Below are 55,341 nucleotides of genomic sequence, written 5' to 3'. Positions count from 1 at the left end.
GGGTGGGTTTCTACCTCTACGATGGCAAGGAGCTGGTGGTCGGCCCGTTCCAGGGGCTGCCGGCCTGCGTGCGCATTCCGCTGCACAAGGGCGTGTGCGGTGCCGCCGCCTCGCAGCGGGTTACCCAGCGCATCGAAGACGTGGACGCCTTCCCCGGCCACATCGCCTGCGACTCGGCCTCGCGCTCGGAACTGGTCGTGCCGCTGGTCAAGGGCGACACCCTGATCGGCGTGTTCGACCTGGACAGCCCGGTGCTGGCCCGCTTCGATGCCGATGACCAGGCCGGTCTGGAAGCGATCGCGGCGGTGTTCGTCGAGGCGCTGGGATGAGCGCGAAGCTGCGCAACATCGGCCCCAAGAGCGCCGCCTGGCTGCGCCAGGTCGGTCTGCGCACCGCCGAGGATCTTGTTGCCGCCGGCGCCGTGGGCGCGTTCGTGAAAGTACGTCGCGCCGGCTTCAAGCCCAGCCTCAACCTGCTTTACTCGCTGGAAGGCGCGCTGCAGGACTGCCACTGGCAGGACCTGCCGGAAGCGCGCCGCACCCAGCTGGTGGCCGAGTACGAAGCGATCATCGCCGACAACCCGCTGAAGAAGGCGCCGCCAGCATCCGGCCCGGTGTACGACCGCACGGTGGCCAACGATGACGAAAGCGATGAAGCCCCGTTCGAATCGGACAACGAAGACCGGACGTAGCGCCACGCCCTGCGTGGCTGCATGAAGCCGGCACCGCGCGCAAATCCGGCACCGCGCGCAGCCACGCAGGGCGTGGCTCTACGTCGCCTGCTGCAGCTCGAGGAGCTCTCCCCACAGTTCACCGTCTTCGCGCTCCACGCGCAGACGCACGCGCGTCCCGTGGTCGATCCGCAGCGCCCAGCACATCGCCATCGGCAGGCCGCACACCTGCGACAGCACCATGCGCAGCGGGCCACCGTGGCTCACCACCAGCGTCGGCACCGGCTCAGGGTCGTCGAGCAGCCGATGCAGCGCACGCGCGATGCGGCGCTCGAAGTGGCCCCAGCTCTCGCCATGCGGCGGCGGGTTGGCATGCGGGTCGAGGTGGAAGGCCTGCAGCGCCTGCATCGGCAGCGCCTCCAGCGGCTGACCGTCCCAGTCGCCGAAATCCAGTTCTTCCCACTCTTCGTCGCCGATCACCTCCAGCCCGCGCGGCAGGCCCAGCGCCGAGGCCGTGGCCAGCGCGCGTTCGCGTGGCGAGCTCAGCACGCGCTCCCATTCCAGCTCCGCATAGCGGGCGCAGATCCGGTCGGTGCTTCCCGCTTCCAGTGGTGGATCGGTACGGCCATCGAGGTAGGCATCGCGGCCGGTGGCGGCGTGCCGGACCAGGTCCAGGATCATGCCGGCGGGAACCGGCGATGCTGCCGGCCAGGATGCTGCAATCCGATCTGTTTCATGCGAACCACGTAGTAGAGCGAGGCGCATTCTAACCGCTGCGCGCCTGCCACCGCCTGCGGCCCGCGCCCGCGCGCGGGCTTTGCTCTACACTGCGCGCACTTTCAGGTGACCTGCGGCGCATGCCGGCAGGTTGAAACGGGAAGCCGGTGACGCAACAGGTCCTGCCTGCTGCCATTCCGGCGCTGCCCCCGCAACGGTAAGCGTGTAAACGCCAGGCAAGACGTCACTGTGCGCAGGCATGGGAAGGCGCCTGGTGCGATGGTCCGCCATCAGCGCGCAAGCCCGGAGACCGGCCTGGAAGACGACTGGTTGCGATGCGGCGGGCATGGCGGCGGCAGGCAGTGCCGTGCGCGCCGCCACCGTCGCGTGCCTTCCGTTGACCACCGCCCCCCACTTTGCCGCGCGGGCGTGCGCGGTGCATGGAGTCACCGATGAAGCTGCAGATCCAGACCCTTTCCCTTGCCATGCTGGCCGCGCTGCCGCTGCTGGCCGCCGCACAGGACGATTCCAGCGCGCTGGACACGATCCTGGTCACCGCCACGCGCACCCCGATTGCCCTGCAGGACAGCATTTCGCCGGCGCAGGTGATCGACCGTGCCGAGATCGAGCGCAGCCAGGCGCCGTCGCTGCAGGACCTGCTGCGCGGCCGCGCCGGCATCAACCTCAACAACAGCGGCGGGCTGGGCAAGCAGAGTTCGCTGTTCCTGCGCGGCACCAACTCGGCCCACACCCTGGTGCTGGTGGACGGCGTGCGCATCAATACCGGCGACCTCGGCCTGGCGATGCTGCAGGACCTGCCGCTGGCGCAGATCGAGCGCGTGGAAATCGTGCGCGGACCGCAGTCCAGCCTGTACGGCGCGGACGCGATCGGTGGCGTGATCCAGATCTTCACCCGGCGCAACGCCGGCGCGTTCGCCCCGCACCTGCAACTGGGCGGCGGCAGCAACGGCCTGCGTGAAGCCAGCGGCGGCTTCGGCGGTACCGGCGCACGCGGCTGGTTCGGCACCGACATCGCCTACCAGCACACCGACGGCATCAATGCCTGCCGCGGCGATGCAGCCACCTTTGCCGGCTGCGGCGCCGACGAACCCGACCGCGACGGCTACCGCAACCTGTCGATGAGCCTGCGCGGTGGCTACAGCCTGACCGACACGCTGCAGGTGGAAGGTACCGCGCTGCGCGCCGAGGGCGAGAACCACTACGACGGCTACTACAACTACTCCGAAACGCTGCAGCAGGTACTGGGCGGCAAGCTGCGCTACACCCCAAGCGAGCGCTTCGCCCTGACCGTGAATGTCGGCCGCGCCGACAACGAGTCGGACAACTACAACGACAGCACCTGGCTCGGTGCGGCGCAGACCCACCGCGACAGCGCCTCGGTGCAGGCCGACGTCGGCGTCGCCGAGGGCCAGCTGCTCAGTGCCGGCGTGGACTGGAGCCAGGACAACCTGGACGGCAGCAGCGCCGGCTATCTGGTCGACAGCCGCGACAACACCGGCGTGTTCGTGCAGTACCAGGGCCGCTTCGGCGCGCACCACCTGCAGGCCAGCGTGCGCAACGACGACAACGAGCAGTTCGGCAACCACACCACCGGCAGCCTGGGCTGGGGCATGGAGCTGGGCAGCGGGTTCCGCCTCAACGCCAGTTACGGCACCGCGTTCAAGGCGCCGACCTTCAGCGACCTGTATGACCCGTGGAGCGGCGTGCCGGGGCTGGACCCGGAGGAATCGAAGAGCGCCAACGTCGGCATCGCGCAGCAGGGCGAGGGCTGGCGCTGGGGCCTGGACGTGTATGAAACGCGCATCGATGACCTGATCACCTACGACGCCACCACCTTCATGATGACCCAGGTGGAGAAGGCGCGGATCCGCGGTGCGGAACTGACCGGTGCGATTGCCTTGGCCGGATTCGATGTCAGTGCCCAGCTCAGCCACACCGACCCGCGCAACCGCACCGACGGCAGCGCGCAGTTCGACAACTGGCTGGCCCGCCGCGCACGTGACACCGCGCGCCTGGACATCGACCGCAGCTTCGGCGGCTTCCGCGCGGGCGTCACCGCCACGGCGGCCGGCAAGCGCTATGACAACGCCGACAACACGGTGCGCCTGGCCGGCTATGGCACCGTGGACCTGCGCCTGGAATATGCGATCAGCCGCGACTGGTCGGTGCTGGGCCGGGTCAGCAACGTGTTCGACCGCGACTACGAAACGGTGGCCTGGTACAACCAGCCGGGCCGTGAGTACCGTTTGAGCGTGCGTTACCAGCCGAAGTGATCGGGCGTTGGCCGGCATCGCGAGGTGCCGGCCAACGGCCGGCGCTACCGGGTGTGCGCGCAGCCACGGCCGCGGGCGTCCCGCGCACACGGCACCACGGCCGCGCTACAACCCGGGCAACGCCCGCAGGTCGTCCACCACCGCCACCGCGTCCACCGTCTCCAGGTCCAGCCCACGCGGATACCCATAGCGCACCAGCGCCACCGGCATGCCCGCGTCCACCGCGGCGCGGTAGTCGGTGATGGAATCGCCGACCATCAATGCGTCAGTGGGTGCCACGTCGAACGCAGCTGCGAGATGCCGCAACGGCACGCCGCTGGGCTTGCGCTCGGGCAGCGAATCGCCGCCCAGCAGCATCTTGAAGTAGTCCTGCACACCAAGATGCGCCAGCAGCGGCGCGACCATGGCCGAAGGCTTGTTGGTGCAGATCGCCAAGGCCACGTTGCGCGCGCGCAAGGCTTCCAGCGCCGGCACCACACCGTCGTACAGCCGCGGGCTGCGCAGCAGGCAGGCTTCGTAATGGCGCATGAAACCGGGCATTACCCGGGCCAGGTCGATGTCGCTGCCCGCAGCGGTGAAGGCCTGCTCAACAAGGCGCCGAACGCCATCTCCGATCCAGGTAAGCACCGTGGCCTCAGGCACGCGCGGCAGCTGCCAGTCTTCCAGCGTACGGTTGAGCGCCTCGGCGATATCCGGCGCGCTGTCGACCAGCGTGCCGTCCAGGTCAAAGATCACCAGCGGATAGGGATAGGACAAGGGAAGGATCGCTTCTGCAACATGGGGGATCCCCATTGTAGAGCCACGCCCTGCGTGGCTGCGTGCAGCCGGGCACCGCGCAGACACGCATGGCGTGTCCCTACACCATCGCGACACGCCATGCGTGTCCGCCCGCAGGTAGAGCGTGGCGACACGCCATGCGTGTCCCACGCAATGCCCGGACCGCGACGCGTCAGATCCGCGCCAGGAACTCCTCCCCCGAAAACCGCTCCACAAGGAAATCCAGGAAACTGCGCATCAACGCCGGCAACTGCCGCCGCGACGCATACACCGCGTGGATGCCCATTTCCTCCACCTCATACTCCGCCAACACCGCCACCAGCTCACCCGAATGCAGCAGCGGCGCGATCTGGTACGTCGGCAACATCGCAATACCGGCCCCCGCCCGTACCGCCTCCAGCAGCAACGACGCCTCGTTCGCACTGATGTTTCCCCCCACCGCCACCGAAATCGCGCGCCCATGCCGCTGCAGCTGCCATACGCTCTTGCCCACGTAATGATGGGTAAGACAGTTGTGCCCGGCCAACGCATCGGCACTGGCCGGGGTGCCCCGCTCGGCCAGGTACGACGGCGCCGCGCACAGCACCGACCGGCACGGTGCCAACCATCGCGCGATCAGGCTCGGATCGATCGCGCGCGAAATCCGCACCGCCACATCCACCCGCTCCTCCACCAGGTTCACCACCCGGTCCACCAGCAACAACTCCACCCGCGTCAGCGGGTGCCGCCGCACGAACTCGGCCACCGCCGCCGCCAGGTGCAGCTGCCCGAACGACACACTGGCCGTCACCCGCAGCAGCCCATGCGGCTCCGGGTTGTCGCTGGCCACCTCACCCTGCAGCTCATCGCCAATCGCCAGCATCTGCCGGAAGCGCAGCAGCGCCGCCTCCCCCGGCCCGGTCAGGCTGATCCGCCGCGTGGTCCGGTGCAGCAGCCGCGCCCCCAGCCACGTTTCCACCTCCGCCAGGTATCGCGTCACCATCGCCCGCGACATGTCCAACGCCTCCGCCGCCGCAGTCAGGCTGCCGCGCTCGGCCACCTCCACGAACACATGCATCGCAGTAAGACGGTCCATTTGATCGATCCGCGCAACAAATTAGGCCGTTATACGCGGTTTTTCGTCCGGTTTCAGAGGCATATGCTGGCCTTCCTCCCCCAACGGAACCCGCCCCATGAAGATCGCCCTCGTCGGTGCCACCGGCAACATCGGCCGTGAAATCACCCGCCAGGCCCTGGCCCGCGGCCACCAGGTCACCGCCGTCGTGCGCCGCGAAACCGGCCTTCCCGCCGAACTCGACGGCGCCCAGCTCGCCGTCGCCGCCCTCGACGACACCGACGCCCTCGCCGCCGTGATCGCCGGCCACGACGTACTGGCCAGCGCATTCGGCCCGCGCCCGGGCGATGCCCCGTCCACCGTCACCACCGTCACCGCCGCGCTGGTCAAGGCCGCACGCCAGGCCGGCGTGCCGCGCTTCCTGATGGTGGGCGGCGCGGGCACCCTCGAAGTGGCCCCCGGCGTGCAGCTGGTGGACAGCGAAGGCTTCCCCGATGCCTACAAGCCGGTCGCCCTCGCCGCCCGCGAAGCGTTCAACCTGCTGCAGAACGTGGATGACCTGGACTGGACGTTCTACTCCCCAGCCGCCGAGATCGGCCCGGGGCCGCAGAAGGGTGGTTTCCGTACGCAGGCAAAGCAGTTCCTGGTCGGCGCCGATGGCCACAGCCGGATCAGTTATGCCGATTACGCCGATGCGTTCGTGAGTGAAATCGAGAAGCCGCAGTACGGGCGGACGATTGCGACCGTGGCGTATTGATAACGGGCGGTGATGCGTGGCGTGGGGTAATTTTCATGCCCCACCGCGCGTTGCATTGCCATCGGCGGTCGATCGGGATGCGACCCTACCGATGCAACGTCGCTGTTGCTGGTGTAGTTGCTGTTGAACTTGCAGTCCCCTCATGGAACGCAATCAACCAGAATGGTCACCATCAAACAGCCCCATCTGGCTGACCGGTTCGCGCTCACGGAACCCGCCCAATCCAACACCCACCAGGCGGTAGCGCGTCTCTGACGGCAGGTCCACCCGCGCGCGCAGTGCCAGCGCGATATCGCGCAACTCCTCCAGCGTTTCCGGCGGCGATTCCGGCGTGAAACTGCGCGTGATGATCCGGAACTGCGACGTCTTCAACTTCAGCACCACCGTGTGCCCGATCCGGTCCGTCTTGCGCGTCGCGTTCCACGTCTTGCCCGCCAGCGCCACGATCGCCGGCTCCAGCGCCTCCAGCGGCAGGTCCTCCGCGAACGTGTCCTCCGACGAAATCGACTGCACCGGCTGGTCCGGTTCCACCGGCCGCTCATCGATCCCGCGCGCACGCCGGTACAGGCTTGCCCCGAAACTGCCGAAGCGCCCTTCCAGCTCCTCCAGCCGCAACCCGCGCAGATCGCCCACCGTCACGATGCCAAGCTCCGACAGCTTGCCCTCCATCACCTTGCCCACTCCCGGCACCCGCTTCACCGGCAGCGGCGTCAGGAACTGCTCGATGCGGTGCGGCGGCACCACGAACTGCCCGTCCGGCTTGCGCCAGTCCGACGCGATCTTCGCCAGGAACTTGTTCGGCGCAATCCCCGCCGACGCCGTCAACTGCGTTTCCTCACGGATCTGCGTGCGGATCAGCGTCGCGATCTCCGTCGCCACTGTCATCCCGCCCTTGTGCACCGTCACATCCAGATACGCCTCGTCCAGCGACAACGGCTCCACCAGGTCCGTATGCCGCAGGAAAATTTCCCGCACCTGTCGCGACACCGCCTTGTAACGCACGAAATCCGGCGGCACGAACACCGCATCCGGACACAGCCGCTCCGCCCGCAACGCCGGCATCGCCGAACGGATCCCGAATACCCGCGCCTCGTACGACGCAGCGCACACCACCGAACGCGCCCCCTTCCACGCCACCACCACCGGCAACCCGCGCAGCGACGGATCGTCGCGCTGCTCCACCGACGCGTAGAACGCGTCCATGTCGACGTGGATGATCTTGCGTTGTGCGGACACGGCGGCAGCTCAAGGGGTGTGGCGGCAGGAACAGATGAACAAGATTACAGCCACACGCCTGGGTATGGTCTTTTCATAACAACGACATGCGTTTTTGAAGCTGAAAACACTACGCCGGCGTACGGTTAAAACGTTTGATTGAATGCAAATTACTCTGCACTCTTGGGCACTTTCAACAGCAACAATCCGCCGTGCCCCGCGCCGGCAGCCCCGATGTCCACTTCTCCAGGATTGCGTTTTCCATGACTCGTCTCCACGCGTTCTCGCGCGAACAGCTGCTGGCCAGTGCCCGCGGCGAACTGTTCGGGCCGGGCAGCGGTCGCCTGCCCAACGACCCGATGCTGATGTTCGATCGCATCACCGACATCCGCGATGACGGCGGTCCACACGGCAAAGGCTACGTGCGCGCGGAACTGGATATCCGCCCCGACCTGTGGTTCTTCGGCTGCCATTTCATCGGCGACCCGGTGATGCCCGGTTGCCTGGGCCTGGATGCCATGTGGCAGCTCACCGGCTTCTACCTGACCTGGCTGGGCGCCCCCGGCCGTGGCCGTGCACTGGGCTGCGGTGAAGTGAAGTTCACCGGCCAGGTCCTGCCCGACGCCAAGCGCGTCAGCTACGAAATCGACATCACCCGCGTCATCAACCGCAAGCTGGTCATGGCGCAATCCGACGCCCGCATGCTGGTCGACGGTCGCGAAATCTATACCGCCAAGGACCTCCGCGTAGGTCTGTTCACTTCTACCGAGAACTTCTGATGCGTCGCGTCGTCATTACCGGAATGGGCATCACCTCGTGCCTGGGCAACGATCTGGACACGGTGTCCGCCGCCCTGCGTGAAGGCCGCGCCGGCATCCGCAACCTGCCCGACCACGCCGAAGCCGGCCTGCGCAGCCACGTCGGCGGCAACATCGAACTGGACCTGGACGCGCAGATCGACCGCAAGCTCAAGCGCTTCATGAGCGATGCCTCCGCCTACGCCTACATCGCCATGCGCGACGCCATCGCCGATGCCGGCCTGGACGAAGCCCAGGTGGCCAACCCGCGCACCGGCCTGATCGCCGGCTCCGGCGGTGGTTCCAGCCAGTGGCAGGTGGAATCGGCCGACATCCTGCGCGCGCGTGGCGTACGCAAAGTGGGTCCGTACATGGTGCCGCGCACCATGTGCTCCACCGTGTCGGCGTGCCTGGCCACCGCCTTCCAGATCAAGGGCCTGAGCTATTCGCTGTCTGCCGCCTGCGCCACCTCCGCGCATTGCATCGGCGCCGCCGCCGACCTGATCCGCCACGGCGCACAGGACGTGATGTTCGCCGGCGGCGGTGAAGACCTGCATTGGTCGATGAGCGTGATGTTCGACGCGATGGGCGCGCTGTCCACCCGCTTCAACGACACCCCGGCCACCGCATCGCGCCCGTATGACAAGGACCGCGACGGCTTCGTCATCGCCGGTGGCGGCGGCATGCTGGTGCTGGAAGACTATGACCATGCCGTGGCGCGTGGCGCGCGCATCTACGCCGAGCTGGTCGGCTACGGCGTCACCTCCGACGGTGCCGACATGGTCGCCCCGTCCGGCGAAGGCGCGGTGCGCTGCATGAACATGGCGATGCAGAACCTGAGCGCCCCGATCGACTACCTCAACACCCACGGTACTTCGACCCCGCTGGGCGATGTCACCGAGCTGAAGGCAGTGCGCGAAGTGTTTGGCGAGGCGATTCCGCCGCTGTCTTCGACCAAGGCGCTGTCCGGCCATTCGCTGGGCGCGGCGAGCGTGCACGAAGCGATCTACTGCCTGCTGATGATGCGCGACGGTTTCATTGCCGGTTCGGCCAACATCGGCGAACTGGACCCGGCGGTGGAAGGGTTCCCGATCGTGCGCGAAAGCCAGGACGTGCAGTTGAACACGGTGATGTCCAACAGCTTCGGCTTTGGCGGCACCAATGCCGCGCTGGTGTTCGGGCGGGTGTGATCGCCTGCGATGTGCGTTCAAGAAACCCGGCCACGTGCCGGGTTTTTTGCAGGCACACACGGGGCGCATGCCGGGTAGGGTCGGTTCCCAAACGACCGCCATTGCATTCGCCACGCGCGGCGAACGCATGACGGTTGAACGGAGAGCCGCTTTCGTTTCAGGTCCATGCCCCAAAGAACCCGGCACCGCTATCGGCGGTCGATCGGGATGCGACCCTACCGGCGGGGGTCATGTGTGTGTATCACCGTAGCGCCGTCGGCAGCAGCGGTGCGTGGCGTCGCGTGTCGGAATTACTGCGGCAGCAGCGGCAGCAGCAGTGCGTGGGCGTCGCTGAGCGAATCCACGATGCGGTGGCCGAGCGCGCGCAGGTCGGCATCCGGGTGCACCAGGTCCGGTACCTGGATCGCGGTCATGCCGGCGGCCAGCGCCGCGCGGGTTCCCGCTGGCGAGTCTTCCAGTGCCAGGCAGCGCGCCGGGTCCTTGCCCAGCCTGCTCGCCGCAAGCAGGTAGATGTCCGGCGCCGGCTTCGGGTTGGCCACGTCGCTGCTGGTGACCACGTGGTCGAAGTAGCCCAGCAACCCCGCCGCCGCCAGCTTGCGCGATGCGCGCGGCTCGCGGGTGGAGGTCGCCACCGCACGCGGAATGGCGTGGCGCTGCAGCAGCTGCAGCAGCGCCACGATGCCCGGTCGCAGCGGCAGCCCCTGCTGGGTGCGTGCCTCATACAGGTCGTGGCAGCGCGCATACAGCGCGGCCACCTGCGCCGCGTCGATGTGGCGCAGCAGCCGCTGTTCGCAGTCGCGGTCGCCCAGACCGACCATGCCCAGCCAGAAGTCATCGGCGAACGGCAGCTGCAGTTCCTGCGCGGCCTGCGACCAGCACGCGATGGAGACCCGCTCGCTGTCGATCATCAGGCCATCCATGTCGAAGATGACCGCCTCGGGCAGGAACGGCAGCGCGGCAATGGCGGTCATGGCGCGTCGGTCAGGTGCCCGGTGAACAGCGTGTCCAGGTCGCCCGCATCGAGCATGCGCCATTCCCCTTCCGGCAGGTCGCCCAGCGACAGCCCACCGATGCGGCTGCGGTGCAGCGCCTGCACGTGGTTGCCCACCGCAGCGAACATGCGCCGGGCCTGGTGGTAGCGGCCTTCGTGCAGCACCAGTTCGGCTTCGCGCGGCGAACGCACGTGCAGCTCCGCTGGCAGCAGCGGCTTGTCGTCGGATTCCAGCATCAACCCGCCGCTGGCGAAACGCGCGGCTTCATCGCCCACCAGGTCCTGCGCCAGGGTGACCTGGTAGGCCTTGTCCAGCCGCGACTTGGGCGACACGATCCGGTGCAGCAACGCGCCGTCGTCGGTCATCAGCAGCAGCCCGCTGGTATCGCGGTCCAGCCGGCCCACCGACGACAGCAGTGGCGACCGCTCGCGGAAGCGCGGCGGCAGCAGGTCGTAGATCAGCCGGCCCTTGTCCTTGGTCGAACAGGTGTAATCGCGCGGCTTGTGCAGCATCAGGGTCAGCCCCTGCGGCGGGTCCAGCGGCTCGCCCTCGACCCGGATCGCCTCGTGCGCCACCACGTCATCGGCGTACAGCACCTCGCCGTCGGCATCGGTGACCAGGCCCTCGCGGAACATCAGCTGCACCTGCTTGCGGCTGCCATAGCCCAGGTTCGCCAGCAGCTTCACCAGCTTCATGCGCGGCCTCCGCGGCCCCACGTCGGCTCGGTGCTGCGCGGCGGCCGCGCCGGGGTGGCACTGCGGCTGGCCTTGGTCGCCTCGATCAGCTTGAAGCCATCGCGCTCGGCCGCCACGCGGACCTCGCCGAAGCTTTCATTGAGGATCTGCTCGTACGGCAGGTGACGGTTGGCCACCAACCACATCCGCCCGCCCGGGCGCAGCGCCTGCGCGGCCACGGCAATGAAGCGCTGGCCGATATCGGGTCGGTCGGCGCGGGCCGGGGTGTGGAACGGCGGGTTGGTCACGATGAAGTCGTAGCGGCCTTCGATGCCGGCGGTGACGTCCTGCCAGTGGAAGCCCAGCCGCGCCGGGGACCCCAGCGCCTCCAGGTTCACCCGCGCCAGCGCCAGCGCGCGCCCTTCGGCCTCGAACAGGTCCAGCCCGGTCACCTGCGGGCAGCGCTGCAGGACTTCGCTGGACAGGTAGCCGAAGCCGGCGCCCAGGTCGGCGCCATGGCCGGCCAGGTCGGCCGGCAACTGCTCCACCAGCAGCGCCGAGGCCGGGTCGATCCGGTCCCAGGCGAAGATGCCGGGGCGGCTCTGGAAACGCCCGCCCAGGATCGGGCGCGGCGCATCCAGCGCCGCCCAACGCTGGGCCAGCGCGGCGTCGTGTTGGCCGTTCAGGGGCGCGGTCCAGTACACCCGGCAGTGGTTCTTGGTCATCTTGCCGCCCAGCCCGGCCAGCTGCTGCAGGTCGCCTTCGCCGGAACGCGCGCCTTCATTGTTGTGCTGGCAGGCCACCACGATGCCGCCCGGGGCGGCCAGGGCCAGCGCGCGGGCGAACAGCGCGCGGGCTTCTTCACGCTGGCGCGGCGGCAGCACCAGCACCAGCGCGTAACGGGCGGGATCCTCGGCCAGCTGATGCTCATCGCGCACGGTCCAGCCACTGCCCTCCAGCGCGTCGGCGAACGGGCGGAAGCTCTGCTCGCAGACCAGCTGGCCGGGCTGCGCGCGTTCACGCAGCGGCCAGCCGTCGCGGGCACGCAGGAACAGGACCGGCCCGGCCGGCCAGGTCAGCGCGCCGCCGAACGGCAGCAACAGGGTTTCCAGGGGGGCGTCGTGCTGGGCAGCCATGCGGGGGCACATCTTGAAAAAGAGAGCGCCATTCTACCGTTTCGCCTGTCCGGCCTCGTTCCTGACGCGATTTGCGTTTATTCAACGCTGCCTTGATGCCATCGCAACATGCACTGGGTCAGGGTGAAGGCTCATTCGCAACGGAGGTAGCTCATGCGCGTATTGTTCGTCGGTGGCGTGGTCGATAACAGCGAAATGGACCTGGAAACCGCACAGCCGCCTGTGCACTACCCCGAAGATACCGGCGGCGGGCACTCCCGCTACCGACTGCATCAGGTCGGCCGGCAGACCGATGGCAGCGTGGCCTACGCCGTGTACGGGGCGCCGGACATAACCGATGAGGAAGTCGCGCGGGTCGCCGAAGAGCGCGCCTATGCCCGCCGCTTCGAGGCGGAACCACAGCTGTTCGAGCATTGAGAAGGGGTGCCGGGTCAAGCCCGGCACACTTTCATTCCACCGGAGGCAGCGAACGCACTGCGCGGATCTGGTCCAGCCACAGCACATGCTGCTGGTCGGGCGACGCCAGGTCGTCCAGGCGCAGCTGGCCGTTGCTGCCTTCGTTCTCGTCCGCATCGCGGTACTGCTGCACGGTCGGCTGCACCGCCACCGTGCCGTGCAGCACGCTGCCGTCGTCCAGGGTGATCTCGACCTGGGTCTGGCCCTTCAGCTGTGGCAGGAGCGCTTCAAGCGCGGCGATATCGGCCTGGTCGGTAAGGATGGTAGGGGCGTAACGCGACATATGGGTTCCTTTCGGGTTGCGTGACAGCCACGCAGGGCGTGGCTCTACGGGTCTTTTTCCGGCACCCCGGGGTGGTCGGCCCCCGCGCGTTTTCCGGCACCCCGGGGTGGTCGGCCGCCGCGCGTTTTCCGGCACCCCGGGGTGATCGGCCCCTGCGCGTAGTGCCACGCCCTGCGTGGCAACCAGGCAATGCCGCACCGAGCGGGCCCTACCGCTATCGCTTGCCAGCCAGCACCGTGCGCACCGCCGATACCAGCTGGGCCACCGAATACGGCTTGGCCACGTGCTCCTGGAAGCCGGACGCCAGCGCGCGCTTGCGGTCGTCGGCACGGGCCAGCGCGGTCACCGCCACCACCGGCAGCGCGTTCGCGTCCAGCTTGAAGTCGTTGCGCAGGGTGCTGACCAGGCCGTAGCCGTCCATGCCCGGCATGCCGATGTCGGTCAGCAGGACATCCACGTGTTCATGCCCACCGTCGTCCAGTACGGCCAGCGCTTCGGCGGCCGACGCCGCGGCGGTGACCTGCGCGCCCTGCTCCTCCAGCAGGCGGCGCAGGTATTCCAGCACTTCGGGTTGGTCCTCCACCGCCAGCAGGCGCAGGCCCTTCAACGGGTACGGTTCGATCAGCTGTTCATGGATCGGGCCACTGAACACCTCGCGCAGCGGCCGGCCATCGGCCTGCGGCTGGTAACGCGGCAGCTGCACGGTGAATTCCGCGCCGCAGCCATGCCCTTCGCTGTTGGCGGTGACCGTGCCGCCGTGCAGTTCCACCAGCTGCTGCACGATCGCCAGGCCCAGGCCCAGGCCGCCGTGGCGACGGGTGGTGGTGCCATCGGCCTGGCGGAACCGGCTGAACAGATGGCGCAGGAATTCAGGGGCGATGCCGTCGCCGGTGTCGACCACGCTGACCGACCAGTGCGCGCCGTCGGTGGACAGGGTCACGGTGACCGAGCCGGCCGCCGGGGTGAATTTGATTGCGTTGCTGAGCAGATTCCACAGCACCTGCTGCAGGCGGGTGGCGTCACCCAGGACCAGCGCCGGCTCGTCGGGCACCACCAGCTGCATGTCCAGCGCCTTGCCTTCGGCCACCAGCTCCTGGGCGCGCATGGCTTCGGTGAGCTGCGCGCGCAGGTCCAGCACTTCCACTTCCAGCTGCACCTTGCCCAACAGCATGCTGCTCAGGTCCAGCATGTCGGAGATCAGGCGCTTCTGCGCCATCGCACTGTTGGCGATCACGCCCAGGCCCTTGAACAGCGGACTGGTGTCGTCCACCCGCTGCAGCAGCAGTTCGCTCCAGCCCAGGATGGTGGTCAGCGGCGTGCGCAGTTCGTGCGACAGCGTGGCCAGGAATTCGTCCTTCAACCGCGCCATGCTTTCAGCAGCGTTGCGCGCGGCGCGCTCGGACTGCAGCAGCTCCTCGCGCGCCATTTCGATCTCGCGCCGCTCTGTCACGTCGGTGCTGCTGCCGGCCAGGCCGATGAACCGCCCCGCGCGCGAGAAGCGCGGCTGTGCGTTCATTTCCAGCCAGCGCCACTGGCCGTCGGCACGCAGGCCGCGCACCAGTACCTGCATGGAGCGCTGCGCCTTCAATGCCGCCTGCAGCTCGTACTCGAACACCGAGACATCGTCCGGCTGCACCAGGCCGCGCCAGACATCCTCCGGCACGCGCTGTTCGTCGCCACCGAAGAATTCGCTGAAGGCACTGTTGACGAAGCGGGCATGGCCCAGCTCGTCCAGCACCCACACCGGCATCGGCAGGCCGTCGGCCAGCGCACTGAAGCGCGCCTCGCTTTCGGCCAGCTCCACTTCGATCTGCTTGCGGTTGGTGATGTCGAAGAACAGCACCGCCACGCGGCGATCATGCGCCTCGCCCACCCGCATCGCTTCCACCGCATACCAGCGCCCCAGCGCACGCGCTTCCAGCTCGAACTGCTGCGAGCGGCCGCTCAGGGCGATCTCGCCGTAGACCCGGTACCACTCGCTTTCGTGGTTGGGCTGCAGCTCACTCATCAAGCGCCCGGAGGCATTGTTCAGGCCGGTGTTGCGTTCGAAGGCCTCGTTCACTTCCAGGAAACGGTAATCCACGCCCACGCCGTTTTCGATCGTCACTTCGATGATGCAGAAGCCCGCGCTGAGGCCTTCCAGCACCGCACGGTGCAGCGAAGGATCGGGCGCTGGAGCCACATGGGGCGCGCGGTTCGGGGTCGATGCGGTCAGGCTGGACAAGGAGGTCAAAGGAAGCAACTGAAGGCGCAGAAGGAGACAGCATCTTCCAGAGCGCGTATTCGCAGCGTCAAGCACCGGCCCGGATTTGACGTAAGTGAACTACTGCCCCCATCCGGGCAGGCGCCAGGTTGCCGGTAATTGTTCCTGCAGGTGATCGGGGTCACACTGCGAAGCATCGTCCCTGCACATCCCTGACCGAGGTCCTGCCATGAACCGCAATCCCTTGCTGGCTGGTGCTTTGAGCTGCCTGATGCTGATCGTGGGCTGCGCCTCCGCCGGCCCCCGTACCGTCACCGCGCCGGATGCGCCGCGCGCGTTGAGCGTCGAAGGCCCGGTCCAGGTCAGCTGGACCGACCCGGCGCAGTTCACTGAAATCCGCAGCAGCCCCAACCGCTTCGAGGCCCAGAGCGGCAACTGGGTGTTCCAGCTGGCCAGCCACCTGCGCTCCAGCGCCAGCAAGCGCCTGGCCCCGGGCCAGACCCTGGAGGTGCAGATCACCGACATCAAGCGCGCCGGCGACTTCGAGCCCCAGAACGGGCCGCGCGGCAACGACATCCGGATCATGCGCAACATCTACCCGCCGCGGATGACCCTCACCTTCACCCTGCGCGACGCCCAGGGCGGCGTGCTGCAGCAGGGCGAGGAGAAGCTGGTCGACATGGGCTACCTGACCAACTCCGGCCTGCTCAGCAACAACGACCCGCTGCGCTACGAGAAGTACATGCTGGACAACTGGCTGCGGCGCCTGCTGCCGTCTCCGTCTAGCCGCCGCTGACTACCCGTGCCACGCGCTTGACCGCGCACGGCAGCTGGTAGGCGCTGACCCGGCACAGCGGGGCCAGCACGTCCAGGCGCGGCGCATCGCCCCACAGGGTGACCGTGCTGCCGACCCCGGCCTGCGGCAGGTCGGTCAGGTCCACGGTCAGCATGTCCATCGAGACCCGGCCGATCAGGTGCCCGGGCTGGCCATCGATCTGCACCGGGGTACCGTTCGGGGCGAACTGCGGGTAGCCGTCGGCATAGCCCAGCGCCACCACGCCGACCCGGGTCGGCCGCTCGGCCACGAACCGGGCGCCATAGCCGACCGGTTCGCCGACGCCGATCTCGCGGGTGGCGAAGATCTTCGATTGCATGGTCATCACCGGGCGCAGGCGCTCGGTGGCGGCGGTGTGCGCGGCCAGCGGATTGGCGCCGTACAGCATCAGCCCCGGGCGCACCCAGTCGCTGCGCACGTCCGGCCAGCCCAGCAGGGCCGGCGAATTGCACAGGCTGGTTTCGCCGGCCAGGCCCTCGATGGTGGCCGCGAACAGATCGGCCTGTTCGCGTGTCCGCGGGCTGTCCAGTTCGTCGGCGCGCGCCATGTGGCTCATCAGCACCATCGGCGCCACCTGCGGCAGCGCAGACAGGCGCGCGTGCGCGGCGCGGAAGTCGGCCGGCGACAGCCCCAGCCGGTGCATGCCGCTGTCCAGCTTGAGCCAGATCTGCAGCGTGGCGTCGGTCTGGAACGCTTCCACCGCGTCCACCTGCCACGGTGCGGCCACCGCGAACCACAGCCGGTGCTGCACGATCAGCGGCAGCTCGTTGGCGTCGAAGAAGCCTTCCAGCAGCAGGATCGGCCCGGCGATGCCGGCCGCGCGCAGTTCCAGCGCTTCCTCGATGCAGGCCACGCCGAAGGCGTCCGCTTCGCCGTCCAGCGCGCGCGCGCAGGCCACCGCGCCGTGGCCATAGGCGTCGGCCTTTACCGCGGCCAGGGTCTTGCGACCGCCGCCCAGTTCACGGGCCAGGCGGAAGTTGGAGCGCAACGCGTCCAGGTCGATCAACGCGCGGGCTGGACGCATGCTTTGGGTTCACTGTGGTGGACGGAGGCGGCGTGGTGGCCGCCATAACGGAAGATATCCAGGCCCTCGGTGCTGATCTGCGGCTGGCGCGCGCTCATCAGGTCGGCGAGGTAGCGGCCCGAGCCGCAGGCCATGGTCCAGCCCAGGGTGCCGTGGCCGGTATTGAGGAACAGGTTGCGGTACGGGGTGGCACCGATGACGGGCGTGCCGTCCGGGGTGGCCGGGCGCAGCCCGGTCCAGAATTCGGCACGGCCGAGGTCGCCGCCGTGCGGGTAGAGGTCGCCCACCACCTTTTCCAGGGTGGCGCGGCGGCGCGGCGACAGCGACAGGTCGAACCCGCCCACTTCGGCCATGCCGCCGACGCGGATGCGGTCGTCGAAGCGGGTCACCGCCACCTTGTAGCTTTCGTCCAGGATGGTCGAGGTCGGCGCCATCGCCGCGTCGGTGATCGGCAGGGTCAGCGAATAGCCCTTCAGCGGATACACCGGCAGGTGCATGCCCAGCGGCGCCACCAGCGACGGCGAATAGCTGCCCAGCGCGACCACGTAGCGGTCGGCGGTTTCCACCTTGCCGTCGATGCGCACGCCGGTGATGCGGTCGCCATCGGTTTCCAGCCCGGCGATGTCCTGGTCGAAGCGGAATTCCACCCCGGCATCCATGGCCATCTGCGCCAGGCGGCGGGTGAACAGCTGGCAATCGCCGGTCTGGTCGCGCGGCAGCCACAGCGCGCCCACCAGCTTGTCGGCCACGCCGGCCAGGGCTGGTTCGTGGGCGATGATGCCGGCGCGGTCCAGCACTTCGTACGGCACGCCGTGCTGGGCCAGCACCTCGATGTCCTGCGCCGACGCGTCCAGCTGCTGCTGGGTGCGGAACAGCTGGGTGGTGCCCAGGTCGCGGCCTTCGAACTCGATCCCGGTCTGCGCGCGCAGCTCGTTGAGGCAGTCGCGGCTGTACTCGGACATGCGCACCATGCGCGCCTTGTTGATCGCGTAGCGCTCGTGGGTGCAGTTGCGCAGCATCTGCGCCAGCCAGCGGTACTGGTCCAGGTCCAGGCCCGGGCGGATCGCCAGCGGCGCGTGTTCGGAGAACAGCCATTTCACCGCTTTCAGCGGTACGCCCGGGGCGGCCCACGGCGAGGTATAGCCGAACGACAGCTGGCCGGCATTGGCGAAGCTGGTTTCCAGCGCCGGGCCGGGCTGGCGGTCGACCACGGTGACTTCAAAGCCGGCCTGCCGCAGGTACCAGGCACTGGTGGTGCCGATGACCCCGCTGCCAAGGATGAGAACGCGCATGAGACCTCTCCAACCCGATCATTCCCTGCACTGGAGCGTGCCGGGACCATAATTGGGCAAGTATATTCCGGCCAAACCACGCATTTTTGCTGTTTTTGGCGGTAAAGGCAGGGTATTGTCGCGCCAACACCCCCGAGAGGCTGACGCCATGGCCGCGCGACCCCGCGAGCTGGACAAGATCGACCGCAAGATCCTGCGCATCCTGCAGGACGAGGGGCGCATTTCCTTCACCGAACTGGGCGAGCGGGTGGGGCTGTCCACTACCCCGTGCACCGAGCGGGTGCGGCGGCTGGAACGCGACGGCGCGATCACCGGCTACTACGCCCGGCTCGACCCGCAGTACCTCAAGGCCAGCCTGCTGGTATTCGTGGAAATCAGCCTGGCCTACAAATCCGGGGACATCTTCGAGGAGTTCCGCCGCGCCGCGCTGAAACTGCCGAACGTGCTGGAGTGCCACCTGGTATCCGGTGATTTCGATTACCTGCTCAAGGCGCGCATCAGCGAAATGGCGTCCTACCGGAAACTGCTGGGCAGCACGCTGCTGACCCTGCCGCACGTGCGCGAATCCAAGAGCTACATCGTGATGGAAGAGGTCAAGGAGACATTGACCTTGCCGATCCCGGATTGATCACGCCGCACAGCAAAAGGCGGCGCGCATCGCGCACCGCCTTCGAAGCTACTTCATGCAATGACCGTCAGCGCTGCTGCTTCTGGTCCTGGTGACGCTGACCCTGCTGCTTGTTGCCCTGGTCCTGGTTCTGCTGCTGGTTCTGCTGACCTTTCTGGTTCTGGCCCTGTTGATTCTGCTGATTCTGCTGCTTGCCAGGGTTGTTCTGCTGATTGGCCATGGTTGCACTCTTCTCATTCAGATCTACGGGATGCGTCGCTGGCGTGCTCGAATCAAGCGGCTTTCGCTTGCCGGGGCGTCCTGTGCGGCGCAGGTCCAGAATGTTCGAAACGGGGTTAATCAGGGGCGAAAAAGCGGTGAGCGGCGTCGTGACGGCGATGACTCGGCGCTGAAAGTTGCCGACGATTCATGTTCCAGTGCTTCTTCCAAAAGTGGATCAGGGTTTGATTCGCTGGCCGTCCCCGCTCGGAACCGCGTCGTAGTAGCGGCCCGTGCGCGTATCCAGCACGCGGTTGGGCCCCACCTGCTTCATGCCGGGCACGATCCGCCCGTTGCGGTCGTAGACCTTGGGCGGCGCCGTGGTCGCGGGCGGAGTGAACGGCTGCACCTGCGCCGGGCCCTGGCTCTGGATCGGGTGGGTGCGCAGTTGCTGCCCGGTCTGCGCCGGTGTCTTCACCGGTTCCATCCGCCCGGACAGGCTGTCGGCCGGTGCCGGTCGCACCGGCGTGGGCAGCGGCGCCTGGGTGGGCGCGGCGTTGGTGGCAGGACGGGTGTCGGTGGGTTTGCGCGGGGCGGCGATCTGCGCGGCGGCGACCAGCGGCATCACCGCCAGCAGCGATACGGCAAGCCAGGACAGGCGATTCATGGCAGGCAGGCTCAGCGAGGGGGACAGGCATTCACCCTGCACCCGGGCGCGTGTCAGCACCATGAACGCCCGGCGCTTGCCTGCGCCTTCCCCGCCCCCATTTCCACAGCACCCCTCTTGAGGACTGCCCATGACCGCTTTCGATCTCTCCCCGCCCAGCGACGCCCAGCGCCAGGCGCTGGTTGCCGGGCTCAGCGCGGACGAGCAGCGCGTGCTGCTGCACCACGGCACCGAAGCCCCGTTCTGCGGCGTTTTCCTGGACAACAAGCAGGACGGCGTCTACGGCTGCCGCCTGTGCGGCCTGCCGCTGTTCCGCTCCAGCACCAAGTTCGACTCCGGCACCGGCTGGCCGAGCTTCTTCGCCCCGTTCGACCCGGCCCACGTGCGTGAAATCCGTGACGTCAGTCATGGCATGGTGCGAACCGAGATCGTGTGTGCCCGCTGTGACAGCCACCTCGGCCATGTGTTCCCGGACGGCCCGCCGCCCACCCATGAGCGGCACTGCCTGAACTCGGTCTCGCTCTCGTTCACCCCCAACGGGACGCCCTATCCGGACCCGTTGCAGCGCGGTGGCGCCGAGGCCCAGCCCGCGGCTTGAGCGTCCCGGCGCGCGCCCATCCACGGTGGGCACCTGCCGCGCCGCCGGTACGCCGGGTCCACCGGGCCGGGGGGCGCAACCTGCACGTCGGGCCCACCGGACCGGGTGCCACCCGCATGTCGGGCCCACCGAACCCGGTAGGTACCCACCGTTGGTGGGTACGAAACACCGACCAAAAGTGTGACGTCCAACCAACCCCACCCTTCAGAACCCGAGCGTGAGGCCGACATGAAGGTATCCCCTTCCCCGCGTCTGCCCCATGCTCATCATTGTCGGTTTCCTCATCGTCATCCTCAGCGTGCTCGGCGGCTACGTGGGCGCGCACGGCAAGCTGGGCGCCCTGTGGCAGCCCTATGAGCTGGTCATCATCGGCGGCGCCGCGCTGGGCGCGTTCCTGGTCGGCACCCCGATGAAGACCGTCAAGCAGACCCTGTCTTCGAGCATCAGCGTGTTCAAGGGCCCGCGCTACAAGCAGCAGGACTACCTGGACGTGCTGAGCCTGCTCTACGAGCTGCTCAACAAAGCCCGCCGCGAGGGCTTCATGGCGCTGGAAGACCATGTCGAGCGCCCGGCCGACAGCGCGATCTTCGCCAACTATCCCAAGGTGCAGGCCGACCACCACCTGGTGGACTTCATGACCGACTGCCTGCGCCTGATGATCGGCAGCAACATCGAGCCGCACGAACTCGAGCCGCTGCTGGAAATGGAGCTGGAAAAGCACCACGCCGAAGCGATGCAGCCCGCCGCCGCCCTCAACAAGGTCTCCGACGGCCTGCCCGGGTTCGGCATCGTGGCCGCGGTGCTGGGCATCGTGATCACCATGGGCTCCATCGGCGGTGCCATCGAAGAGGTCGGCGCGCACGTGGCCGGCGCGCTGGTGGGTACCTTCCTGGGCATCCTGCTGGCCTACGGCTTCGTCAGCCCGCTGGCCGCCGCGGTGGAAGCACGTGCCGAGCAGGACAGCCGCATCTATGAGTCGGTGAAGACCGCCCTGCTGGCCTGCCTGCGCGGCTACAACCCCAAGATCGCGCTGGAATTCGCGCGCAAGACCCTGCCCTCGAACGTGCGCCCGGGCTTCAGCGAGTTCGAAGCCCACCTCAAGACGGTCAAGTAAGGCACCGCCATGGCCGAGAACAAACCCACCGTCATCGTCCGCCGGGTCAAGAAGGCCGGACATGGCGCGCACCACGGCGGCGCCTGGAAGGTGGCCTACGCCGACTTCGTGACCGCGATGATGGCGTTCTTCCTGGTGCTGTGGCTGATGGCGGCCACCACCAAGCCCGAACGCGCCGCCATTTCCGAGTACTTCCGCAACCCCAGCCCGCTCACCGGGCAGAACTCCACGCCGGCCCCGGGCATGGCCGGCCCGGGGGGCGCCAGCACCTCGATGATCAAGCTCGGCGGCGCCACCGACGTCTCGCGCGGCAACAGCAACGACCCGTTCCAGAACCAGCAGGCCGAACGCCCGGTGCCGCAGCAGGACGAGCGCGAGCGGGAAAAGAAGCAGCTGGAAGTGCTCAAGCAGGAGCTGGAAGAGGCGATCAGCAAGAGCCAGGCGCTGGAACCGTTCAAGGACCAGCTGCTGCTAGACCTGACCCCGGAAGGCCTGCGCATCCAGATCGTGGACAAGCAGAACCGGCCGATGTTCGACATGGGCAGCGCGGCGCTGAAGGACTACACCCGCGACATCCTTCGCGAGCTGTCGCAGTTCATCAACCACGTGCCGAACCGGATCAGCATCACCGGCCACACAGACACCACCGCCTACAACGCCCACCACGGCTACAGCAACTGGGAGCTCAGCGCCGACCGCGCCAACGCGGCCCGGCGTGCGCTGCTGGACGGCGGCATGGCCGACGACAAGGTCACCCGCGTGGTCGGCCTGTCGTCCTCGGTGCTGTTCGACAAGACCCAGCCGGACAATCCGATCAACCGCCGAATCAGCATCGTGGTGATGACCAAGGCCGCCGAAGCGGCGGCGTTGGCCGGGTCCGGGCAGGAAGTGGCGCTGTCGCCGACGGTGCCGGACGCGGACGTGCAGGCGGCCCAGGGCGCAGCGGCACCGGCACCGGTCGCAGCCCCCGCCTCGCCCTGAGGCGGTTTGAGGGTAACGACCAACGGTCGTTACCTACCGGGGTTTGGTGCGTGGCCGCGATCCGCGCTTGGGCGTCTGGACGCCTGGGCGCTTGGGCGCCGGGGCGCCGGTAGGGTCGCGCCCCAGCCGACTGCCGATATCCCTGCAACATGCGATGTCGGCATCGGAATCAGCGTAAATCACGCCTTCACCGCTCGCACGATCCGCCCGCCCCAGCATCCCCGCGCGTCCCCCACTACAATGGCGGTCTTTCCCGTACCCATAGACCGATTCCATGTCCAAGCAGTCCAAAGCCAAGCGCGACAAGCGCAAGAAGCTCCAGCCCAAGCGCCCGATCAACCGCCTCAACGCCCAGCAGCCGGTCCAGAACCACGCCGTGCTGACCAACGAGGAAGGCCAGGTGGTCGCCGCGATCGGCCTGCAGGGCACCGAATGGCTGCTGGCCATCGGCGGCCAGACCATGGGCAACGCCGACAACCCGGTGCCGATGCTGGCCATGCTCAAGCACCTCTCCAATGTCCAGGAAAAGGAAGGCCGCAAGGTCAGCCTGGAATACTCGACCCAGCTGCAGCAGCTGATCGACGACCTGGCCGCCGACGAAGGCAAGACCGCCGACGAGTACCTGTCGCAGCTGGTCTCCGAGTTCGAAGGCGTGGAAGGCGAAGAAGGCGATGACGCCGACGCCGCTGGCGAAGACGCGCCGGCCGCGGACCAGGCTGCCGAACCGGCCGCCGACGCCGACGCCACCCCGGCGGCCAGCGACGACAAGCCGCAGGCCTGAGCCACGGCGACCCGGTGACGGTCTATATCGACGATGCGGTACATCCCTGGCGCGGCGAGCGCTGGGCGCATCTGATGGCCGACACCCTGCCCGAGCTGCACGCCATGGCGGCGCAGCTCGGGATCCCGCGGCGCGCGTTCCAGAACCGCCGCAGCGGCGCGCATTACGACGTGCCGGCACCCATGCGACTGAAGGCGATCGCGTTGGGCGCGCAGCCCATTTCAAGACACACCGATCGCACGCTGGTGAAAGCCGTAATAGCGAACGCAAGGTCGCAATACCAGCCGCCCGACGGTAGAGCCGACTGTTAGTCGGCTGCCCGAAGCCCCTGCACCATGTTCCGCGCGAAGAGCTGCCGACTGACAGTCGGCACTACCGGGGCATTGCCGTGCCTCTTTGTCAGAACGGATCCGCGCCCGGCCGCACTTCCACGCCCAGCAGCGAACACAGCGCCAGCATCGCATCGTCATCGCGGCTGAGCGCCATCCACCCTGCGAGGCCGCCGTTGCCGGTGTCCACGCTCCACAGCGAATAGTTGTGCTCGCGCAGGCGGTCATACGCGGTGGCCATCAACAGCGGCGCATCCACCTGGGCGGCGAAATCCTCATCGTCCAGGTCGCCACCCCAGTCCAGCTGCAGGTTCCAGCGTGCCGCCAGCTCGTTCACCGCCGACATCAGCGAATCGGCATCGTCGCGCTCCACCTCGAACCCGGACTGCCAGGCAATCGCGGTCATCAACGGTGCCAGCCACTCCGCCTCCTCGTCGATCTCCTCGCCGCTCTCGAGCAGCGCCTCGCGCCAGCGGTTGAACTGCTGCAGGGCCAGTTCCTCGTCGTTCGGGTTGATCAGCACGAACAGGTTCCAGATCCGGGCCTCGAAGTCGTCTTCCTCGAAGTCGCGCTCTTCTTCTTCGAAGTCGAAATAATCGCTGTTGTCGGGCATGGCCGGTATTCCTGGAGACAGGCAGGCATTCTGCCGTGGCCGGGCGTTGGCAGGAAGCGAAATTCGGCCACGGCGGCCGCACGGTTTATCCTGTGCGCCTGAAGACGGCCGTGGTGGCCGTCAGCACCTGATGACCATGAGCGATACCCCTCCCGATCACCTGGCGATCAACCCGGCCAGCCCGTTCCACGATGCCGCTGCGCTGGAACGCGGCGTGGGCATCCGCTTCAACGATGTCGAACGCGACAACGTCGAGGAATATTCGGTCAGCGAAGGCTGGATCCGCGTGCAGGCCGGCAAGGCCCGCGACCGTCGCGGCAACCCGATGACCATCAAGGTCAAGGGCACCGTGGTGGCGTACTACCTGGACCAGAAGCCGGCGGAGTAACCGGTCAACCGACCGACGGTCGGCTGCTGCCCGGCGCTGGCCGGGCATGTGTACCTGCGACCCCGCGCCTTGACGCCGCTGGCACCGACGCCGCGTGGCGGTGGGGTTGGTTCCCGAACAACCGCCGATGCAGGTGATCTGCACGGTGACGCATGACCGTTGGCGGAGACGCCTTCTTCGCTTGAGGTCCATGCGTCACCGTGCCGATGGGCGTTATCGGCGGTCGTTTGGGAACCGACCCTACCGGGCCCGGCAATGATCGGGTTTGGATGTCCGAGCGGCGAACATTCCCCACCTCAATCGCGTTGCCGGGTTTCCAGCAGGTCCAGGTTGCGGATCAACTTCCGCGAGATCTCATCGGAAATGCGTCCACGCCGGGTCAGCCGGAACAGTTCTTCGCGCTCGGCGGTCAAGCCAGCGCTGCGCAGCTGGCGATAGCCCTGCTCCATCCGCGCCACCTTGCCGGGATCGGCATCCGGGCCCTGCTCTTTTTCCAGGTTGCGCTGGTACAACAGGCTGACCCGTGCCGCGGCGTCGTTGTACAGCTGCACGTTTTCCGTGCTCTGGTGCTCCACCAGCTCCTGGCGCTTGCGCTCCACCCCGGCCAGTGCGGCCTTGGACGCCATGCGCCGCGCCAGGTCTTCTTCCTTGCGCTCGCCCGAATCGGCCGGCAGCTCCAGGCCCTTGAGCAGGCGCGGCAACGCCACGCTGGCGCCGACCAGCGACACCAGGATCACCGCCGCGGCCAGGAAGATCACCAGGTCGCGCGCCGGGAACGCACTGCCATCGGGCAGGAACAGCGGCAGGGTCAGCACGCCGGCCAGGGTGATCGCACCGCGCACGCCCGCCAGCGAGGTCGCCACCACGATCCGCCACGACGTGCCCTGGCGCTCCTCGCCACGGTGGCGTGCACGCAGCAGGCTCCAGCGCAGCGACAGCCACACCCAGCCCAGGCGCAGCAGCACCAGGGCCAGGTTGATCACCAGCACGTACACCAGCAGCCACCACGCATTGTGGTGGCCGCTTTCGCCCATGGTGGCGATGGCGCGCTCGACGATGCCGGGCAGCTGCTCGCCCAGCAGCACGAACATGATGCCGTTGAAGGAGAACTGCAGCATGTTCCACACCGCCGTACGCTGCACGCGCATGCTGCCCGAGACCCGGCCGGTGAGCTCCACGTAACTCATGGTGATGCCAGCGGCGACCGCCGCCAGGATGCCCGACGCGTTGGCCTCTTCGGCCAGCAGGTAGGCGGCGAACGGAATCAGCAGGTTGACCAGCAGCGCCGCACCGGGCTCTTCGCCGAAGCGCCGCCACAGCCAGCGCTGGAAGGTGGACACGCCCAGGGTGACCGCCACGCCGATCACCAGGCCGGCCAAGGCCACCCACAGGAAGGTCAGCGACGCGTCGGCCAGCGAGAACGTGCCGGTCATCACCGCCGCCACCGCAAAGCGGAAGCAGACCAGGCCGGAGGCATCGTTCAACAGCGATTCGCCTTCCAGGATGTGCAGCAGGCGCTTGGGAATCGGCGCGCGCGCGGCGATGGAACTCACCGCCACCGGGTCGGTCGGTGAAATGATCGCGGCCAGCGCGAAGGCCACCGCCAGCGGCATCACCGGAATCATCCAGTGGATCAGGAAGCCGGCGCCGATCACCGTGATCACCACCAGCCCGAACGCCAGTTCCAGGATCACGCCCTTGTCGCGGAACAGGCCCTGCTTGGGAATGCGCCAGCCATCCAGGAACAGCAGCGGCGGCAGGAACAGCAGGAAGAACATCTCCGGTTCCAGCGCGTGGCCGCGGTTGAACACCCCCGCAATCACCGCTCCCAGCCCGATCTGCACCAGGGGCAGCGGCAGCGACAGCGGCAGGACGCGGACCAGGTAGCCGCTGGCGACTACCGCCACCAGCATCGCCAGGACGACTTCAATCGTATGCATGCGTTTTCCAGAAAGCCTGGAAAAAAACTACCACACCGATCCCGAACCGCGAACGACGGAGAGGGTGCTCAAGCGCGTGCGTCGCCGTCGAAGCGGTAGATGTCCATCGCCAGCATGCCCGCGTCGATGCCGGCATCGATGCGCTGCGCGCCCAGCAGCTCGCCGCCGGCCGCGCCGAGCGCGAAATGCAGCGGCTGGAAGTGCTCGTCGGTGGGGTGCGCGCGTTCGGCGAACGGCGCCTGCCGGCGGTAATCCAGCAGCGCGGCACTGTCGTTGGCCTGCAGGCGCTGTTCCACCCATTCGATGAAGGGCCGCACATACGGCGCTTCGCCACCGCGCTGGTACTGGCCGACGTCGTGCAGGTTGTGGGTGATGCTGCCGGAGCCGACCAGCAGCACGCCCTGCTCGCGCAGCGGCGCCAGTGCGCGGCCCAGCGCGAACTGGTGTGCCGGGCCCTGCAGCGGCTGCAGTGCCAGCGGCACCACCGGGATGTCGGCCTGCGGGTAGAGCAGGCGCAGCGGCACCCAGGCGCCGTGGTCGAGCCCACGCGCCGGATCCAGCGCCGCCGGCAACCCGGCGTCGGCCAGCCGCTGCGCGACCTCGGCCGCCAGGGCCGGGTCGCCCGGCGCCGGGTACTGCATCTCGAACAGCGCCTGCGGGAAACCGCCGAAATCGTGGATGGTGGGCGGCTGCGGGTGTGCGCCCACCGCCGGCTGCCGGGTCAGCCAGTGCGCCGACGCCATCACGATCGCGCGCGGGCGCGGCAGTTGCGCGCCCAGCTCGGCCAGGCGCGCCCCGACCAGACCCGGCTGCAGCGCGGTCATCGGCGAACCGTGGGAGATATACAGCGAGGGCAGACGGGTCATGGGGGCTCCAGCAGGCGAATGCATCGAGAAAGGTGCTGATGCAGCTTATTGCCTTCACTGGTGATGATAAATGCCAAAATCAGCGCGCATTGTTCCACTGATGTCGGGCCTGACGCTGGCGCCGGATGGTGGCCCCTGATCGTGGTGCCAGATCGTGGTGCCTGATGGCGGCACCTTTTGGCGGCACCTCTTGGTGGCACCTCTTGGTGGCACCTCTTGGTGGCACCTCTTGGTGGCACCTCATGGTGGCACCTCATGGTGGCATCTACTGGTAGCGCCGACTGTTAGTCGGCTGCTCTTCGCCGCAGCACATGGCTGCCCGCAGCCCTGCGCCTGGTGATGCCGCCGACTAACAGTCGGCGCTACCTTTCGGCATTCCGGCCGCCGTTCTACGCGGCGGCGGTTTCCAGTCGTTCTATCACTTCGGCCAGCGGTGCCGGCCGGCCCAGCAGGTAGCCCTGCACCTGGTCGCAGCCGTGCGCGGCCAGCCATTCGTGCTGGCCCGGCGTCTCCACGCCCTCCGCAATCACGGTCAGGCCCATGCTGTGGCCCAGCGACAGCAGCGCGCGGCAGATCGAGGCGTTGCGCGGGTTGATTTCCACGTCCGCGACGAAGCTGCGGTCGATCTTCAGGATGTCCAGCGGCAGGTGCTGCAGGTAGGACATGTTCGAATAGCCGGTGCCGAAGTCGTCCAGCGAAATGTGGATGCCCTGCTCGTGCAACCGCTGCATGGTCTGCTTGGCCTGGCCCGGCTTGCGCATCAGGCTGCTCTCGGTCAGCTCCACGTGCAGCGCCCCGCGCGCCAGCCCGAATTCCTGGCTCGCACGCTGGAACTCGGCGACCAGGTCGCTGTTGAAGAACTGCACCGCCGACACGTTCACCGCAATCGGCAGGTCCCAGCCGGCGTCCACCAGTTGCCGCTGCGCGCGCGCCGCTTCGCGGATCACCCAGCGGCCCAGCGCCAGGATCAGGCCGGTGTCCTCGCACAACTGGATGAACTCGCCCGGCGGAATGAAACTGCCGTCAGCCTGCGGCCAGCGCAGCAGCGCTTCCAGCGCCGCCGGAGTGCCATCGCTGGCGTGGCAGATCGGCTGGAAATACAAGGCGAATTCGGCGTCGATCGCGCTGTGGATGCGTCCGGCCAGGCGCAGCCGGTCGGCCAGCCGCGCGCTCACCGCGCTGTCGAACCACGCGATCACGCTGCCTTCGTCGCGCGCGGCGTGCGCCGCCTGCGCGGCCATGCCGATCACCTGTTCGGCGCTGACCACGTCGCCGTCGAACTTCACCGCCACGCCGATGCGCGGCTCGAACTGGTGCAGCCAGTCCTGCCCACGCACCGGTTCGGAGACGGTCTGCACCAGCGTGTCCAGCGCGCTCTGGCGCTCATGGTCATCGCGGATCGCGAAGATGAAATCCTCGGCCGGCTGGAAGGCCAGCAGCCCGTAGCGCACGCCCAGTCCGCCCAGGCGCTTGGCCATGGCCTGCAGCACCACCTCGCCGACCTCGCGGCCCAGCGTATCGGCCACCAGCTGCAGGCCGCGGAACTGCACGTAGGCGATGGTGTAGCTGCCGCCCTCCTCGTCCAGCTGCGCGGCCAGCGCGCGCGTGTTGAGCAGGCCGGTGGCCGGGTTGTGGGTCGCGTGGTAGGCCAGGTCGCGCTCGTAGGCCATGCGGTCGCTGATGTCCTCGGCCAGCACCAGGCAGGCCTCGCGCCCGTCGAAATCCAGCCGCGCCAGGTGCGCACGCACCTCGAACACAGTGCCGTCCTTGCGCCGGTGCAGGCGCACTTTGGCGTCCTGCAGGTCGCCGCTGGTGGCATTGGCGATCGCCCCGCGGATCTCCTCCCAGCCTTCGCGCGGGCGGATGTCGAGGATGCTCATCGCCAGGAATTCGTCGCGGCTGTACCCGTACTGGCGCACCGCCGCCTCGTTCACTTCAAGGAAGCGCAGGGTGTCCGGGTCGAATACCCAGAACGGCGCCGGGTTGCGGTCGAACAACAGGCGGAACTGGCGCTCGGCCTGCTGCGCCCGCGCCAGCGCCTGGACCCGTTCGCTGACGTCGGTGAGTGCACCGATCATGCGCCGTTCCTGGTCGATGCCACCGACCTGCTGGCCGCGCGCCGACACCCAGTGGGTGGTGCCGCCCGGCAGCACGATGCGGAACATTTCATCCAGCACGCCGTTGCCGGCGAACGCCTGGTGGAAGGCGTCCCGCAGGCGCTGCGCGTCGTCCTGGTGCACGCGGTCGAAGAACTCGGCCACCGGCAGCGAATCCAGCGGAATGCCGAAGATCTCGCGGGCCAGCGGCGACCAGCGCAGCACCGCGGCATCCTCGTCCACCGTCCAGGTGCAGATCTTGCCGACCTGGTGGGCCATGCGCAGCTCGGCATGGCCGGTGCGCAGCTCCGCGCTCATCGCATCCTGGCGGCGGGTGGCACGGCGCAGGCTGCTGTAGACCAGCGCGAACGCGCCCCAGTACAGCAGGTAAAGGCCCAGCGAGGCCTGCACGTACGGCCACCACGGCGCCAGCACGTCCTGCCGGGCCAGCCCGGCGTATACCGCCAGCGGGTACTCGGCCAGGGTGGTCAGGGTGGAAATGCGCTCCACCTGGTCGATCGGGCTGTTTTCGATGCCCAGCGGGGTGACCGAATCGCGCCCGACCAGGTCGCGGCGCTGCAGTTTGTAGCGCTTGCCGGTGAGCCCTTCGTTGTCCGGGCTGCGCGCCAGCACATGGCCGGCGCCATCGCTGATCGAGATCACACCGTGGTAGCCGATATCCAGGCCGCTGATCACCGACTGCAGTTCGCTGGCATGCAGCCGGCTCAGCAGCCAGCGGTCGTCGCCCATGCGCAGCGCCAGCGGCACCACCCAGCGCCGCATGCCCAGGTCCTGCGGCGGCCCCAGATACAGCTGGCTGGCCGCACCGCGGTGGTTTTCCACGATCCAAAGCGGAAGCGTCAGATCGCCGCCGCCGCTGGTCAGGGCGCGGCCGAACTGGTCCACCACCACGATGCTTTCCAGCTCGGCATGGCGCTGCAGCACGCCGTCGATGGCCTCGTCCAGCAGGTCCGGCGCCTGCGCCGGTACCCGTTCGAACAGCTGCGCGCCGTCGGCGGCGATGCCGCGCATGGCCCGCTCCAGGTTGCGCAGTTCCAGCCGCAGCAGCCGCTGCGAGCTGGTGGCCAACGCCGAGCTCTGGCGCTGGGCGGCCTCGTGTCGTCGCTGGTAGTCATTGGCCAGCATCATCACCAGGCCCGCGCCCAGCAGCAGGCCCATGCTGACGCCCAGCCAGACGATCGTGCGCAGCGGCCGCGCCATCGGTTGGCTCAGCGCGGGCATCGCGGACCTCTACCTCGGTGACGGCCTGACTTCATGTAAACGCTTCCTGGTTTCCCCAAACCTGAGCGGCCGACGTCGCACTTTCTTGACGTCTCCAAAGCCCGTTCCCCACGGGCCAAGCCTTTGCCCGGCGCCTTGTTCCCAGCATGCACCAGCCGGAGCCGCGCGGGAAGAGGTGAGACGGGCGTCACATAGATGAGGCGGGTCAACCCACCTTGGGGTTCGGTAATTGGAGCTGTCTGGTGGGGCGTCGGGCCGCCTGTGTCCGGGTCGCGGGCGATAGACTTGGGGTTTTCCCGTCGCCTGAGAAGTTCATGTCCAAGCTGCGCCGCTCCACCCTGATGCTTGCCGTTGCCGCCAGCCTGTCGCTGGGCCTGGCCGCCTGCGACCGCGATGCCACCGCGCCGGGCGCTGCCCCGGCCGCCGACAGCGCCGCCACCCCGCCCGCTGCACCCAAGCCGCAGCTGGGCAGCTTCGGCTTCGATGCCGCCGGCATGGACCGCAGCGTCGCCGCCGGCGACGACTTCTTCGGCTTCGCCAACGGCAGCTGGGTGAAGAACACCGAGATCCCGGCCGACCGCTCCAGTTTCGGCAGCTTCAATGTCATTTCCGAGAAAACCCTCGCCGATACCCGCGCCATCCTCGAAGGCGCCGCCGCCAACACCCAGGCCAGCGGTGAAACCAAACTGATCGGCGACTACTACGCCGCGTTCATGGACGAGGCCGGGATCGAATCGCGCGGCATGGCAGCGGTCAAGCCCGAGCTGGACGCCATCGGCGGCATCGCCGACAAGGCCGCGCTGGCCACCGCGCTGGGCGGCACCCTGCGCGCCGACGTGGACCTGCTCAACGCCACCAATTTCTATACCGACCGCCTGTTCGGCACCTGGGTGTCGGTGGACCTGCTGCAGCCGGACCGCAACGCGCCGTACCTGGTGCAGGGCGGCCTGGGCCTGCCCGACCGCGACTTCTACCTGGAAGGCGGGCGCATGGCCGAGCTGCGCAAGCAGTACCAGGCCTACATCGCGCAGGTGCTGCAGCTGGCCGGCGTCGCCGATCCGGCGGCCAAGGCGCAGCGCATCCTGGCGCTGGAAACCCGCATCGCCCAGGCGCATGCCACCCAGGAAGAAACCAACGACGTGGCCAAGGGCGCCAACGCGTGGAAGCAGGCCGACCTCAGCGCCAAGGCGCCGGGCATGGACTGGGCCGCGTTCCTGGCCGCCGCCGGCCTGGACAAGCAGGACGACTTCATCGTGTGGCAGCCCAAGGCCGTGGCCGGCATCTCGCGCCTGGTCGCCACCGAGCCGCTGGACGTGTGGAAGGACTACCTGACCTTCCACGCTTTGGACCGCGCCGCGCCGTACCTGCCCAAGGCCATGGCCGATGCGCGCTTCGCCTTCCACGGCACCGTGCTCAACGGCACCCCGCAGCAGAGCGAGCGCTGGAAGCGCGCCGTGGACGAAAGCAACAACGCCGTGGGCGAAGCGATCGGCAAGCTGTACGTCGAGAAGCATTTCGACCCGGCCACCAAGGCGCGAGCCGATGAAATGGCGAAGAACATCATCGCCGCGTTCGCCAAGCGCATCGACGCGCTGGAATGGATGTCGCCGGAAACCAAGGCGCACGCCAAGCGCAAGGTCGAAGGCCTCACCGTGGGCATGGGCTACCCGGACAAGTGGCGCGACTACAGCGGGCTTGAAGTGAAGCGCGACGACGCGCTGGGCAACGCCGAGCGCGCCAGCCTGTTCGAGTACCGCCGCAACCTGGCCAAGCTCGGCCAGCCGGTGGACCACAGCGAATGGGCGATGCTGCCGCAGACCATCAACGCGATGAACGTGCCGCTGGAAAACCGCCTGGTGTTCCCGGCCGCGATCCTGCAGCCGCCGTTCTTCGACGGCGCCGCCGACGATGCGGTGAACTACGGCGCCATCGGTGCGGTGATCGGGCACGAGATCAGCCACGGCTTCGACAATGCCGGTGCGCTGTTCGATGAAACCGGCCGCCTGCACAACTGGTGGACCGCCGAAGACCTGAAGCAGTTCAACGCCGCCGGCGATGCGCTGGCCGCGCAGTTCAGCAGCTACCAGCCGTTCCCGGGCGTGTCGGTGAACGGCCGCCTGACCCTGGGCGAGAACATCGCCGACGTGGCCGGCCTGGCCACCGCGTACGACGCTTACCAGCTGTCGCTGCAGGGCAAGCCGGGGCAGACCCTGGAAGGCTTCAGCCCGGACCAGCGCTTCTTCCTGGGCTTCGCGCAGGCGTGGCGCAGCAAGGCGCGCGAGCAGGCGCTGCGCAATTCGCTGCTGACCAACGTGCACGCCCCGGGCCAGTTCCGCGCGCTCACCGTGCGCAACCTGGACGCATGGTATCCGGCCTTCGAAGTGAAGGAAGGCCAGAAGCTGTACCTGGCCCCGGAAAAGCGGGTCAAGGTGTGGTGAGAAAAACGGGCGCTTCGGCGCCCGTTTTTTTCAGGGAATGCATGCGGTAGGGTCGGTTCCCAAACGACTGCCGACGGCAATGATCGGCATGGTGACGCATGACAGGTATCGGGGAGACGCCTGCGTTTCAGGGCCATGCGTAAATGAAATCACACACGGTATCGGCGGTCGTTTGGGAACCGACCCTACCGACGTGTCATTGCCGCGTGCGTCGTTGTGCCATTGGCCCGTTCGCCAATGCGTTCCGGAAAAGCGGGTCAAGGCGTGGTGAGAAAAACGGGCGCTTCGGCGCCCGTTTTTTTCAGGGAATGCATGCGGTAGGGTCGGTTCCCAAACGACTGCCGATGGCAATGATCGGCAGGGTGACGCATGACAGGTATCGGGGAGACGCCTGCGTTTCAGGTCCATGCGCAAATGAAATCACACACGTTATCGGCGGTCGTTTGGGAACCGACCCTACCGAGGTGTCAGTGCCGCGTGCGTCGATGTGCCATTGGCCCTTCGCCAATGCGTTCCGGAAAAGCGGGTCAAGGCGTGGTGAGAAAAACGGGCGCTTCGGCGCCCGTTTTCTTTCAGGGAATGCATGCGGTAGGGTCGGTGCCGCGTGCGTCGATGTGCCATTGGCCCGTTCGCCAATGCGTTCCGGGTCACCAATGGGCGAGCGTGCTGAGCGGCACGCCCATGCGTGCGCACGCGCGCGCGGCCACCCCGTCCTGCAGCGCGCGGCGGAACAACGGCGACATGCCCTGCAGCACCCGCGCGGAAGCGCGTGCCTGGGTGCGCTGCATCGGCGTGCGTTCCAGCATCGCGGTGGCCCATTGGGGAAGCAGCACAGTACCGGCGCCGAGGAACAGCTCGCGCGACAACCCCGCCATCGGTACCGGCAGCCGGATGCTTGAGAGCACCGCCAGCACTTCACGCGAGCGTCCGTCGAAACGGAGCAACGGACGCTGCTGTTCGAAGTACGCCTCCACCGCCGCTTCCGAGGCAGGCACCTCTGTGGCTCCCAACGCTTCGGCCACGCGACGGTACTCATCGTAGTAGCGGTCGGCAATGGCCTCCGGCACTTCGCGGCAGTAACGCCGGTACCCCTGCAGGAAGCCGTAGGCCTCGGTCACGTGCACCCAGGTCAACAACGCCGGATCGTCCGCCGAATACACCTGCCCGTCCGGCGTCTGCCCGCGCACGTGGGCGTGGATGCGCTTCACCTTCGCGACCAGCGCCTCCACTTCGCCCGATGCCGCATAGCTGGTGCACGCCACGAACGCCGTGGTCCGGCGCAACCGCCCCACCAGGTCGTCGCGGAAGTTGGAGTGGTCGTACACCCCGGCCAGGGCCAGCGGGTGCAGGGTCTGCAGCATCAGCGCGCACAGCCCACCGGCCAGCATCCCGGGGAACTCGGCGTGCACCCGCCAGGTGGCGCTGTCCGGCCCGAACCAGCCCGGGTCGCCCACCGGATGGTCGTAATCGATGCCGCTCTCCCCGCGCGGGAACGCGCCCATCACCCAGCGCCGGATCGGGACGGTGGCGGGGCGGGTGAGGCGGTGCAGCAGTGACGACATCCAGAGGCTTCCAAGGGGGTGGAGAGGGCCGCGATCCTGCGCGGTTGCGTCAATTCTGCGTGATCCACGACGCCCGTGGGGCGTAGCGCGTGACGCCGTGCGTGGAATTGTGCGGTTGCAACAGGAGTGGCCGGGGTTTTGGGGCTTTCCGCAGCGATTTTGAATGATGCACCGCGCAAGAAAGCGCTCAACGTACGCATTCAGTTTAGACCCCTGCGGCGTTTTGTCGCACCGCCCATTGCCAAGCGCCGCGAACGTGCTTAGAACTGAATCCGCCTCACCGCAAGTCCAATGCGCCGCTGCACGTTCCCCAAGGAGCCCGTGATGATCGCTTTGTTCAAAGGTTTGGGTTTACTGCTCCAGGACAACGAGCTGTACAGCAGCCCGTTCGACAAGCAGGTCGCGCATTGGCGCAACAAGAGTGAGCAACAGATCCGCGAGGAAGTGGCCACGCTGGCCAGGGCCAAGGGCCAGTGGCTGATGGCCTCGATCGTCGGCTGGCAGGCCGCCTCGCTTTTGATCCTCGGCCTGATCGCCAACTACCTGTGGAAGGACGACTTCCATATCACCTTCACCCGCGTGGTGATCGTGTTCGGCTCGTGGGTGTCGATCCTGTTCGTGATCTGGTTCATGGCCAACATGTTCGACCACACCGCCGGCTTCGAGCGCTGGATGAAAGCGTTCAACAGCCGCGCGCGGATCACCTCCGACGCCGACACCGTCGAATGCGTGGCCGAAGCACTGGACATGGCCCAGCTGTACCCGGAAGTGCTCGACTACAAGCAGGCGGTCACCGCCCGGCGCGAACTGCGCCACGAAGACATCCGCATCATGCGCGAGATCGGCCGCATGAAGCAGCATTCGGAACTGGTGGGCCAGCTCAACCATGTAGGCGAGCCGGACAGCGGCCACAACCTGAATCTGCAGCCGGCGTTCTGACCCATCGGGACCCCGGCAACGGCAGCGGGGCAGAGCCCCGCTCTACTGCGTGGGTCACATTCCGCGGAACAGGCTCATGAATGGCTGGCTCACGTTGAGCAGCTCCGGGCGCTGCTTCAACCGCAGCTGCCCGCGGCCGGTGTCGTCGCGGGTCACCGCCGCCACTGCTTTCATGTTGACGATGGTGGAACGGTGCACCTGGCGGAAGCGCTGCGGGTCCAGCACCTCCAGCAGCTCGCGCAGCGGCGTGCGCAGCAGGCTTTCCCCGGCTTCGGTCACCACCGTGGTGTACTTGCTGTCGGCGCGGAAATAGACCACGTCCTCGAGCATGATCAGCTGGGTATCGCGGCCGTTGCTGGCGGTGATCCAGGCCAGCGGCGGCGCGCTCGACGCAGCGCCGGGCTGCTGGCCCAGGCGTTGCAGCAACTGCTCCAGCATCGCAGTGTCCGGGCGCCCCAGCTGCATGCGCGCCAGGATGCGTTCGCGCGTGGCCAGCAGGCGTTCGTCGCTGACCGGCTTGAGCAGGTAGTCGATGGCGCCGTGTTCGAACGCATCGATCGCGTACTGGTCGTAGGCGGTGACGAACACCACCTGGGTGCGCGGGCTGATCTCCGGCAGCGCACGCGCCACGTCGATGCCGCTGATCCCGGGCATGCGGATGTCGAGCAGGGCCAGGTCCGGCTTCAGTTCGGCCAGCCGCTCCAGCGCGCTGGCGCCGTCTTCGCATTCGGCCACCAGCCGCAGTTCCGGCCACAGCCGCTGCAGCTGCGCCACCAGCGACTGCCGCAGCAGGTCTTCGTCTTCGGCAATGAGCGCATCAAGCTGCATGGATCGCCTCGCGTGCGTCGCGCGGCAGGGTGATCGTTGCCGCCACGCCGCTGGGGAAGTTGGACACGATGGCCACGCCGGCGCGTTCGCCGCAGGTCAGGCGCAGCCGTTCGCGCAGGTTCTTCAGGCCGATGCCGGTGCCACTGCTGTTGCCCTGGCCGAAACCGAGGCCATCGTCGGCCACGGTCAGGGTGACGTGATCGTCGAACGCGCGCGCGATGATCCACACCGTGCCACCGCCCGGCTTGGGCTCCAGCCCGTGCTTGATCGCGTTTTCGACCAGGGTCTGCAGCGCCATCGACGGCAGCGGCAGACCGTGCAGCGCCGGCGGCACGTCCACCTGCAGCGCCAGCCGCGCGCCCATGCGGATCTTGAGGATTTCCAGGTAGGCCTGGGTGCGCTCCAGCTCCACGCCCAGGGTGGACATCGACTCGTCCACGCTCGGCAGCGAGCTGCGCAGGTACTGGATCAGGTGGCCCAGCATCTGGTCGGCACGCGGCGGGTCGGTACGGGTCAGCACCTGCGCATTGGCCAGCGTGTTGTACAGGAAGTGCGGTTCCACCTGCGCGTGCAGCAGGTTGAGGCGGGCTACCGACAGCTCCTTTTCGGTGGCGGTCTGTTCGGCCGCCGCCTGTTCGTCGCGGCGCTGTTCGGCCACGCGGCGGGTGATGGCGCGCCCGACCGCCTCGGCGTTCTCGTAGTTGCTGCCTTCATCCACCGCCAGCAGGTCGGCCCACACTCCCGCGTCGGGTTCGAAGACCAGGGTGACGCTGCTGGTGCCCTGCCCCGGGCTGACCGTGGCCAGCACGCTGTTGCGCTTGATCGCCCAACGCGCCGGCAGGTTCCAGCGTGACGGCGGGCGGCCGTTGTAAGGATCCACTCGGCGCACGTAAGCGCGCACCTGCAGGCTGCCGGCGGCGCTTTCAATGTCCTCCACGCGGGGTAGTTCCTTGATTGCCTGTTCGACCAGGGCGAAGGCGGCGCCGGCGTCCATGGGCAGCTCGATCTGACGGCGCTGGCGGCTGGACAGGGAGGCCGCGTCCAGCCGCCCGGCCACGATCGAAACCCGGCGCAGGTGGGTGATGCAGCTGCCCAGCGCGGTCACCATCAGGAACAGCGCCAGCAGCCCGAACACCCAGCCCGGGCCCTCGTCCATGCCGTGGAAGAAACCGCTCCAGACGAACCCGGCCACCACCAGCGCGGCGGCCCAGGCCAGCAGAATGCGAAGAATCAGGGAGAGACTGGCGAACACGGCGGCGTCTTCACGATGGGATGGTGTGAGGATAGCCCTGCCCGTGGAGCGCACAAGCGGCATGCGACGGAAGCGGGAAACGCGGGGATGAAACGGCGCCGGTGTGGCGCCGGGGTGCCGGGGGCCACGTGGACACGCATGGCGTGTCCCTACGCGACCGGTCCGGAGGCCACGTGGACACGCATGGCGTGTCCCTACGCGACCGGTCCGGGGGCCACGTGGACACGCATGGCGTGTCCCTACGCGACCGGTCTGGGGGCCACGTAGCGACACGCCATGCGTGTCCCACGTACAGCCGGGCCGAAGACCATCCCCCCGCCGGCAGGAACCGGCGGGGAGCCAACGCTTACCTGCGCTCTGCGGCGCTGGCATCGCGCGGTGCGCGGAACTGCGAGTCATCGCTCCAGTTCGGCCAGGTGCGGCTGTTGGCCAGCTGGTTGCCCAGGGTGTACAGCACCTCCAGGTCGCGTGCGGCGCCGGCGAACTTCCAGTCCGGCTGCCACTCGTCGCCCTGCTGGTGGTAGCGCTTGGCGGTGTAGTCGTCCGACGCCGCCTTGCCCGCGGCCACGCCGCCCTCCACCCAGTCCTGGCCCGCCGAGTACGACACCGCCGGCACGCCACGCTTGGCGAACGGGAAGTGGTCGGAACGGAAGAACAGGCCGGCTTCCGGCTTGGGGTCCGGGGTGTAGCGGATGTCCCAGCCCTTGGCCACGTCCTTGAGCTGGTCCAGCAGTTCCAGCCTGGCCGAGCCATAGATGCCGAAATCGCGCGACGGACCGAACGGCGCCATGCCGTCCATGTTGATCACCGCCACGGTCCTGGCCAGCGGATACAGCGGATGGCTGGCGTAATACTCCGAGCCCAGCAGGCCCTTCTCTTCCGCGGTCACGGCCAGGAACAGCACCGAACGCTCGGGGCGCTTGCCCTTGGCGAAGCCACGCGCCAGTTCCACCAGCGACGCGGTGCCGCTGGCGTTGTCCAGCGCACCGTTGAAGATGGTGTCGCCGTCCGCATCCGGCTTGCCCACGCCGATGTGGTCCCAGTGCGCGCTGTACACCACGGTTTCGTCCGGGTGCTTGCTGCCTTCCAGGCGCGCGGCCACGTTGTGCGAGGTGATCACCTCGGTCTTCACCGCGTACTTGGCCGACAGGGTTTCGCCCTTCAGCTCCACCGGCTTGAAATCGCGACGCTGGGCCTGCTTCTTGAGCGCTTCGAAATCCTGGCCGGCGCGCTTGAACAGGTCCACCGCCAGGTCGCGCTGGATCCAGCCTTCCAGCAGCGGGTGCGCCTCTGCCGGGTTGTCGCGGACCACGTCGAACATGGTGTTGGTGTTGGAGCCGGCCACCGTGGCCCAGCCGTAGGAGGCCGGCGCGGTTTCATGCACGATCAGCACGCCCAGCGCACCCTGGCGGGCGCCTTCTTCGTACTTGTAGGTCCAGCGCCCGTAGTAGGTCATGCCCTTGCCGTCGAAGTCGCCTTCGCCGGTTTCGAAATCAGGGTCGTTGATCAGCACCACGGCGATCTTGCCCTTCAGGTCCACGCCCTTGAAGTCGTTCCAGTTGCGCTCCGGCGCGTTCACGCCGTAGCCCAGGAACACCAGCGGGGCATTCTGGATATCGACCTCGCTGGCACCGTTCATGGCGGCGCGCACGGCGATTTCCTTGCCCTGGCTGAGCGACTGCAGGGTGCCCTTGCTGGACAGCGCCAGGCTCGGCGTGCCGACGATATCACCCTTGAGCAGTGGCACGGCCTGGGTCCACAGGCGCTTGCCGTCCTTCAGGTCGCCACCCGGCTGCAGGCCGGCGTCCGCGAACTGCTTGCTGAGGAAGGCGATCGTTTTTTCTTCGCCGGCGGTGGCCGGCGAGCGGCCCTCGTAGGCGTCGGAAGCCAGCTCCTTGACGTCGGCGGAGATCCGCGCGCCGTCGAATTTGGGCGTCGCCGCCATCAGCGCGCTGGACACCGACAGGGCCAGCACGCTCAGTACCACTCGCGTCATTGCTCTCTCCAGGGCAGGAACATCATCCTCCGATGATACCCATTCCCGGCATTGCCGCCTTCCGCCCGCAACCGCCCGGCGCCATGCGCCGCCGCACGACCAACGGTCGTGCGCTACCCCGGTAGGTACCGACCGTTGGTCGGTACGCCTCCCACCGATCGCCACGCCCCCGGTAGGTACCGACCGTTGGTCGGTACGCCCTCCACCGACAGCCACGCCGCCCGGTACAAACCGACCGTTGGTCGGTACGCCCTCCCACCGACAGCCACGCCGCCCGGTACAAACCGACCGTTGGTCGGTACGCCTCCCACCGACCGCCACGCCGCCCGGTACAGACCGACCGTTGGTCGGTACGCCTCCCACCGACCGCCACACCCCCGGTAGGTACCGACCGTTGGTCGGTACGCTCTTTCACCAGTTCGGATCTTCCGCCGGCGCTGCCGCCTTCGGTGCGGCCGCACGCGCCGGCTTCGGCTTCGCGCTGCCCGCGTTCGACGCGCTGGCCGCCGACGCGGCCGGCTTCACCGCACCCGCCTGCGAACGCAGCTCGATCGAGCCCGGCTTGAAACTCGCACCGCCCACGTCCGCGCCGCCTTCGATGGTGCCGTAGGACGTCTGCGAGGCCACCCGGTCCACGCGGATCGTGCAGCACGGGGTTTCATTGCGGCCGAGCGAACGCCCGGTCTGCGGGTCCTTCAGTTCCTCGCCCAGCATCACCGCCTGCCAGCGCTGGCCGACCTTGAGCGTGTCACCGCCCTGGCTCAGCACCACCTGGTCGCCGGTCATCGCCACCACCGACACCGGGAAGATCTCGGTGATGATCGCGGTGCCGATCTGCCCCGACAGCGACTCCATCATCGCCGCGGCCATGCCCTTCCCGTCGACCACGCGCGGCAGCGTGCTCGGGCCGGTCGAGGCCAGCTGGTGGTCGAAGCTGTCGGACATCACCACCTCGCCGGTGGTCGCGTTGATCAGGCGCAGGGTGATGCGGCCACCGCCCGAATACGAGCTCACCTGGCGGTCGGACATGCGCAGGTTGCGCACGCTGCGCGGGTACTCGAAACGCTCGATGGTCGGAATCAGGATCAGGTCGGTGGCCAGCTGCTGGCCCAGCCGCGCGGTGTCCTGCAGGCGCACGTTGCCGCTGTTGATGTGGTCGATCTCGGCCTGCATCTCCTCGCCGAACTCGCGGTCCAGCACGATGAAGCGCTTGGTCTGGGTCAGCGTGTCGTTCAGGCGCGCGCGGATTGCCGCGGCCACTTCCTCGCTGGCCACCCGGCCATCGCCCACCGCGTAGCTGCCGCTGCGCACGTGCGGCTGGGCGACCACGATCTTCGGCCGGCCCTGCTCGTCCGGTGCACGGTACTGGGCGATATCGGCGCGCACGCGCACCTTCCAGTAGCTGCGCAGGGTGCGGCGGCTGACATCGGATTCGAACGACTGCGCGCCGCGCTCGGCCTCGACGCTGGCCTGTTCCTTGTAGCTTTCCTTGATGCTGGCCGAGGCGGAACCACCGCCCCCGGCAGCCTCGGCCTGCGCCTGCGCCGAGCCACTGGCCGAGGCAGACGCCGAATAACGGTAGCCGGCGTCGCTGGCGCGCACGCGGGCAATCACTTCTTCATCCAGCTGGCTGACTTCTTCCTGCGAGAGGATCTCATACCCCAGCACCGCCCCCTGCGAGGCGGCAATCATCTGCTGGGCGAACGCGTCGGCGCGGATGTCGCCGACGTGTTCCCCATCCACGTCCACATGCAGGCCGGCACGCAGGCCCTGCATCTGGCTCGCCACGCGCACCCCATTGACCTGTGCCACCGCCGACTGCAGCGCGGCCAGCACCGCCAGCTCCGGCGTGCTGCCGATGCCTTCGGCCTCGCGCGCCACCTTGGTGGTGCCGCCGAAATCCGGCGTACCGCGCAGCGGCTTTTCGGCCGGGGCTTCCACTTTGGATCCGGCTTTCACCGCAGGTGCCTCCACCGGTGCCTCCTGCTTGCCGCAGGCGGCAAGCAGGGTCACGGTGAGGGCCAGGCTCAACAGTCGGTATGGGGTCTGCATGCGTGGCGTTCCTTTCTCTTACAGGCTGTCGAGCATCGACTCGGCGTTGCCCGGCACCTTGATCTTGGCGGCGCGGGCGAAGGTCAGCGCGGCCTTCGACGAGGAGTACAGGCCCTTCAGGTAGCCCGGCGATTCCTTGGCCACCCACGCACCGGCGGCCAGCTTGCGGCCCACGGTGACCAGCTGGGTGCCGCTCAGGCTCTTCATGCCGTTGGCGAAGTTGCTGGCTTCACCGCTCAGCTTCTGGCCTTCGGCAGCCGACGCGACCAGGGCGACCAGGCCGGTGGTGTAGTGCTGCTTGGACTCGGCGCTCAGCTCCGGCTGTGCCGCCACGCGCTCATCGATCGCGGCCTGGGCGGCTTCGCTGACCGACACCGACTTCTTCATCTGGTCCACGTTGACCGAACCGGACGACAGCGCCTGGCGCTCGGCTTCCAGCAGCTGCACCTGCTCGGCCAGGCCGAAGGCCTTGGCGAAGGAAGTCTGCGCGTCCAGCGAATGCGACTGCGAGGCCACGAAACGACGCACCAGCGCTTCCTGCGCGGCTTCGTCCGGGGCGCCGGCCGACGCGGCGGCGGTGCTGTTGCCACCGCCGGCCAGGTCCTTCAGCTTGCCGAACTGCGCGTGCGCCGGAGCGGCGAAAGTGGTGGCGATGGCCAGTGCGATCAGGGTCTTGCGGATCATGGTGTAAATCCTTGTTGGAAAATGTTGGTGCGAACCGTGGGTACCGACCGTTGGTCGGTACGCCTTAACGAACAGCCTTGACGTTGAGTTCGTTGATCATCTGCTGCGCACCCTTTTCAGAGGCGATCTGCAGCGCGTTGGTGCGGGCCACGGTCTCGTTCGGGCCGGTACCGGAGAACTGCACCGGGCCCACCGACGACACCGTCTTCGGGAAACGGCCGCTCACGTCCAGCACCTTGCCGGTGACGGTGACGAACACGCGGGTGTTGCCGCTGACCGGGTCGCGATCGCGCATGCCCACGTCCAGCGTGCCCACTGCCAGGTACGGAATGTTGGCGGCCTTGATGCCGTTGGCGGTGTCGCGCAGGGTGGCCGGCGACAGGTCGTTGCCGGTGCTGAAGTCCTTGCGGATGCGCTCGATGCTCAGCAGGCCGCGGCTTTCGCCTTCCACGTACTCCGCTTCCACCACTTCATAGCCGGCCGCGCTGAACGCACCGGTCATGGCGGTGTTGATCTCGTTGGCGTTGGCCACCTTCCAGCTGACGTTGTCACTGCGCTGGGTGGTGCTGCCACCGGAGGTGACCGACACCGACGCGTTCTGGTTGATGCTGCCGCTGGTGCTCACCGAATTGCCACGGAAGCTGTCGCCTTCGCGGGTCTTCTCGTCATAGCTCTGGCTGGCGTCGACGCGGCGGTATTCCTTGTCCTGGAACGACTGCACGGTGTCCTGCGAGCGCGCCATGAACAGGAAGGTCAGCAGCGAACGCTCGTTGCCGCGCGCACCGGCGGTGGCCGAACCGGCATCCAGCTTGGTCTGCAGCAGGGTGGTGTTGATCTCGGCGCGTACGCTGACCGTATAGGTCTTGGCCTTCTTGTCTTCGGTGTCCGACAGCGGCACCGCCGACAGCACGTAGCGGTCGATCTCGCCGATGAACTCGGCGCGGCGGTCTTCGAACAGGCGCAGCTTGGCCGCACCGGATTCGGCGATGTACGCCTCCAGTGCATTGACCTTGGCCTTGTTCAGGGCTTCGGCGCGGATGTCGGCACTCAGGCGCAGGCCATAGCTGGCCGAACCGGTACCACGGGAGCTGGCGGTCTGCGCCGACACCGGCGCGGCCACCATCAGGGCAATGAGAATCAGCAGTACGGCTCGAATCAACGGCATGAGGTGATCAACTCCTGGAGGGCTTGGGTCTGTTGCTGCAGCGGCTTGCCGCCGGGCTTCTGTTCGTCCAGCCACGCCTTCGAATCGGCGCGCCTGGCGGCGGCGCCGGCGAAGGCGTCAAAGCCGGCCAGCACGGTTTCGTAACTGGCCGACCACTGGTCCACGTGCCACTGCGTGGCCGGCACCACCTTGGTGGCGCCCTTGCGCAGCGGCTGGTCGAAGAACACCTTGCCCGAGAACGGCTCCACCACCGTGGCCTGGAAGAACGCGCCGAACAGCATCGTCTTCATCGCCGGGGTTTCGTTGATCACGCCGTTCTTCAGCGCATCCAGGCGCAGCTTCACCACGTAGTCCGGCTCGGGAATCTTCAGCTGGTACACCTTGCCGTCGGCAAAGCGTGCGGCCATCGCGCCTCCGATCGCCTGGCCGCTGGCCGGCGGCAGCAGGCCGATGCCGGTGTTGGACGACAGCGTCTTGGAAAGCTCATGCGCCAGCGTGGCGCGCAGCATGCCCGCATCCACCGCGTCGGGCAGCTTGGCCAGCACCGCGTCGGACAGGGTCACCTCGCCCACCTGCAGGCGGCGCGTCGACGCCGCCGGCAGCTGCGCCTTGGCCAGGGTGTCGGCCAGCACCTGCGGCAGGCCGGTGGCGGCCCTGCCGTACAGCAGGTCGGCCACGATCGCATCGATGTCGTCCTCGTCCGGCAGGAACTCCATCACGTCGATGCGCTGCAGGGTGATCGGATAGGACGCCACCACCTGGCGTTCGCGGAAGTCGAAGAACAGTGCCTGCAGCGCCACTTCCACCAGCACCTTGTACTGCCCGCCAATCGGTTCGATCGAAACCAGCTCGCGGTCCAGCGCGGTCGCCAGCACCGTGGCACTGGTGGTGCCGTCGAGCATCGCCAGCGGCTGGTCGATCAGTTCCAGATGTGCCGGACGCTGCGCCTGCAGCCGCGCCCACAGCGCCTGGTTGAGCGGGGCCAGGCCGCGCGCCTGCAGCACGGCGGCCGCACGCGGGGTGCTGGCGTCGACCTTGCTCTGTTCGGCGGTGTAGGCGAATCCGGCCCAGTAGGCCTGCTGCGACTTGTCGGCGGCCTGTGCGCTGCCGGCCATGGTGCCGACCACTACCCACCCGCACAGCAGCAGCCACGCGCTACGCGCGCGCGTACGCATCTTCCCTGAAAACATTGTCCCGCTTCCCTTATCGGCTGGACCTGGCAGGTGCCCGGTCACTTTTGAGAGTGCGCACGATAGACCCTGTTCAGGTTTCGAGCAAGCGCGGAAGTGTGTCAGTCCGGTGTCGCCGCGTCCGCCCGCGCCTGCAACAGCGCGCGCTCCCGGGCGTTGGGGGTAAGCCGTGCAGCGCGCGCGAACGCATCCGACGCTTCGCCCATCCGGCCCAACTGCGACAACAGGTCGCCCTGCACGGCGGCCAGCGGCGCATAGTCCTGCAGGCGCGGATCGTCCGCCAGGGCCTGCACCAGCGGCCATGCGGCCGCCGCCCCCTGCGCACGCGACACCGCCACCGCGCGGTTGAGTTCCACCACCGGCGAGGGCTGCACCTGCGCAAGCCGCGCATACAACGCGGCCATGCGCGCCCAGTCGGTGTCTTCGCTGCGGCGTGCCCGCGCATGGCAGTCGGCAATCGCCGCCTGCAGCACATAGCCATCATCGGCCCCGCCCAGCGCCAGCGCCTGCTGCAGCGCGGCCTGTCCGCGCGCCACCTGCAGGTGGTCCCAGCGCGTGCGATCCTGCTCCGGCAGCAGGATCGGGTTGCCACGCGCATCCACCCGGGCCGCGGCGCGCGAGGCCTGCAGTTCCATCAACGCCAGCAGGCCGTGCACCTGCGGCCAGGCCGGCAGGCGCTGCTGCAGCACGCGGCCCAGCCGCAGCGCTTCCTCGCACAGGGCCGGGCGCATCCAGTCATCGCCACTGCTGGCCGCATAGCCTTCGTTGAAGATCAGGTACACCACCGCCAGCACCGACCCCAGCCGCTCGGGCAGCGCCGCCTGGCGCGGCACTTCGAACGGCACCTGCCTGGCCGCCAGGGTGCGCTTGGCGCGCACGATGCGCTGGGCGATGGTCGGTTCCGGCTGCAGGAAGGCGCGGGCAATCTCCTCGGTGGTCAGCCCGCCCAGCAGGCGCAGGGTCAGCGCCACCCGCGCATCGGCCGACAGCACCGGGTGGCAGGCCACGAACATCAGCCGCAGCAGGTCATCGCCGATATCGTCCTGCAGCGCGTCGCTGTCGTCGGGCAATGGCAGCGGCTGCGGTTCCAGTTCGCTGCCCCACTGCGCGTGCTGCCCGGCCACGCGCTGGTGCTGGCGCAGTACGTCGATGGCGCGATTGCGTGCGGTGGTCATCAACCACGCTCCCGGATTGTCCGGGACGCCCTGCGCGGGCCATCGCTCCAGCGCGGCCAGCCAGGTGTCCTGGGCCAGTTCTTCGGCACGCCCGATATCGCCGCCCAGCATCCGCGCCAGGCGTGCGATCAGGACCGGCGACTCCATGCGCCAGAGGGTATCCAGTCGTTGTGTCAGGCCAGCATCCATGCCGCGAATCAGAGCATCCCCCTCCGCGCCGCACAAGCTGCGGCGCGGTAGCCGGCGTCAGCCGGGTTCGCCATCCATGTGCGCCACTTCCCACAGGTGGCCGTCCGGGTCCTCGAAGCTGCGCTGGTACATGAAGCCATAGTCGCGCGCCTCGGTCGGTTCCTTGCCGCCCGCCGCCAGCACCTTTTCCAGGGTCTCATCCACCGCGGCGCGACTGGGCGAGGAAAGCGCCAGGATCACCTGCGCCTGCTTGCGCGCATCCCCGATCGGACGGTTGATGAAGGTGGCGAAGAAGTCTTCCAGCAGCAGCATCAGCATGATGGTATCGCTGATGTTGAAGGAGGCGGCCTTGTCATCGGTGTAGGTGGCATTGGGCGCGAAGCCCAGCGCGGTGAAGAACGCCTTGCTCTTTTCGAGGTCGCGAACCGGCAGGTTGACGAAGATCATCTGGGGCATGTCGGACATGATGGGTTTCCTGTGATCAGTAGGGCTTCATGCAGTTGACCATCCACGGCTTGCCGTAGCGGTCCTGCAGCATGCCCCAGCGCTTGGCCCAGAAGGTTTCGCCGATCGGGACGGTGATCGTGCCGCCTTCGGACAGCGCCGCGAACACGCGCTCGGCTTCTTCGACCGACTCCACCTCGATGTTGATGGTGGTGGTGCCCTGGCCCTCCGAGGGCGGGCCATCGGCGGCCATCAGGATCGCGCTGCCCACTTCAAGCTGGCTGTGCGCGACCAGGTTCGGATCGACCGGGCGGGGGGCATCGCCGCAGCCTTCCATCGTGTCGTCCTGCGGCATGTCGCTGTACTTCATTTCCGAGGTGACCTTGCCACCGAGTACCTGCGCGTAGAACGCCATGGCGTCGTGGGTCTGGCCGTTGAAGCCGAGGAACGGGATCAGTTTCATGGGAATCTCCAAATGGCGTTGGGTGGGTCAATCGGCCTGACCGATACGCTCGCGCAGACGCTGTTCCTGCTCGCGTAATTCGGGAGTGAAGGCTTCACCGAAATCGGCTTCGGTGTAGAACGGGCGGATCTCCACCACGTCGCCGGGCAGGAACGGGGCACGCTTGAGCCATTCGGTGGCTTCGTCCACCGAGCGCACCTGCCACAGCCAGAACCCGGCCACCAGCTCGCGGGTTTCCGCGAACGGCCCGTCGATCACCTGCGGCGCGTCACCGGTGTACGCCACGCGGCGGCCGTGGCGGCTGGGGCGCAGGCCATCGCCGGCCAGCATGATCCCGGCCTTGACCAGTTCTTCGTTGAAGGCGCCCATCGCTCTCAACAGTTCCTCGCTGGGCAGTACCCCGGCCTCGGTGGCCTCGGTCGCCTTCACGATCACCATGACTTTCATCGCGTTGTCCTCGTTGCCGGCCCGGTTGGCGGGCCCTTCACTGGTTACGACGCCCCAGTGGACCGGAAATCGACACGCCCGCCAAAAAATATTTCGATCCCGCCAACGGGCGTCGCCCCCAGCCCTGAACGGGCGGGTGGCGCTGCACTGCAACAGGCTTGTCGCGCAGGCTGGGGCATCATGTCCGCTCCCCCGCACCGTGGGCCCCGGCCATGCAATTCCTGCTGCTGATCTACATCGACCCCACCCTGCTCCAGGACGTGCCGGCCGAGGAGTACGACCGCATCATGCGCGGCTGCATCCAGCATGCCGACACACTGGAAGCCCAAGGCACCCTGGTACTGGCGCAGCGGCTGGAGCCGACCGACCAGGCGCGCACGCTGCGCACCCGTGCTTCGCAGGCGCGGGTTACCGATGGTCCGTTTGCCGAAACCCGCGAACTGCTGGCCGGCTTCAACCTGATCAACGCGCGCGACCATGAGGAAGCGATGCGCATCGCCGAGCAGTTCCCGTGGTCGCGGTTCGGCAGCATCGAAGTGCGGCCGGTGGCCGACATGGATGCCGAGCGGGTGCGCGTGGGCGCTTGAGGCATTACCGCAGCGACACCTTCAGCTCGCGTGCGCCTACCGCTTCGTTTCCGCTGTAGTCGCGGGCGCTGGCACGAATGATGTAATCGCCCGCGGGCAACGCGTCGGGCCGCCAGCGGCCGGTTTCAACCAGGCCGTCACGCACGGTATTGGTCACCAGGTAGCGGAAGCGCGTGACCGCGCTGCCATGCACGGTGATGCCACTGTCCGGCGCATACGCCACCACCGTGGCGCTGTTCTCGCGCGGCATGCGGTTGAAGACGATGTTGAAGCGCGGCTGTTCGTACCCGGCCAGCGGCGTGCCGGCCGCATCCAGGACCTGGTAGCCCACCTGGTAGGCACCCAGCCGGCGGCGCGGCAGGTTGCGGTCCACCTGGTCCCAGGCCTCCACCACGATCTGCACGCCGGGACCCTCGCGCGGCACCGGCACGCGGCCATCCGGCCCGGCCTTGATCGGCTGGTCCAGGTCATCCAGCAACGCCACCTCGGCAATGCGCGGTGCGAACGTATCGGCGTAGTCCACGAAGCCCAGTGACACCGCGTTGCGCTGGAAACCGCTGGCACCCACGCTCAGGTGCACGTGGGCCATGCGATTGATGCTGCCCAGCGGCTCGCCGGCCTTGAAGCGCGTCCCCCGGCGCACCCGCACCCGTTCCAGTTTTCCGTCCAGGTCGCGCAGCTGCGGCCAGCGCGCGTCGAACGCGCGGTCGCGCGCATCGCGGCCCACCTTCATGTGGATGTAGCGCAGCCGGTCCAGCGACAGGCCTTCGCCCTGCCCACCAACCGCCCAGCTCGAGTACGGGCTGCTGACCTTGGCGTCGGCCATCGCCAGCACGGTCTGGCCCACATCGCCGCGGATGTCGAAGCCATCGTGCAGGTGGTGCCGGCTCTCGCCGCTGAAGTTGCCGCGCACCTCGCCCAGCGTGCCCACCACCTCATGCCAGCCCAGTTGCGGTGCCAGCGGCCAGCGCCCGCCGGTGTCGGGCAGTGGCGCATCCGCGGCCGGACCGATCAGCGCCGGTACCGGCGTGGCACCGGCGGCCAGCGCGCGCAACCGGTGCACCCGGTACGACGCGGCGTCCGACAGATACAACCCACCTTCCGCATCCAGTGCCAACCCCGCCGGTCGCGAGAAGCGCGGCTGCGACGCCGCGCCGCTCAGCACCAGCGCATGGCCCAGTGCGGACAGCTGCACCACCTTGCCGTCGAAATCACTCGCGTACACCACGTCATCATGGGTAATCGCCAGCGCCATCGGCCCGTTGAGCAGGCTGTCCCGGCCCAGCAGCGTATCCACCGTACCGTTCGGCGCCAAGCGACGGATCGCGCCATTGAGCATGTCGGCGATCAGCAGGTTGCCGTGCGAATCCAGTGCGATCGCCACCGGCGTGTCCAGCCGTGCACCCACGCCGGCGCCGTCCACGTTGCCCGGTGCGTCGCCGCCGGCCAGCGTCCGCACCTGGCCATCCGGCTCGATCACCCGGATCCGGTCGTTCCAGGTGTCGGCCACGAACACGCGGCCGCCGTCATCCACCGCCACGCCCATCGGCCCATCGAATCGCGCCTGCGCCGCCGGGCCATCGGCGTAGCCGGCGGTGCCATCGCCCGCGATGGTGCTTACGTTGCCATCGGTGCCGATCCGGCGGATCACATGGTTGCCGGTGTCGGCCACGAAGACGTTGCCGGCCGCATCCAGCGCGATCGACGACGGCGTATTGAACTGCGCCTGCAGCGCCGGTCCATCGCGCCAGCCCTCGCCCTGCCCGGCCAGGGTGTCGACCCGCCCGTCCGGATATACCCGGCGGATGCGGTTGTTGTCGCCGCCATCGGCTACGTACAGCACGCCCTGCGCGTCCCGCGCCAGCCCATACGGGTCGGCGAACCGCGCCTGTGCGCCCGCGCCATCGCGCAGGCCGCCGACGCCGTCACCGGCCAGCAGGGAGATGTCCGGGGTCCAGCCCAGCGCGGTCGGCGCGGGGCCCGGCGGTGGTGGCGGCGGCACCGGTGTGCGCAGGAAGGTCCAGGCCAATGCCGCAGCCACCGCCACGGCCACCAGCAGCGCCATCGTCCATCGTGCACGCCTCATCGCGTTCCTTGCCTGCCGCCGTTCGGGTCATGACCTTAGCCGCTTGTCGCGTGCCTGCAAACCCTGCGTCCCGCGTGCGTGGCTTGTCTGGATGCCGCGTTCCGGTTTCAATCGGGATCCAAGCCACGCAAGGAAGCACCGCATGACCTGCCGCACCGCCAGCGCGCTCGCCCTGTTGTTGTCACTGTGCGCCGCGCCCCTGGCGACCACCGCCGCAGCGAGCGTGGACGCTACCGCCGCTGTGTCCGGGCCCGAACGTGCGTTCCAGGCAGAGGTCGGCGAAGCGGTGCAGCAGGCCCAGCGCGGCGACAGTCTCGGCGCCTCGATCATGTTCGAGCGGCTGCTGGCCGACCCGCGCCTGGCCACGCTGGGCATCGATGCCCGCAGCGATGTCTGGGCGGCCGCGGCGATGGTGGCGGCAGAACAGAAGGACTTCGCGCTGACCACCCGGCGCCTGCAGCAGGCGCTGTCGATCAATCCGCACAACGCCTACGCGCACCTGCGCCTGGCCTGGTTCCAGCTGTTCGACGGTCAGCCCGCGGCCGCCGCCGACAGCGTCATCCGCGGTGCCGGCGACAGCAAGGCCTCGCCGGACATCAGCAACGAGATGGTCTGGCAGCTGGACGGTGAACTCAAGGACCTGCCGGAAAAGCGCCTCGCCCTGCTGGAGGCGCTGTTCGACAGCGACTGGAAGAACGACGGCGTTGAACCGGTGGAACTGTGGGCGGTCCTGGCCACGCTGCAGGTCGAGCAGGGTCATGGCGACAGGGTAGCGGCCACGCTGGAGCGCATCGATGCGCCCATCGCGCTGGTGCGGCTGCGCAGCGACAAGCGCTTCGACCGCTACCTGCGCCAGGACGACACCCGATTCGACCCGGTGGCGGCGGCGCGCCGGCAGATCGACCGGCTGCGCGTGGAGACCATGCTCCGGCCTGGCCTCAACGACACCGCCGTGGAGCTCGCCACTGCACTGATGATTGCCGGCGAGCTCGGCGACGTGGTCGGCATGACCGACCGGCTTGCCGCGGTGGCCGATGCCGCGACCGAATCGCCCGGCGCGGAAGCCGGCGCCGCGGCCTGGATGCTGGACACCCGCAGCCGCGCCCTGCGCCGCCAGGGGGAAAACGACCGCGCCGTGGCCAACCAGCGGATCGCCGTGCGCGTGGCCGGCGGCCCTGCGGTCAGCCAGCGTCTGAACCTGGCCGCGATGTACATGGCCTTGCACCAGCCGATGATGGCGCGCGAGGTGCTGGGCGGCGTGGACGGCGACATGAGCGTGCATGGCGCCAGCACCCATGCCCTGGTGTCGCTGATGGTCGCGCGGCAGCTGCGCGATGACGATGCCGCGCAGCGTGCGTGGAAGGTGCTGGATGAAAACCGGACCCGCACGCCCGGCCACTACCGCGACGCCCTGATCGCGGACAACCGCATGGACGAAGCGGCGCAGGCACTCATCGCGCAGCTGGCCGACCCGATGGAGCGCGGCCAGGTGCTGCTGGAACTGCAGGACATGCGCACCGGACCGGTGCTGGAAGGCGAGCGGGACTTCCATGCGCGCTGGAAACAGATGGAACAGCGGGCCGACGTGCGGACGGCGGTGGAACGGGTGGGCCGCGTCGCGACCTGGCCGCTGTTCTCCTACTGAGCCTGCCGGCGCGCTAGCGCGCCGGCGTCTCGGCCTTGAACCCCATCGCTTCGCGGTAGCGCACGTACAGCGCGCTCACCTTCTCCACGTAGGTCAGTGTCTCCGCATACGGCGGCACGCCTTTGTACCGGGTCACCGCGCCAATGCCCGCGTTGTAGGCGGCCGCCGCCAGGGTGCGGTCGCCCTTGTAGCGGACCAGCAGCGCCTTCATGTAGCGGGCGCCGCCGTTGATCGACTGTTCGGCCGACAACGGATCGGCGACGCCCAGTTCGGTGGCGGTGTCGGGCATCAGCTGCATCACCCCCTGCGCGCCCTTGGGCGACACCGCACCGGCATCGAAGTTGCTTTCGGCATGCGCGATCGCGCGCAGCCAGGCATCGTCCACGCCGGTGGCCCGCGCAGCGGCCTTGAACTGTTTCGCGTGGCGGTTGAGCTGTGGGGCGCCGACCTTGCCCAGCCCTTCGTGCGCCGGTTCGCCGGGCGGAGTGGACACGGTGAACTTCAGGAACACCCGCGACCCGGGCAGGTTGCGCGTGGAGTACACCAGCTGCCCGTCCTGCTCGCGCTCGTAGAGGGTGCCGCTGAACACCCCCATGTTTCCCCACAGGTTGGGGGTCTGCACCGCGCTGTCGTCGATCTGCTGCGCTTTGCATTTCGACCCCGGCTCGGGCGCCGTGGCCAGGCTCACCGTATTGCCCTGCACGCAGCGATACACCGTGCGCGCCGCGGCCGTACCGGGCATCAACAGCGGCAGCAGGGCCAGCACGGCGGGCAGCAGGGGCTTCATGGTGGCGCGATCATCCTGCCGGGCGCGCGAACCGCAGGTGAACCCGGCGCCGGACCTGTCGGCTTCACCTTGCCTCGGCGGCCCGATGCCGACACTGGGGAAAACCCGACAGGAATGTGCGGGAAGCCCTGTTCCCAAGCGTCGGCTCAGATGGTCATATAGCGCTCATTCCCACGCCCCACCGGCAGAGAGGTCCGCTTGAAGCGCGTCAGCATCATCGCCGCCATCGCGCTCGCCGCCGTGCTTGGGGCCATCCTGCCCATGGCCGCGCTGCTGTACGTGAGCTGGAGCCGCGCCCAGGTGGCTGAAGCGGATCGCCTGCAGGGCACCGCCGAACGCACGCTGCAGCGCGCCCACCGCGCCTACGAAGGCGGCCTGCTGGCCCTGCGCAAGCTCAACCAGTCCGGCCTGCCGCCCTGCTCGCCAGAACATCTCCGGCTGATGCGCAGCCTTGCCCTGGCCACCACCTCGGCCGAACAGGTCGGCTACTTCGCCGAAGGCCGGCTGCAGTGTTCGTCCTGGGGCCAGGTCGACGCACTGGTGCCCGAACCCACCCCGGACCACATCACCGCCGACGGCGCCGCCATCACCCTGGGCGTGAGCCCCGGCGCGGGCGACCTCACCGGCACGCTGGTGTCGGTGCAGCTGGGCCGCCACGACATCCTGATCGACCCGGAACGCTTCGTCGACGTCATCGCCGACCCGAACGTGCGCCTGGCCGTGGCCACGCCGGACGGCCGGCTGATCGCACAGCAGCCGATGCCCGACCCCGAGCTGTTGCACCGCCTGCTGCGCGAACCGGAAAGCGGGCATACCCCGCGCACCCTGTACGCCACCGCACATGACCAGGAATGGCTGGCCGTGGCCACCGCGCCGCGCGTGGGCCTGGCCACCGCCTTCCAGCAGCAGTTCTGGCAGCTGTTGCCACTGGGTGCGGTGGGCGCGGTGCTGGCCATTGCCGCAGGCATCTGGCTGTCGCGGCGGCGCCTGTCGCTGCGCAACGAACTGGCCATCGCCGTGCGTCGGCGCGAATTCCGCATGCACTACCAGCCCATCATCGAACTGGACACCGGCATCTGCGTGGGCGCCGAAGCCCTGGTGCGCTGGTCGCGCGCCGACGGCACCCAGGTCCGGCCGGACCTGTTCATACCGGTCGCCGAAGAAACCGGCCTGATCGAAGCGCTCACCGATCACGTCATGGACCTGGTGCTCAGCGACATGCGCGAGCTGCTCATCCACGACCGCAGCGCGCACATCGCCATCAACCTGTCGGCGGGCGACGTCAGCAGCGGGCGCGCGTTGAAGGTGCTGTCCGGCAAGCTGGTCGGCACCGGCATCCACCCCCAGCAGATCTGGCTTGAAGCCACCGAGCGCGGCATCCTCGACATCCAGGGCGCGCGCACCTCGCTGGCCGCCGCGCGTCGCGCCGGGCACTGCGTGGCCATCGACGACTTCGGCGTGGGCTACTCCAGCCTGCAGTACCTGCAGCAGCTGCCGCTGGATGCGCTCAAGATCGACAAGTCGTTCATCGATTCCATCGGCACCCACAGCGCCACCAGCCCGGTCACCTCGCACATCATCGACATGGCCCGCACCCTCGGCCTGTTCACTGTCGCCGAGGGCATCGAAACCTCCGCGCAGCTGGCCTACCTGCAGTCGCGCCAGGTGGAATTCGGCCAGGGCTGGCTGTTCTCGCGCCCCCTGCCCGCCGCCGAGTTCATCGCCTTCCACGAGGAGCGCCGCAAGCAGTACGGCAAGGCCCCGGAAGACATGCAGAAACCCAGCGGCATCGCGGAGTAGGACTGCGCTATCATCAGCGCGCGGCATCCAGCCGTCCCCGTAATGAGGTGTGCCTGCATGCGCCAGTAATGCCGCCGTCGTCTGACGGCCAGTCTCCTTCCCGCCCTGTCCGCAGGGGGAGTCCTTGGCATTGCTGGAGGTCGCATGACCGCATTCGCTCTCACGCTCGACCGCGTGACCCACACCCTGCCCGATGGCCGGGTGCTTTTCTCCGATCTTTCCGCCCACTTCGACGGTACCCCCACGGGTCTGGTCGGGCGCAATGGCGTGGGCAAAAGCCTGCTCGGCCGGCTGCTGGCCGGCCAGCTCGCGCCCACCCGCGGCCACATCCAGCGGCAGGGCAGCGTGCACCTGCTGGCCCAGCACAGTGGCACGCTTCCCGGCCGCATCGCCGACCTGGCCGGCGTTGCCCCCGTGCTGGATGCGCTGGACCGCATTGAAGCCGGCAGCGTGGCGCCGGACGATTTCGCCCTGGTGGGCGAGCGCTGGACCCTGCGCGAGCAGCTGCAGGCGCAATGGCAGCGACTGGGGCTTCCCCCCCTCGACCCGGCCGCACCGGCGGCCCGGCTAAGCGGCGGCCAGGCCATGCAGGTGGCGTTGGCCGGCGCCCTGCTGTCCGACGCCGACGCACTGGTGCTGGACGAGCCCAGCAACCACCTCGACAGCACCCATCGCCAGCGCCTGATCGACGCCTTGGCGCAGTGGCGCGGCGGCCTCATCGTGATCAGCCACGACCGCGCCCTGCTGCGGCAGATGCAGCGCATCGTCGAACTCAGCCCCAGCGGCCTGCGCAGTTACGGCGGCA

At 68.2% G+C, this 55,341-nt stretch carries 52 protein-coding genes and 1 riboswitch (2 of these 53 only partly in view); of the genes, 21 read left to right on the top strand and 31 right to left on the bottom strand.

From position 1 onward, the window contains the following. Window positions 1–329 carry the 3' portion of a GAF domain-containing protein gene (locus FSZ13_RS16000; protein ID WP_145481417.1) on the top strand. It extends 154 nt beyond the left edge of the window, so only the last 329 of its 483 coding nucleotides appear in the window; the start codon falls outside the window, past its left edge; it ends in the stop codon at window positions 327–329. Next, window positions 326–691: a TfoX/Sxy family protein gene (locus FSZ13_RS15995; protein ID WP_145481416.1), complete on the top strand. Its 366-nt coding sequence runs from the start codon at window positions 326–328 to the stop codon at window positions 689–691. The genes FSZ13_RS16000 and FSZ13_RS15995 overlap by 4 nt, the downstream gene beginning before the upstream one ends. Window positions 692–769: 78 nt before the next feature. Here FSZ13_RS15995 and FSZ13_RS15990 read toward each other — a convergent pair whose 3' ends face one another. After that, window positions 770–1,351, bottom strand: a complete 582-nt coding sequence (locus FSZ13_RS15990) for a histidine phosphatase family protein (RefSeq protein ID WP_145481415.1) — start codon at window positions 1,349–1,351, stop codon at window positions 770–772. Window positions 1,352–1,494: 143 nt separating this feature from the next. After that, window positions 1,495–1,720: riboswitch (cobalamin riboswitch) on the top strand. 119 nt (window positions 1,721–1,839) lie between these two features. Here FSZ13_RS15990 and btuB point away from each other — a divergent pair. Next, window positions 1,840–3,681, top strand: a complete 1,842-nt coding sequence (gene btuB, locus FSZ13_RS15985; protein WP_145481414.1) for a TonB-dependent vitamin B12 receptor — start codon at window positions 1,840–1,842, stop codon at window positions 3,679–3,681. A 105-nt stretch (window positions 3,682–3,786) separates the two neighbouring features. Here the strand turns inward: btuB and gph are convergent, their stop codons facing one another. Together gph and FSZ13_RS15975 are read right to left on the bottom strand one after the other, a co-directional pair. Beyond that, window positions 3,787–4,437: a phosphoglycolate phosphatase gene (gene gph, locus FSZ13_RS15980; RefSeq protein WP_145481413.1), complete on the bottom strand. Its 651-nt coding sequence runs from the start codon at window positions 4,435–4,437 to the stop codon at window positions 3,787–3,789. 193 nt (window positions 4,438–4,630) lie between these two features. Beyond that, complete coding sequence (locus FSZ13_RS15975; protein WP_145481412.1) at window positions 4,631–5,533, bottom strand: LysR family transcriptional regulator; 903 nt, start codon at window positions 5,531–5,533, stop codon at window positions 4,631–4,633. Between the two features lie 97 nt (window positions 5,534–5,630). On the opposite strand from FSZ13_RS15975, the gene FSZ13_RS15970 reads away from it, so the two are divergent. Continuing rightward, complete coding sequence (locus FSZ13_RS15970; RefSeq protein ID WP_145481411.1) at window positions 5,631–6,269, top strand: NAD(P)-dependent oxidoreductase; 639 nt, start codon at window positions 5,631–5,633, stop codon at window positions 6,267–6,269. Between the two features lie 153 nt (window positions 6,270–6,422). Here the strand turns inward: FSZ13_RS15970 and dinB are convergent, their stop codons facing one another. Continuing rightward, on the bottom strand, window positions 6,423–7,505 hold the full coding sequence (gene dinB, locus FSZ13_RS15965) for a DNA polymerase IV (protein ID WP_145481410.1): 1,083 nt from the start codon (window positions 7,503–7,505) through the stop codon (window positions 6,423–6,425). A gap of 242 nt (window positions 7,506–7,747) precedes the next feature. Here dinB and fabA point away from each other — a divergent pair, with 242 nt between their 5' ends. Both fabA and fabB read left to right on the top strand, forming a co-directional pair. Further along, the gene (gene fabA / locus FSZ13_RS15960) at window positions 7,748–8,263 is read left to right on the top strand and encodes a 3-hydroxyacyl-[acyl-carrier-protein] dehydratase FabA (protein ID WP_145481409.1); all 516 of its coding nucleotides are present in this window, start codon (window positions 7,748–7,750) and stop codon (window positions 8,261–8,263) included. Then, the gene (fabB, locus tag FSZ13_RS15955; protein WP_145481408.1) at window positions 8,263–9,471 is read left to right on the top strand and encodes a beta-ketoacyl-ACP synthase I; all 1,209 of its coding nucleotides are present in this window, start codon (window positions 8,263–8,265) and stop codon (window positions 9,469–9,471) included. The genes fabA and fabB overlap by 1 nt, the downstream gene beginning before the upstream one ends. 290 nt (window positions 9,472–9,761) lie before the next feature. Here fabB and FSZ13_RS15950 read toward each other — a convergent pair whose 3' ends face one another. The 3 genes from FSZ13_RS15950 to FSZ13_RS15940 are packed head-to-tail and all read right to left on the bottom strand — an operon-like array spanning window position 9,762 to window position 12,273. Then, entirely contained in the window at window positions 9,762–10,442 is a 681-nt protein-coding gene (locus FSZ13_RS15950) for an HAD family hydrolase (protein ID WP_145481407.1), read from the bottom strand. Next, a complete protein-coding gene (locus FSZ13_RS15945; RefSeq protein ID WP_145481406.1) occupies window positions 10,439–11,158 on the bottom strand; it encodes a pseudouridine synthase in 720 nt (239 codons plus the stop codon). Before FSZ13_RS15945 ends, FSZ13_RS15950 begins: the two co-directional genes overlap by 4 nt. Continuing rightward, a complete protein-coding gene (locus tag FSZ13_RS15940; RefSeq protein WP_145481405.1) occupies window positions 11,155–12,273 on the bottom strand; it encodes a class I SAM-dependent methyltransferase in 1,119 nt (372 codons plus the stop codon). The genes FSZ13_RS15945 and FSZ13_RS15940 overlap by 4 nt, the downstream gene beginning before the upstream one ends. A 153-nt stretch (window positions 12,274–12,426) precedes the next feature. Between FSZ13_RS15940 and FSZ13_RS15935 the strand changes: the two genes are divergently transcribed. Continuing rightward, window positions 12,427–12,690 carry a hypothetical protein gene (locus tag FSZ13_RS15935; RefSeq protein WP_145481404.1) on the top strand — a complete coding sequence of 88 codons (264 nt, stop codon included), beginning with the start codon at window positions 12,427–12,429 and terminating at the stop codon, window positions 12,688–12,690. Window positions 12,691–12,721: 31 nt separating this feature from the next. Here the strand turns inward: FSZ13_RS15935 and FSZ13_RS15930 are convergent, their stop codons facing one another. Next, window positions 12,722–13,012, bottom strand: coding sequence for a DUF3247 family protein (locus FSZ13_RS15930; protein WP_145481403.1), 291 nt, complete (start codon window positions 13,010–13,012; stop codon window positions 12,722–12,724). A 214-nt stretch (window positions 13,013–13,226) separates the two neighbouring features. Beyond that, the gene (locus tag FSZ13_RS15925; RefSeq protein WP_429000027.1) at window positions 13,227–15,227 is read right to left on the bottom strand and encodes an ATP-binding protein; all 2,001 of its coding nucleotides are present in this window, start codon (window positions 15,225–15,227) and stop codon (window positions 13,227–13,229) included. 217 nt (window positions 15,228–15,444) lie between these two features. Between FSZ13_RS15925 and FSZ13_RS15920 the strand changes: the two genes are divergently transcribed. Next, window positions 15,445–16,011: a DUF3016 domain-containing protein gene (locus FSZ13_RS15920; RefSeq protein ID WP_145481402.1), complete on the top strand. Its 567-nt coding sequence runs from the start codon at window positions 15,445–15,447 to the stop codon at window positions 16,009–16,011. On the opposite strand, the gene alr is transcribed toward FSZ13_RS15920, so the two are convergent. Further along, entirely contained in the window at window positions 15,998–17,074 is a 1,077-nt protein-coding gene (gene alr / locus FSZ13_RS15915) for an alanine racemase (protein ID WP_145481401.1), read from the bottom strand. The two genes, FSZ13_RS15920 and alr, sit on opposite strands and share 14 nt — an antisense overlap. After that, entirely contained in the window at window positions 17,053–18,366 is a 1,314-nt protein-coding gene (locus FSZ13_RS15910; RefSeq protein WP_145481400.1) for a D-amino acid dehydrogenase, read from the bottom strand. The genes alr and FSZ13_RS15910 overlap by 22 nt, the downstream gene beginning before the upstream one ends. Window positions 18,367–18,514: 148 nt before the next feature. On the opposite strand from FSZ13_RS15910, the gene FSZ13_RS15905 reads away from it, so the two are divergent. Next, the gene (locus FSZ13_RS15905) at window positions 18,515–18,994 is read left to right on the top strand and encodes an Lrp/AsnC ligand binding domain-containing protein (protein ID WP_145481399.1); all 480 of its coding nucleotides are present in this window, start codon (window positions 18,515–18,517) and stop codon (window positions 18,992–18,994) included. 67 nt (window positions 18,995–19,061) lie between these two features. Here FSZ13_RS15905 and FSZ13_RS15900 read toward each other — a convergent pair whose 3' ends face one another. Both FSZ13_RS15900 and FSZ13_RS15895 read right to left on the bottom strand, forming a co-directional pair. Continuing rightward, complete coding sequence (locus FSZ13_RS15900) at window positions 19,062–19,214, bottom strand: lana protein (RefSeq protein WP_145481398.1); 153 nt, start codon at window positions 19,212–19,214, stop codon at window positions 19,062–19,064. Window positions 19,215–19,430: 216 nt separating this feature from the next. Then, the gene (locus FSZ13_RS15895) at window positions 19,431–19,859 is read right to left on the bottom strand and encodes a classical arabinogalactan protein 4 (protein WP_145481397.1); all 429 of its coding nucleotides are present in this window, start codon (window positions 19,857–19,859) and stop codon (window positions 19,431–19,433) included. Between the two features lie 130 nt (window positions 19,860–19,989). Here FSZ13_RS15895 and msrB point away from each other — a divergent pair, with 130 nt between their 5' ends. The 5 genes from msrB to FSZ13_RS15870 all read left to right on the top strand — a co-directional run bounded on the left by msrB (window position 19,990) and on the right by FSZ13_RS15870 (window position 23,644). Further along, complete coding sequence (msrB, locus tag FSZ13_RS15890) at window positions 19,990–20,457, top strand: peptide-methionine (R)-S-oxide reductase MsrB (protein ID WP_145481396.1); 468 nt, start codon at window positions 19,990–19,992, stop codon at window positions 20,455–20,457. A 259-nt stretch (window positions 20,458–20,716) separates the two neighbouring features. Then, entirely contained in the window at window positions 20,717–21,571 is an 855-nt protein-coding gene (motA, locus tag FSZ13_RS15885) for a flagellar motor stator protein MotA (protein ID WP_145481395.1), read from the top strand. A gap of 9 nt (window positions 21,572–21,580) precedes the next feature. Then, on the top strand, window positions 21,581–22,552 hold the full coding sequence (motB, locus tag FSZ13_RS15880) for a flagellar motor protein MotB (protein WP_145481394.1): 972 nt from the start codon (window positions 21,581–21,583) through the stop codon (window positions 22,550–22,552). Between the two features lie 274 nt (window positions 22,553–22,826). Further along, window positions 22,827–23,333 (top strand): hypothetical protein, encoded by a 507-nt coding sequence (locus FSZ13_RS15875; protein ID WP_145481393.1) that lies wholly within the window; start codon window positions 22,827–22,829, stop codon window positions 23,331–23,333. A gap of 14 nt (window positions 23,334–23,347) precedes the next feature. Next, complete coding sequence (locus FSZ13_RS15870) at window positions 23,348–23,644, top strand: DUF4031 domain-containing protein (protein ID WP_145481392.1); 297 nt, start codon at window positions 23,348–23,350, stop codon at window positions 23,642–23,644. 88 nt (window positions 23,645–23,732) lie between these two features. Here the strand turns inward: FSZ13_RS15870 and FSZ13_RS15865 are convergent, their stop codons facing one another. Then, a complete protein-coding gene (locus FSZ13_RS15865) occupies window positions 23,733–24,275 on the bottom strand; it encodes a DUF6630 family protein (RefSeq protein ID WP_145481391.1) in 543 nt (180 codons plus the stop codon). Between the two features lie 136 nt (window positions 24,276–24,411). Between FSZ13_RS15865 and FSZ13_RS15860 the strand changes: the two genes are divergently transcribed. Next, a complete protein-coding gene (locus FSZ13_RS15860; RefSeq protein ID WP_145481390.1) occupies window positions 24,412–24,663 on the top strand; it encodes a DUF3297 family protein in 252 nt (83 codons plus the stop codon). 296 nt (window positions 24,664–24,959) lie between these two features. Here FSZ13_RS15860 and FSZ13_RS15855 read toward each other — a convergent pair whose 3' ends face one another. The 3 genes from FSZ13_RS15855 to FSZ13_RS15845 all read right to left on the bottom strand — a co-directional run bounded on the left by FSZ13_RS15855 (window position 24,960) and on the right by FSZ13_RS15845 (window position 30,807). Then, the gene (locus FSZ13_RS15855) at window positions 24,960–26,603 is read right to left on the bottom strand and encodes a Na+/H+ antiporter (protein ID WP_145481389.1); all 1,644 of its coding nucleotides are present in this window, start codon (window positions 26,601–26,603) and stop codon (window positions 24,960–24,962) included. A gap of 68 nt (window positions 26,604–26,671) precedes the next feature. Next, complete coding sequence (locus FSZ13_RS15850) at window positions 26,672–27,469, bottom strand: DODA-type extradiol aromatic ring-opening family dioxygenase (RefSeq protein WP_145481388.1); 798 nt, start codon at window positions 27,467–27,469, stop codon at window positions 26,672–26,674. 389 nt (window positions 27,470–27,858) lie between these two features. Then, window positions 27,859–30,807 (bottom strand): bifunctional diguanylate cyclase/phosphodiesterase, encoded by a 2,949-nt coding sequence (locus FSZ13_RS15845; RefSeq protein ID WP_145481386.1) that lies wholly within the window; start codon window positions 30,805–30,807, stop codon window positions 27,859–27,861. 314 nt (window positions 30,808–31,121) lie between these two features. On the opposite strand from FSZ13_RS15845, the gene FSZ13_RS15840 reads away from it, so the two are divergent. Further along, entirely contained in the window at window positions 31,122–33,245 is a 2,124-nt protein-coding gene (locus tag FSZ13_RS15840; RefSeq protein ID WP_145481384.1) for a M13 family metallopeptidase, read from the top strand. 647 nt (window positions 33,246–33,892) lie between these two features. On the opposite strand, the gene FSZ13_RS15835 is transcribed toward FSZ13_RS15840, so the two are convergent. Then, complete coding sequence (locus FSZ13_RS15835) at window positions 33,893–34,807, bottom strand: oxygenase MpaB family protein (protein ID WP_145481382.1); 915 nt, start codon at window positions 34,805–34,807, stop codon at window positions 33,893–33,895. A gap of 324 nt (window positions 34,808–35,131) precedes the next feature. Between FSZ13_RS15835 and FSZ13_RS15830 the strand changes: the two genes are divergently transcribed. Beyond that, window positions 35,132–35,746 carry a hypothetical protein gene (locus tag FSZ13_RS15830; RefSeq protein ID WP_186308967.1) on the top strand — a complete coding sequence of 205 codons (615 nt, stop codon included), beginning with the start codon at window positions 35,132–35,134 and terminating at the stop codon, window positions 35,744–35,746. A gap of 54 nt (window positions 35,747–35,800) precedes the next feature. On the opposite strand, the gene FSZ13_RS15825 is transcribed toward FSZ13_RS15830, so the two are convergent. The 11 genes from FSZ13_RS15825 to FSZ13_RS15775 all read right to left on the bottom strand — a co-directional run bounded on the left by FSZ13_RS15825 (window position 35,801) and on the right by FSZ13_RS15775 (window position 47,631). Continuing rightward, entirely contained in the window at window positions 35,801–36,574 is a 774-nt protein-coding gene (locus FSZ13_RS15825) for a LytR/AlgR family response regulator transcription factor (protein ID WP_145481378.1), read from the bottom strand. Continuing rightward, complete coding sequence (locus FSZ13_RS15820; protein ID WP_145481376.1) at window positions 36,564–37,826, bottom strand: sensor histidine kinase; 1,263 nt, start codon at window positions 37,824–37,826, stop codon at window positions 36,564–36,566. The genes FSZ13_RS15825 and FSZ13_RS15820 overlap by 11 nt, the downstream gene beginning before the upstream one ends. Window positions 37,827–38,172: 346 nt before the next feature. Next, the gene (locus FSZ13_RS15815) at window positions 38,173–39,822 is read right to left on the bottom strand and encodes a M28 family metallopeptidase (RefSeq protein ID WP_145481374.1); all 1,650 of its coding nucleotides are present in this window, start codon (window positions 39,820–39,822) and stop codon (window positions 38,173–38,175) included. Window positions 39,823–40,233: 411 nt separating this feature from the next. Beyond that, window positions 40,234–41,874, bottom strand: a complete 1,641-nt coding sequence (locus FSZ13_RS15810; RefSeq protein WP_145481373.1) for a CsgG/HfaB family protein — start codon at window positions 41,872–41,874, stop codon at window positions 40,234–40,236. A gap of 18 nt (window positions 41,875–41,892) precedes the next feature. Then, window positions 41,893–42,558, bottom strand: a complete 666-nt coding sequence (locus FSZ13_RS15805; RefSeq protein ID WP_145481371.1) for a hypothetical protein — start codon at window positions 42,556–42,558, stop codon at window positions 41,893–41,895. Between the two features lie 64 nt (window positions 42,559–42,622). Continuing rightward, the gene (locus FSZ13_RS15800) at window positions 42,623–43,723 is read right to left on the bottom strand and encodes a hypothetical protein (protein WP_145481369.1); all 1,101 of its coding nucleotides are present in this window, start codon (window positions 43,721–43,723) and stop codon (window positions 42,623–42,625) included. Beyond that, a complete protein-coding gene (locus FSZ13_RS15795) occupies window positions 43,714–44,898 on the bottom strand; it encodes a hypothetical protein (RefSeq protein ID WP_260844218.1) in 1,185 nt (394 codons plus the stop codon). Before FSZ13_RS15795 ends, FSZ13_RS15800 begins: the two co-directional genes overlap by 10 nt. A gap of 116 nt (window positions 44,899–45,014) precedes the next feature. After that, window positions 45,015–46,277 (bottom strand): RNA polymerase sigma factor, encoded by a 1,263-nt coding sequence (locus FSZ13_RS15790; RefSeq protein WP_145481367.1) that lies wholly within the window; start codon window positions 46,275–46,277, stop codon window positions 45,015–45,017. Window positions 46,278–46,334: 57 nt separating this feature from the next. Beyond that, window positions 46,335–46,733, bottom strand: coding sequence for a VOC family protein (locus tag FSZ13_RS15785; protein ID WP_429000026.1), 399 nt, complete (start codon window positions 46,731–46,733; stop codon window positions 46,335–46,337). Window positions 46,734–46,758: 25 nt separating this feature from the next. Then, window positions 46,759–47,184, bottom strand: coding sequence for a VOC family protein (locus FSZ13_RS15780; protein WP_145481363.1), 426 nt, complete (start codon window positions 47,182–47,184; stop codon window positions 46,759–46,761). 27 nt (window positions 47,185–47,211) lie between these two features. Continuing rightward, entirely contained in the window at window positions 47,212–47,631 is a 420-nt protein-coding gene (locus FSZ13_RS15775; RefSeq protein ID WP_145481361.1) for a YciI family protein, read from the bottom strand. Window positions 47,632–47,843: 212 nt separating this feature from the next. On the opposite strand from FSZ13_RS15775, the gene FSZ13_RS15770 reads away from it, so the two are divergent. Continuing rightward, the gene (locus FSZ13_RS15770) at window positions 47,844–48,218 is read left to right on the top strand and encodes a YciI family protein (protein WP_145481359.1); all 375 of its coding nucleotides are present in this window, start codon (window positions 47,844–47,846) and stop codon (window positions 48,216–48,218) included. Window positions 48,219–48,222: 4 nt separating this feature from the next. On the opposite strand, the gene FSZ13_RS15765 is transcribed toward FSZ13_RS15770, so the two are convergent. Further along, window positions 48,223–50,304: an NHL repeat-containing protein gene (locus tag FSZ13_RS15765; protein WP_260844217.1), complete on the bottom strand. Its 2,082-nt coding sequence runs from the start codon at window positions 50,302–50,304 to the stop codon at window positions 48,223–48,225. A 142-nt stretch (window positions 50,305–50,446) separates the two neighbouring features. Here FSZ13_RS15765 and FSZ13_RS15760 point away from each other — a divergent pair, with 142 nt between their 5' ends. Further along, window positions 50,447–51,949: a tetratricopeptide repeat protein gene (locus tag FSZ13_RS15760; RefSeq protein ID WP_145481358.1), complete on the top strand. Its 1,503-nt coding sequence runs from the start codon at window positions 50,447–50,449 to the stop codon at window positions 51,947–51,949. A 13-nt stretch (window positions 51,950–51,962) separates the two neighbouring features. Here FSZ13_RS15760 and FSZ13_RS15755 read toward each other — a convergent pair whose 3' ends face one another. Continuing rightward, the gene (locus FSZ13_RS15755) at window positions 51,963–52,736 is read right to left on the bottom strand and encodes a lytic transglycosylase domain-containing protein (protein ID WP_145481357.1); all 774 of its coding nucleotides are present in this window, start codon (window positions 52,734–52,736) and stop codon (window positions 51,963–51,965) included. A 198-nt stretch (window positions 52,737–52,934) separates the two neighbouring features. On the opposite strand from FSZ13_RS15755, the gene FSZ13_RS15750 reads away from it, so the two are divergent. Further along, window positions 52,935–54,536: an EAL domain-containing protein gene (locus tag FSZ13_RS15750; RefSeq protein ID WP_260844216.1), complete on the top strand. Its 1,602-nt coding sequence runs from the start codon at window positions 52,935–52,937 to the stop codon at window positions 54,534–54,536. 144 nt (window positions 54,537–54,680) lie between these two features. Continuing rightward, window positions 54,681–55,341 carry the 5' portion of an ABC-F family ATP-binding cassette domain-containing protein gene (locus FSZ13_RS15745; protein ID WP_145481355.1) on the top strand. Its footprint extends 950 nt past the window's final position, so the window shows 661 of its 1,611 coding nt (coding positions 1–661); its start codon is at window positions 54,681–54,683; the stop codon falls past the right edge of the window.

Source organism: Stenotrophomonas rhizophila, assembly GCF_007667275.1.
Taxonomy (GTDB): Bacteria; Pseudomonadota; Gammaproteobacteria; order Xanthomonadales; family Xanthomonadaceae; genus Stenotrophomonas; species Stenotrophomonas maltophilia_AE.
Note: the sequence above shows the minus strand (reverse complement) of the source record. Positions and strands in the feature narration are given on the sequence as shown.

Bases quoted from the DNA above. Each gene is read 5' to 3' on its own strand.
- FSZ13_RS15995 (WP_145481416.1), top strand. From the start codon at position 326: ATGAGCGCGAAGCTGCGCAACATCGGCCCCAAGAGCGCCGCCTGGCTG.
- FSZ13_RS15990 (WP_145481415.1), bottom strand. From the start codon at position 1,351: ATGATCCTGGACCTGGTCCGGCACGCCGCCACCGGCCGCGATGCCTAC.
- btuB (WP_145481414.1), top strand. From the start codon at position 1,840: ATGAAGCTGCAGATCCAGACCCTTTCCCTTGCCATGCTGGCCGCGCTG.
- FSZ13_RS15975 (WP_145481412.1), bottom strand. From the start codon at position 5,533: ATGGACCGTCTTACTGCGATGCATGTGTTCGTGGAGGTGGCCGAGCGC.
- FSZ13_RS15970 (WP_145481411.1), top strand. From the start codon at position 5,631: ATGAAGATCGCCCTCGTCGGTGCCACCGGCAACATCGGCCGTGAAATC.
- fabA (WP_145481409.1), top strand. From the start codon at position 7,748: ATGACTCGTCTCCACGCGTTCTCGCGCGAACAGCTGCTGGCCAGTGCC.
- fabB (WP_145481408.1), top strand. From the start codon at position 8,263: ATGCGTCGCGTCGTCATTACCGGAATGGGCATCACCTCGTGCCTGGGC.
- FSZ13_RS15950 (WP_145481407.1), bottom strand. From the start codon at position 10,442: ATGACCGCCATTGCCGCGCTGCCGTTCCTGCCCGAGGCGGTCATCTTC.
- FSZ13_RS15945 (WP_145481406.1), bottom strand. From the start codon at position 11,158: ATGAAGCTGGTGAAGCTGCTGGCGAACCTGGGCTATGGCAGCCGCAAG.
- FSZ13_RS15940 (WP_145481405.1), bottom strand. From the start codon at position 12,273: ATGGCTGCCCAGCACGACGCCCCCCTGGAAACCCTGTTGCTGCCGTTC.
- FSZ13_RS15935 (WP_145481404.1), top strand. From the start codon at position 12,427: ATGCGCGTATTGTTCGTCGGTGGCGTGGTCGATAACAGCGAAATGGAC.
- FSZ13_RS15930 (WP_145481403.1), bottom strand. From the start codon at position 13,012: ATGTCGCGTTACGCCCCTACCATCCTTACCGACCAGGCCGATATCGCC.
- FSZ13_RS15920 (WP_145481402.1), top strand. From the start codon at position 15,445: ATGAACCGCAATCCCTTGCTGGCTGGTGCTTTGAGCTGCCTGATGCTG.
- alr (WP_145481401.1), bottom strand. From the start codon at position 17,074: ATGCGTCCAGCCCGCGCGTTGATCGACCTGGACGCGTTGCGCTCCAAC.
- FSZ13_RS15910 (WP_145481400.1), bottom strand. From the start codon at position 18,366: ATGCGCGTTCTCATCCTTGGCAGCGGGGTCATCGGCACCACCAGTGCC.
- FSZ13_RS15905 (WP_145481399.1), top strand. From the start codon at position 18,515: ATGGCCGCGCGACCCCGCGAGCTGGACAAGATCGACCGCAAGATCCTG.
- FSZ13_RS15900 (WP_145481398.1), bottom strand. From the start codon at position 19,214: ATGGCCAATCAGCAGAACAACCCTGGCAAGCAGCAGAATCAGCAGAAT.
- FSZ13_RS15895 (WP_145481397.1), bottom strand. From the start codon at position 19,859: ATGAATCGCCTGTCCTGGCTTGCCGTATCGCTGCTGGCGGTGATGCCG.
- msrB (WP_145481396.1), top strand. From the start codon at position 19,990: ATGACCGCTTTCGATCTCTCCCCGCCCAGCGACGCCCAGCGCCAGGCG.
- motA (WP_145481395.1), top strand. From the start codon at position 20,717: ATGCTCATCATTGTCGGTTTCCTCATCGTCATCCTCAGCGTGCTCGGC.
- motB (WP_145481394.1), top strand. From the start codon at position 21,581: ATGGCCGAGAACAAACCCACCGTCATCGTCCGCCGGGTCAAGAAGGCC.
- FSZ13_RS15875 (WP_145481393.1), top strand. From the start codon at position 22,827: ATGTCCAAGCAGTCCAAAGCCAAGCGCGACAAGCGCAAGAAGCTCCAG.
- FSZ13_RS15865 (WP_145481391.1), bottom strand. From the start codon at position 24,275: ATGCCCGACAACAGCGATTATTTCGACTTCGAAGAAGAAGAGCGCGAC.
- FSZ13_RS15860 (WP_145481390.1), top strand. From the start codon at position 24,412: ATGAGCGATACCCCTCCCGATCACCTGGCGATCAACCCGGCCAGCCCG.
- FSZ13_RS15855 (WP_145481389.1), bottom strand. From the start codon at position 26,603: ATGCATACGATTGAAGTCGTCCTGGCGATGCTGGTGGCGGTAGTCGCC.
- FSZ13_RS15850 (WP_145481388.1), bottom strand. From the start codon at position 27,469: ATGACCCGTCTGCCCTCGCTGTATATCTCCCACGGTTCGCCGATGACC.
- FSZ13_RS15845 (WP_145481386.1), bottom strand. From the start codon at position 30,807: ATGCCCGCGCTGAGCCAACCGATGGCGCGGCCGCTGCGCACGATCGTC.
- FSZ13_RS15840 (WP_145481384.1), top strand. From the start codon at position 31,122: ATGTCCAAGCTGCGCCGCTCCACCCTGATGCTTGCCGTTGCCGCCAGC.
- FSZ13_RS15835 (WP_145481382.1), bottom strand. From the start codon at position 34,807: ATGTCGTCACTGCTGCACCGCCTCACCCGCCCCGCCACCGTCCCGATC.
- FSZ13_RS15830 (WP_186308967.1), top strand. From the start codon at position 35,132: ATGATCGCTTTGTTCAAAGGTTTGGGTTTACTGCTCCAGGACAACGAG.
- FSZ13_RS15825 (WP_145481378.1), bottom strand. From the start codon at position 36,574: ATGCAGCTTGATGCGCTCATTGCCGAAGACGAAGACCTGCTGCGGCAG.
- FSZ13_RS15815 (WP_145481374.1), bottom strand. From the start codon at position 39,822: ATGACGCGAGTGGTACTGAGCGTGCTGGCCCTGTCGGTGTCCAGCGCG.
- FSZ13_RS15810 (WP_145481373.1), bottom strand. From the start codon at position 41,874: ATGCAGACCCCATACCGACTGTTGAGCCTGGCCCTCACCGTGACCCTG.
- FSZ13_RS15805 (WP_145481371.1), bottom strand. From the start codon at position 42,558: ATGATCCGCAAGACCCTGATCGCACTGGCCATCGCCACCACTTTCGCC.
- FSZ13_RS15800 (WP_145481369.1), bottom strand. From the start codon at position 43,723: ATGCCGTTGATTCGAGCCGTACTGCTGATTCTCATTGCCCTGATGGTG.
- FSZ13_RS15795 (WP_260844218.1), bottom strand. From the start codon at position 44,898: ATGCGTACGCGCGCGCGTAGCGCGTGGCTGCTGCTGTGCGGGTGGGTA.
- FSZ13_RS15790 (WP_145481367.1), bottom strand. From the start codon at position 46,277: ATGGATGCTGGCCTGACACAACGACTGGATACCCTCTGGCGCATGGAG.
- FSZ13_RS15785 (WP_429000026.1), bottom strand. From the start codon at position 46,733: ATGCCCCAGATGATCTTCGTCAACCTGCCGGTTCGCGACCTCGAAAAG.
- FSZ13_RS15780 (WP_145481363.1), bottom strand. From the start codon at position 47,184: ATGAAACTGATCCCGTTCCTCGGCTTCAACGGCCAGACCCACGACGCC.
- FSZ13_RS15775 (WP_145481361.1), bottom strand. From the start codon at position 47,631: ATGAAAGTCATGGTGATCGTGAAGGCGACCGAGGCCACCGAGGCCGGG.
- FSZ13_RS15770 (WP_145481359.1), top strand. From the start codon at position 47,844: ATGCAATTCCTGCTGCTGATCTACATCGACCCCACCCTGCTCCAGGAC.
- FSZ13_RS15765 (WP_260844217.1), bottom strand. From the start codon at position 50,304: ATGAGGCGTGCACGATGGACGATGGCGCTGCTGGTGGCCGTGGCGGTG.
- FSZ13_RS15760 (WP_145481358.1), top strand. From the start codon at position 50,447: ATGACCTGCCGCACCGCCAGCGCGCTCGCCCTGTTGTTGTCACTGTGC.
- FSZ13_RS15755 (WP_145481357.1), bottom strand. From the start codon at position 52,736: ATGAAGCCCCTGCTGCCCGCCGTGCTGGCCCTGCTGCCGCTGTTGATG.